Source organism: Pantoea sp. PNA 14-12 (assembly GCF_004364735.1).
In the GTDB taxonomy this organism is placed as follows: Bacteria; Pseudomonadota; Gammaproteobacteria; order Enterobacterales; family Enterobacteriaceae; genus Pantoea; species Pantoea stewartii.
Window position 1 is genome coordinate 1,033,286 of sequence record NZ_SOAJ01000001.1, and the last position, 57,671, is coordinate 1,090,956.

A 57,671-nucleotide genomic window follows, 5' to 3' on the forward strand; every position below is an offset into this window, starting at 1 on the left:
GCTGATCACGCAGGGGCCAAAAGTGGTGCTGATTAAGCATCTGGCACGGGCAGGACGCCGCAGCGATCGCTTTGAAATGCTGCTGGTCACCGCCGACGAAGCCTGGCACATCAGCCGTCCGCTGGTGGACTTTGGCGTTCGCCAGCCTGTAGGCGTGGGCGATTTAACCAGCGGCTTATTGCTGGTCGATCTGCTGCACGGACAGTCGCTGCAGGCGGCGCTGGAGCACGTCACGGCCGCCGTCTATGAAGTGATGCTGAAAACGCATGAGATGGGGGAATATGAGCTGCAGTTGGTTGCCGCGCAGGACGCTATTGCCCGGCCAACGCACTATTTTCCGGCAGAGAAGCTGTAAAAAAAGGGCCGGTAACGGCCCTGATCGTGTCAGATAAGGCCTTCCGCTTTTAGCGCGGCCTGAACCGATGGCCGTTCTTCAACGCGCGCAAACCACTGTTGCAGGTGGTTCAACGCGCTGACATCCAGGTTCAGCGCTTTCGCCCAGCGCGTCACCACATACAGATAAGCATCCGCAACGCTGAAATGCACGCCCATCAGCCACGGCTTGTCCTGCAGTTCACCGTTTACCCAGGCAAATTTTGCCTCCAGCTGACGGCGCACCAGCGCTTTGTACTCGTCGGGCGCATCGTTGCGGAACAGCGGTGAAAAACTCTTATGTAACTCACTGCTGATGTAGCCGAGCCACTCAATGGTGTGATAACGCGTCAGGCTGCCGACGGGGGCCAGAAGATGACGATCGGGCTTGAGATCGGCCAGGTACTGCACAATCGCCGCGCCTTCGGTCAGGACATTACCCTCACTTAGTTGCAGCGCCGGTACCTGACCCTTGGGGTTGATTTGACGAAAATCATCCCCCCGCTCGGTGAGCTTGGTTTGCAGGTCAACATTTACCTGAGTGAAATCCAGACCACATTCACGCAGAACAATATGGGGTGAAAGAGAACAGGCACCAGCTTTACAAAACAGTTTCATCATGAAGCCACCATGTTGCGAGTCGTGTTTGCATAGTAATCCCCTGTGGCAGAATTACCAGTTATTAGCATGAGTAATCTACCAGGAACCGATCGGCGACAAAAACAAAAAAACCGGGCAAGGCCCGGTTTTTGCTGCGTGTCAAAATCGCACTCAGGCTTTTTCCGCTTCCGTCGTCTGCGTCATACGGTTCAGCAGCGGGGCCGTCACCAGCATCAGCACAGCGATGACGGCGGTGGCAATCCCGATCTGCTGGAACACTTTGCCGTACGTGACCAGCGAAATCAGCGGATCGGTAACGTTTTCAGGCACCGCCATCAGGTTGGCCACTTTACCGGCAATGACGGCAGCACCCGCGGTGGTCAGGAACCATGAGCCCATGATAAAGCCCATCAGGCGCTGTGGAACCAGCTGTGCCACCATCGCCAGGCCCAGTCCCGAAATCATCAGTTCGCCGATACTTTGCAGGCCATAGCTGAGAATGAGCCAGTTCAGGGACACGATACCGGCATCGCTGGCAAATTTCGCGCCGACAGGCAATACCAGGAACGCGGCAGAACACAGCACCATGCCGATAGCGAACTTGTGCGGCATCGGCAGCTTGTCGCCCAGCTTGTTATACACGGCTGCCAGAATGGGGCTGGCCAGCATAATCCAGAACGGGTTCAGCGCCTGGAACTGCTCTGGCGCAAAGGTAATGCCAAAAAGGGTGTGCTCAACGTTACGAATCGCAAAGAAGTTCAGCGACGTAGGCATCTGCATGTACAGCACGAAGAAGACGATGGCTTCGACCATCAGCAGGAAAGCGACAATCATACGGCGACGTGCCGCGCCCTTCAGTGCGAAGGCTTCTTTGGCAAAGATCACCATAATGCCCAGCGCAATCAGGCCCAGCAGAATACGGGCAATGGCCTGATGGTGCAGCATCCAGTTAGCCAGGGCGATCAACACCACAATACCTGCCAGCGTCATCAGCAGTTTGCCGAACTGGAGTGGGGCAAAGTCCGGTTTGGAACCAAAGTCTTTCACCAGGCGCTTACAGAACAGGAAGTTAAGCAGCGTGATGACCAGGCCGATCACCGACAGCGAAAACGCCACGTTATAGCCATATTTTTCGGCTAACCACGGCGTCAGCATCATTGAAAACAGTGAGCCGATGTTGATGGACATGTAGAACATGGTAAAGGCGCCATCAATGCGCGGATCGTCTTTCTCGTAGCAGGTGGAAAGCAGGGAAGAGGGGTTCGCTTTAAACAAGCCGCTGCCCACCGCAATAGTCGCCATACCGATATAGACGACGCTGACATTATGACCGGAGAAGGCGACAAGCGCGTAGCCGATGGCCAGCACCAGTACACCCAGCACGATAACGCGTTTGGTGCCCAACACTTTATCGCCCAGCCAGCCGCCGATAGCGACCAGACCATAAACCAGTGCGCTAAAGGACGAGAACAGGGTAATGGAGTCGGACTCCGACATGCCCAGCTGTCGAACCAGATAGACGGCCATAATGGCCTGCAGGCCGTAGTAGCCAAAACGTTCCCATAATTCGATTGAAAAGATCAGGTAAAACGCTTTGGGCTGTTTAAAAGCATTAAGGCTGACGGCCTCGTCGGTGTGTTTGTTTGCAGTTGACACTTGTACCTCTGTTATTTCATATCCTGCGTCGTGACAGGCATTCCGTCCGCGCCATGTGATCACACCATGGGCCAGATTTTTATTAGATGGGAAAAACGGCGACTAATTTGGCTGAATAAAGGCGGCAGGGCAAGCGTTTTCTACCTTCTGCCAGACAGGGTCAATATGGTGTTAAAACCTAAATAAATATTACTGATTGAAATTTTGTCATGTTTTCAGGTTTTTTATTGGTTCAAAATACCTGCGTGGAGCTTTTAAGATCGTCAATAATGACATTAACCACTAAACGGCGGTTGCGTAGAGCTTTGCTTTGAAAAGTGATCTTTCACCAGAATAAAGCGCCGGAAATGCGGCTTTTGACGTCGTTTTGCTGAAATAATCTGCATATTATGACGCAAAACGACGTCGGGTGCGCAATAAAGTTGATTAAACTCACATTATTCGCTGTTATTTCAGCAGAAGAAAAATGGTTTCATCAGGAAATAATGCGTCCGGCCCTTAATTAACAGGCGTAAAAAACCAGCAAAAATGCGCTCACCTGCTCGACAGCGCACGCGCACTCACGTAGCCTCTTTATTTCCTAAAAAGATACCCTCTTAACTTGCAAGCGGAGATCGGGATTAAAAGGGCCATTTTCGAAGGACAGGGAAAGTGAAGGTCTGCTTTGAGCGAAAAGCTGACGCAGCACACTCACTCAACTCTCGTCACTTTAACTCACGTCATATAATGTATATGTAGCTTGGGGACTACTTTCCGTACTTCACCCAATATTTCAGAATGTGGTTCAAGATCAGTAATAAGATGAACACTAACATTTGATCCACAACTATTTGCTTTAGCTATTCCATCCAAGAATAGACTCAAGTGTTCGGAGCCATAGAATGATCTGTAGTCAAAATCATCTATTTTTTCGACATGAACGACATTCCCTCTTAGCCATATCACCTCGTTTAATGCACCCAGAGTTTTATGAAGACCTTTAATATATTCCTCAGATTTAACGGATGTCTGTAACATACTTTGTGAGCCATCAACCACAAGCACAATTTGACGCGGTTCTTCTACCGCAGAAAACTCATTCAGTATTGAGGTAAGTGACTCTCGTAGGGGGGAGATATTTTGTGGTTTAAAATTATCAAGAAGTGTATAGCTTCTGGTAAATTTAACCTCATCGTAATTTAACAGCACCAACTGACCATTGGGGCCGATGGCATCATTATAAGCTTCAGCAACACCATCGAAATGTCTCTTGTGAGAGAATAGAAACTCCTCATTGCCCATCTTACGCTGTTTGCATTCAACTATTGCACGAACAATATTCGGTGTGAGAGCATCAGTGTGTCCCTGAACAACCACAATGTCAGGATGAACATTTTTTCCTGACGTGCTGATATATGTAGGTTGGTAAATAATCTGCCCTATTGGTTTTGAATTTTTTTCCGCAACCACTACTTTTGTCCCCAGTTCAAGCAAGGAAGCGCCGTCAGAAGACTGAGCTAGTGTAAATCCACGAGACTCAAAGAGTTGAAGGGTAACTATCAAACACCACAGTTCGTAAATTTGCCAGCGGAATTTCCAGAATGGTAAAGACAGAATATCTTCTAGCTCTATACGGTTATAAAATTCATTTACTAATGGTCTTAATTCTGCAAAGTCTTCTTGTCGCCAGAGATTTTTATTCAGTATTGCAGACAGATAGGGGATTGCGTCTGTAGCTCCAAAGTATCCATCTTGAATTAAGCCTTCTTCTTTGACACGCTTACACATATCATGAATTCTCGATGCAACACTTGTTGGGTCTGCACCTTTTGGTTTTGGCGGCATCGGGGCATTTATAGAAAAACCTTTACTAACATTATCTTTACAGCAAACAGAAGCAAATTCATTGCAGATTTTGTTAAACTTATCTTTATCAAAAGTGTTATTTAACAGGTTTTTATATTTCCTGAATGATTCAAAATCTATTATTATCAACTCTCCATTAATATTAAAATTCCATTCAATATCGAGCGCGTTCTTTGAAGTTCTAATCAATGTGCGTTCGCAATATATCCAAATATCTTGGAACATTTGAGAAAGTGGTTCCATTGTCTCAAGCATAGCTATCAGATACTTCTGAGCTGTGATTTTTTTACTCTCGTCGGAACTAATAAATTCCTCGTTTGGTATACCGAGTTTTTGAGCAAGTACAACCAGCAATTCACGATCCCGCGGAGATGGGCCATACCCCTGTGCTACTCCTAGTTTCTGTGTGTACCACAGTTCTCTATGAATTTCTGCGCATTCTTTTATTGCCATGTTTACCTTCATAAGTTGTTAAGTAAGAATCGTCCGCTTCTGGCACGGAGCGGACATTAGCACTACGAAATTTAAGCTGAGGGCAACCAGTTGGGTAACTTTTAAAGGGAATGTCTGCGTTTCCACTCGTCCACCACATCACCTAAATTTTTAGGGATATCGTTTCGAATCCAGGCCATAAAAGCACGATCAAATCTAAAATCTGGTCCACATTCATCAATCATGAAACGACGAACGTTTTGGGTGTTTTTGTAATTTTTATCTACAACAGTGTTACGAGTTAAAGAAGAACCGTGCCAGTCTGTTTTCACTCGCTTACTCCTGTATTGAATGAACGATAGCAATGATAAAAATACCAGACTGATTTTAGTCCGTCAGCTTCTGGCACAAACCAGATAAAGGCAAGATGTAAAAATGTCCGGTTTATCTTTCATGAGATAACAGGTTTGTCTCCAGCTTCCGCAACAGGCCGGGCCGGATTAGCGCATCATGTTCTGATAAAATGCTTTTTTATGTATTTATACAGTTACTCGCAGGCAGGTCCTCCGGTTGTCTGAGGCACGTAAACCGTGCCCGAACGCAGTACACCAAAAATAATGTGTATGAGTTTGCGCATTGCTGCACCGACGATAAGTATCCCGGGCTTTCCGGCAAGCCGGAGACGGTGGCCGAATGCCCGGATATCCGGGTTATGCTTCAGTGCAACCAGAGCGGGCATATACATTGTGCTTCGCAGATATGCGTTTCCTGTTTTTGACATCCTTGATTTGCCCCTCACCGAGCTGCCGGACTGATGGTGACGTGGGTTAAGCCCCAGAAAGGCCGCAACTTCCTTAGCCTTACTGAACTGTTTATCTGCCATAAAAGACAAAATTACGGCACCTGTAACGCTCCCGATGCCCGGTATTGAACTTATTAATGCCTCCTGCCTTTTCAGCTCAGCATTACTACTGATATGTTTTTTAATTTCCTGCCGGATTATTTCAATCTCCTCTTTCAACTGACTGGCAATCCTCAGGAGTGAAGGCTGAATGCTGGCATCGGCGTTATCAGTACGGTTAGATTCCATTCGCAGCATGCCTTTCAGCGCATTCATCCGGCGTACCAGAGCCTGTAGTGTCCTGACCGGCTGCGGTACAGGCAGCCACTGAGCCGGAATAGTTGCTCTGCAGAAACGCGCAATCAGCTTTGAATCACTTTTATCTGTTTTTGTACGGGACAGCTCCGCCATACCATAACCTTTTATGCGCGAGGGGTTTACCATACTGACTTTTATCTTTTTTTCATACAGAAACGTAGCAAGAGCAGTTCCGTAATCACCGGTGGCTTCCATGCATGCGTGGATCTCTGAAAAGTCACCCTCACCGGCCCATTTCAGAAGTGCTGTAAAACCCGCCACTGAATTGGCAAATGCCTTACACCGGTAACTATCATTGCAAAGTAACGCAGCATCAAATTTCTTACTGGCAATATCAATTCCGAGATAAACAGTCATGTCATATCCTCATGGTGTCAGTACTGACCAACCTTGCAAAATTCAGGCTCACCGCGGTGCGGGGCCAAAGATACCCTTCGGTCTGGACTGAAATCAGGACAGAGCGGCATTTATCTTATCAACGGGCCTGACAGCCTGAGGATGTTGCCGGCCTACTCTGTCCTGGGTCAATGCATGTACAGGCAGACTCAACTTACTCTGCCTGAAACACGATACAAGGATGTTGCTATGTCGTTATCTTTACGTCTCGCCTTAGTGGGTGACTACCGCCCGGACGCTGTTTCGCATCAATCCATTCCCCTGGCGCTGGCGCGCGCCGCGGCGCACCTTGCCATCCCGATTGAGCCTGACTGGATTCCCACCCCGGATTTAGATGATCTGTCCGCCGTTACGCAGCATGATGCCGTCTGGCTGGTGCCCGGCAGCCCCTATAAAAACGATGACGGCGTGTTTAGCATGCTGCGTTGGGTACGGGAAAACGGTAAGCCCTTTCTCGGCTCCTGTGGCGGGTTTCAGTATGCGGTTATCGACTATGCCCGCCACGTATTGGGCTGGGAAGATGCCAGTCATGCCGAAACCAGCGAAACCGGTCGGATGGTGATTGCGCCGCTAAGCTGCTCACTGGTCGAACAGCGAGGGGAGGTCACGTTTGCACCCGGCTCGCGTATGGCCAGCGCCTACGGTGCGCTGACCAGTGATGAAGGTTATCATTGCAATTTTGGCGTGAACCCGGCTTTCAGTGCGGCGCTGCAGGGTAAAAACATGCGGATCACGTCCTGGGATCTGAACGGCGATGTGCGCGGCATTGAACTGACCGATCATCCTTTCTATGTCGCCACCTTATTCCAGTCCGAACGGGCGGCATTACAGGATAAGGATTCGCCGCTGGTGATGGCCTGGATGCGGGCGGCGCTGGCGCAGCGTCAGCGCTGAACAGTAAAACAGCCTGTGACCAGTCCCAGGCTGTTATCCGGGCTTATTCGACCTTATCGGGATATTCACACAGGTCTTCAATCAGGCAGGACCCGCAACGCGGTTTGCGCGCCACGCAGGTGTAACGCCCGTGCAGAATCAGCCAGTGATGGCAGTCGACTTTAAACGCCTTCGGCACGACTTTTAACAGTTTCTCTTCGACCTGCTCGACGTTCTTACCCGGCGCAAAATTCGTCCGGTTGCAGACGCGGAAAATGTGCGTATCCACCGCAATCGTCGGCCAGCCAAAAGCCGTATTCAGCACCACGTTAGCCGTTTTACGGCCGACGCCAGGTAAGGCTTCGAGCGCGGCGCGATCTTCAGGCACCTGACCGCCGTGCTGGTCCAGTAAAATACGGCAGGTCTTAATCACGTTCTCGGCTTTACTGTTGAACAGGCCGATCGTTTTGATGTACTCCTTCACGCCGTCCACGCCCAGCGCCAGCATCGCAGCAGGTGTATTCGCCACCGGGTACAGCTTTGCAGTAGCCTTGTTAACGCTCACGTCCGTCGCCTGAGCCGACAGCAGAACCGCAATCAGCAGTTCAAACGGCGAGGTGAACTGCAGCTCGGTCGTAGGGTGAGGGTTGGCCTGCTGCAGACGACTGAGAATCTCAATGCGTTTCGTCTGGTTCACACGGCTTTTCCCGTGTTGCCCTGCGGCGCATCAAGCGCCGCGTCTTCTACGCGACGCGCTGCGCGCTGCTTCATTTTCTGATCGATCACATATTTCCCCGCCAGCATCATGCCCAGACCGATAAAGGCACCCGGCGGGAGCATTGCCAGCAGCATTGGCGAGTTAAAATGAATCACGTCAATACGCAACACTTTAGCCCAGGGACCCAGTAACTGATCCGCACCGTTAAACAATGTGCCGCTGCCGATGATTTCACGGATCGATCCCAGTACCACCATTGCACAGGTGGCGCCCATACCGATAGCAAAGCCATCCAGTGCGGCAAGGGGAATACTGCTTTTCGAGGCCACGGCTTCAGCCCGGCCCACTACGATGCAGTTGGTCACGATCAGCGGAATAAAAATACCGAGTGACTGATACAGACCGTAGGCGTAAGCGTTAATCAGCATCTGCACGCAGCTTACGACAGAGGCGATGATCATCACGTAGATAGGAATACGGATCTCAGAAGGCACCCAACGACGCGAGGCCGAAATAAAACTGTTTGTCAGGGTCAGCACCAGCGTCGTGGCAAGCCCCAGCCCCAGAGCATTGGTGGCCGTGGCGGTCACCGCCAGCAAAGGGCACAGGCCCAGCAGCTGCACCAGCGCCGAGTTATTTTTCCACAGCCCGCCGACCAGCAGGTTTTTCGCTTCACTCATTGGCGTCTCCACATTCGGGTAACGAAGAGAGTTTCCCTTTCAGGGATTCAATTAACAATGCCGTACGTTTGGTGGCATTCACGACGGCGCGCGGGGTAATGGTGGCACCGGTAAACTGGTCGAATTCGCCGCCATCTTTTTTGACGGCAAACGCTTTGTCATTCGGCCCGGTTACCACTTTGCCATTAAAACTGTTGATCCAGTCAGAAATCCGTAACTCGATTTTGTCCCCCAGGCCCGGCGTTTCATGGTGCTCAATCACCCGCACGCCGAGTACCTTACCGTGAAAATCCGCGCCGACCAGCATCTGAATCGCGCCAGAATAGCCATCCGGGGCGGTGGTTTCCAGTGCGGCGGCCACAGGTTCGTTGCCTTTTCGCGCCAGATAAAGATGATGAGGACTGGCATTACCCAGCGCCGCATCAGTGACAACGTAACATTCCTGCTGAATGTGGTTATCGTACATGTCGGTCGGCACCACCTGATCCAGCAGATTTTTTTGCTGTAACTGCGTCTGGTGCTCGACGGTGGGTTTGGTCACGGTATTTACAACAGCAGTGACGCCGGTGGTGATCGCGGCAAAGAGAGCCAGGGTCACGCCATTCTTGCGTATGGTGTCCAGCATCATTTAATCCTTTTGATGACCGTAAACGCGCGGCTGCGTGTAATAGTCAATCAGCGGTACGCATATATTAGCCAGCAGAACGGCGAAAGCAACGCCGTCCGGATAACCGCCAAAACTTCGAATGAGCCATACCAGCAGACCAATAAGGGCACCATAAATCAGACGACCACGGTCAGTGGTGGAGGCGGTAACCGGATCGGTGGCGATAAAAAATGCGCCCAGCATCGTCGCCCCGGAAAACAGATGAATCAGCGGACTGTTCAGCGAGGCGGGAGCCAGTAACCAACCAAGCGTGGCGCAGACGGTCAGCGACAGCAACATCGCGGCCGGAATATGCCAGCGAATGGTGTTTTTCCACAGCAGGAATACCCCGCCAAGCAGGTAACCCACGTTGACCCATTGCCAGCCCAGACCGGCCAGAACGCCGCTGTAAATGGGCTGGGCTAACAGTTGCTCTGCACTGTGGCCTGCACGCAAGCCGGTTTTAAAGGTATCCAGCGGTGTAGCCTGGCTGACACCGTCCACGCCCAACTGCAGTTGCTGTAACGTATCGCCCGCCAGCGTATGACCCGTAAAGATCATGCTCAGCGAGTCCAGCACGCCGGGTTTAATAACCTGTAAGGCTTCTGGCGGCATCCAGCTGGTCATCTGAACCGGAAATGAGATCAGAAGAACGACATAGCCGACCATGGCCGGGTTGAAGGGGTTTTGTCCCAGGCCACCGTACAACTGTTTGGCAATAACAATCGCAAATACCGTACCGACCACCACTAACCACCAGGGGGCCAGAGACGGGATGCTGATCCCCAGCAGAATTGCCGTCAGCAGGGCGGAGTTGTCGGCCAGTTGAGGGGCGACCGGTGTGTTACGCAGGCGCAGGATAGCCGCTTCTGTCAGCAACGCTGTCAGCGAGGCCAACACAACCTGCAATAAGGTTCCCACGCCAAAAAAGTAGCACTGCGCGGCAAAACCAGGCAGCGCCGCCAGGATAACCAGCATCATGATGTTGCCGGTACTGCGGCGGTTATGAGTATAAGGTGAACTTGCGATACGGAACGCCATTTAATCCTCAGGTGTCAATGTCGATTGCGCTTTACGCGCTTTGGCACGGGCGACAGCCGCCGCAATCGCGGCTTTACGCGCATCGGCGGGGTGATCGAGTTCAGGTGCCTCTTCGGCTTCGGCATTGGCATGATTAGCCTGCTCCTGCGCCCTCTCTGCCTGCTCAACGTCCCTGTGCGCTTCGGCCGCCGCGACAGCCGCCTCACGGGACGCGTCTTCTGCCTGCGCCTGTGCGGCAGCGCGCTTTTTCGCTTTGGCACGTTCAATGGCGGCGGCTACCGCAGCTTTACGTGGATCTTCAGATGCGGTGTCGGTAGCCTCAGCGTCAGCCGCCGCCTGGGCGGCTTTCTTCGCTTTGGCACGTTCAATGGCGGCGGCTACCGCAGCTTTACGTGGATCTTCAGATGCGGTGTCGGCCGCCTCAGCGTCAGCCGCCGCCTGGGCGGCTTTCTTCGCTTTGGCTCGTTCGACGGCAGCGGCTACCGCGGCTTTGCGCGGATCGTCGGATGCGGTGTCGGCCGTCTCAGCGTCAGCCGCCTGAGCGGCTTTCTTCGCTTTGGCTCGTTCGACGGCAGCGGCTACCGCGGCTTTACGCGGATCGTCGGATGCGGTGTCGGCAGCCTCAGCGTCAGCCGCCGCCTGGGCGGCTTTCTTCGCTTTGGCTCGTTCGACGGCAGCGGCTACCGCAGCTTTGCGCGGATCGTCGGATGCGGTGTCGGCCGCCTCAGCGTCAGCCGCCGCCTGAGCGGCTTTCTTCGCTTTGGCTCGTTCGACGGCAGCGGCCACCGCGGCTTTGCGCGGATCGTCGGATGCGGTGTCGGCAGCCTCAGCGTCAGCCGCCGTCTGGGCGGCTTTCTTCGCTCTGGCACGTTCGATGGCGGCGGTCACCGCGGCTTTACGTGGATCCGCCACCGCCGTTTCAGTCGTGTCCGCGCTGTCAGGCGTCACCGGTTTCTTCGCTCTGGCACGCGCAATTGCCGCTTCAACCGCAGCCTTGCGTGGATCGGTCGTCTGACGACTCAGCGCCTGAGTTTCCGCCTGTGCCTCAGCCTGCCGTAACCGGGCCTGCGCATGACGTGCCTCGGCAGCGGCATCTTCATTCTCAGCAGATTGTTTCGCTCTGGCGCGGGCTTTTGCCGCAGCCAGCTCTCCGCTTTCGCTGCGGGCTACGCGCTGTTTGGCTTCAGCATGACGTGCTTCACGCGCCTGCTTTTCCCGCTCCAGTCGTGCCTGGCGTGCCTCAAAACGCGCTTTCGCTTCCAGCGTGCGTTTGGCTTCCAGGTCGATGGCGCGCAGCTCAGCTTTTTCCTGACGATAGTACTGCACCAGCGGAATGTTACTCGGGCAGACGTAGGCGCACGCACCACATTCAATGCAGTCATCAATGTGATGGGCACGGGCTTTATCGTGATCGCCCCCCTGGCTATACCAGTACAGCTGCTGTGGCAGCAGGTTGGCCGGACAGGCGTCAGCACAGGCAGAGCAACGAATGCAGGACTGTTCCTGTTGCGTGTTGCCCATCTCAGTGCCGGACGGGGCCAGAATACAGTTGGTGATCTTCACGACCGGCACATCCAGCGACGGCAGGGTAAAGCCCATCAGCGGGCCGCCCATAATGACCATTTGTCCTGGTGAAGGGTGAAAACCGACCTGGTGCAACAGGTGGCTGATTGGCGTCCCTAAGCGGCTCCACACGTTCCGGGGTTGCGCGATGGCTTCACCGGTGAGTGTCACCACGCGCTCGGTGATCGGTTCGCCATTGATAATGGCGCGCTTCACGGCCCATGCCGTACCGACGTTTTGCATCAGCACGCCAATATCCGTAGAGCGACCACCATGCGGCACTTCCATGCCGGTGAGTATTTTGGTCAGCTGCTTAGCGCCGCCGGACGGATATTTCGTCGGGATAACGCGGATCTGTAAATCCCGCTCACCACCCAACGCCTGCTTCAGGGCGGCGATAGCCTCGGGTTTGTTATCTTCGATACCAATCAGCACGCGCTCCGCCTGAAGCACCCAGGCCAGAATGCGGCATCCTTCCATCACCTCGGCGGCGTAGTCCTGCATCAGACGATCGTCAGCGGTGATGTAAGGTTCGCACTCAGCCGCGTTAATGATCAGCGTGTTGACGCCCTGCAGGCCGCCTTTCAGTTTGGTGGCCGTCGGGAAGCCCGCGCCGCCCAGACCGGCGATGCCGGCATCATGTATGCGTTTAAGAATGGCGCTGCGTTCATGCTGACGGTAGTCCGGAAGCGGGGAGAGCGGCATCCAGCGATCGTCACCGTCAGGCGTCAGAAAAATACACAGCTCTGACAGGCCAGACGGGTGCGCTGTCATGTGCTGAGCGATAGCGTCAATGACGCCCGACGTGGGCGCATGTACAGGCAGCATTCTGCCCTGTCCAAACGTAAGCGGCTGGCCGCGCAGCACCTTATCGCCAGGGGAAACGCAAATTTCGCCTTCGTGGCCAATATGTTGCTTCAGGGGAATGATAAACCGGTGCGGCAGCGGCAATTCAGCGAGCGGCGTGCCGTTGGACTGGGTTTTCATCTCAGGCGGATGAATCCCGCCCTGAAAATCCCAGATCTTCTCTTTTTTAAAGAAATTAAGCAGATTAAGCATGACTCTCTACCGGGATCACCCGAACAGGAATGGTATTCAGATCCCACTTCCAGTTGGCCGTGGTGGTGGCAACCGGACGCATTTCAATGCAGTCGGTAGGACAGGGGGCAACACACAGATCGCAGCCGGTGCAGACATCGCTCAGCACGGTATGCATGGCGCGCGTGGCACCGACGATGGCATCAACCGGGCAGGCCTGAATGCACTTTGTGCAGCCAATACAGTTTTCTTCGTCAATCCACGCGACGGTACGCACGGGCGCTTTAGCCTCGTCATCGCCATCGATCGGTTGTGGCTCAACATTGAGCAGGGCGGCCAGCTTAAGCATGGTCTGCTCACCACCGGGCGCGCATTTGTTAATGGCTTCGCCATTGTTGCCCACGGCGTCAGCATAGGGGCGACAGCCGGGGTAACCACACTGACCGCACTGGCTCTGCGGCAGCACGGCGTCAATCTGCTCAACAATGGGATCTTCTTCGACTTCAAAGCGGCGTGACGCGTAACCCAGCAGGGCACCAAAGACCAGGCTCAGGGCGCTCAGTACCGCCACCGCTATCCAAATTGCACTCATCAGAATTTCACCAGACCTGTAAAGCCCATAAAGGCCAGTGCCATCAGCCCCGCGGTGATCAACGCAATAGAATTCCCTTTGAAGGGGGCCGGGACATTCGCCAGCACCAGACGCTCACGCATCCCGGCAAATAACACCATCACCAGCGAGAAGCCCAGCGAGGCGCTGAATCCATACAGCGCCGCCTGAAGAAAGGTGTGATTGAGGTTAACGCTCAACAGGGGGACGCCCAGTACCGCACAGTTTGTCGTGATCAACGGCAGGAAAATACCCAGCAGGCGATACAGCGATGGGCTGGTTTTGCGCACCACCATTTCGGTGAACTGAACGACAACCGCGATCACCAGGATATAAGCCATGGTCCGCAGATACACTAAGTCCAGCGGAACCAGAATGAGGTGATTCACCAGCCACGCGCAAATGGAGGCCAGCGTAATCACAAACGTGGTGGCGAGGCCCATGCCAATGGCCGTTTCCAGCTTTTTGGAAACGCCCATAAACGGGCAAAGGCCGAGAAACTTCACCAACACGAAGTTGTTCACCAGCACTGTGCCAACAAAAAGGAGAAGATAATCGGTCATTTTTTCGCCTGAATACCAGAAAGCGGCTTATTATCATTGATAAAGCGCTGCATCACAACTCCATCGCATTATTGTCAGCCGCCAACCGCACTCAGAATTAAACTCTTGACGAAAACAGCAGCGTTATCGCTGAGTAAATGTCGCTTTTACCCGCGCGGAACGTTTGAAATAGGGAACAAAAACGGCGGCGGCGGCCAGTGAGAGTAGCAAAGTCTGCAACGCGCGTGCATCAGACACCGGCGTAAAGGCAAAGGTTTTCAGCGCCAGCAAAACGGTGATCAGCAACCACACGATATAGTGACGCGGCAGACGGTGCGAACGTTTAAAGAACATCCACACAACCCACATGCTGTAAGCCCACAATGCGGTGGCGGTCAATAATGAAATGGCCCAATAGCCCGTCACCAGCGAACGGTGGTTAAACAAGGTTTCGCGCCATTGCGCATCAAACAGTGGCGTCAGATACATGGCCATCACCAGCGCGGTGGTCAGCAGCGTCATCAGCAACCATGCCAGTGGCAGTAAAAGCCAGCCGCCAATACGTGGGGCTGTCATCGGGGTCGTCATTTGCGGTTCATCCTGTTTCAACGTAGTCAGCGGGTCAGAATAGCATGTTAAGACAGACGCAAACCAACAGTGAAAACAGGAGGGCGGGAACAGGGGAGATGCGCGGGATTACACCACGTAGCGCCAGACTGACTTTGGTACGCAGCCCAGGTCGAACAAGCGGCCACCCGATGCGAGTTCGGCACGACGATGGTCGGCTGCCCGGTACATATTGATAATGTCTTTGTCGTCCGACAGCGAATAATTCAGATGGTCATACAGTTTTTCAAGACTTTCAAGGTTATTCACTTTGCGAAATTTTAACAGGTAATCGTGCGCAGTCATTTTTGTCATAACGAATCAATAAGAAAGAAGGCCAAGTATAGGGAGCCGCTTAACGCTGTCCAGTTCCGCGGATGAAAAAAAGCAAAAATCAGACAAACGTGGGGCATAGCTCGCTAAAGGTGAATTTTATCAGGTTTTGAATCGTCGCCATAATCCTGTCGCTGTAAAGCGGTGCATCCAGACCCAACCTAAAAGAATCATTTCTGAGTCACAAGTCACTTTTTATCTGCTTTTATGTACGAATCGATTGTGTATAACTGCGATTCAGGGCCGGATAACAAAATAACCAGGATAAACCTCAGGCCAGTGCGGTCAGCGGAATCGTTTCATGCCGGAGACAGGGGATTTCTGTGTGTGCTGGAAATCACAAAACAGACTTTTCCCGGGGCTGAAAACGGGATGGCTCATTCTGTACGCCTGGCTGTAATCGTTTTCAGCAGTGTCACACTTAAGCGATTCTGTTTATTACATTTATTTAACGTAAGTTGAAAAAAGACACAGGCGTTTTGTCCATAAGCCCGCGCTGAGAGCATTCCGTCAATCAACGTAACCCCTTTAAATCGCTCAGTTTTGTGAGGCGTGTCGCCCTAATCTGCCCTTTTTTACGTCAGGCTACACAGGCACTTTACCCTGTACAGCAAACGCCCTTCAGAGGAAGAAAAACTATGTGGAAACGTTTACTCCTGACGACAATGGTCAGCGCCGCATTAAGTGGCTCAGTGTTAGCGGCGGAAATGACAGTGGGATTCTCACAGGTAGGCTCAGAATCCGGCTGGCGTTCGGCTGAAACCAATGTCGCGAAAAGCGAAGCCAAAAAACGCGGCATTAATTTAAAGATCGCCGATGGTCAACAGAAACAAGAGAATCAGATTAAAGCCGTGCGCTCCTTTATCGCGCAGGGCGTGGACGCCATCTTTATTGCGCCTGTTGTGCAGACGGGCTGGGAGCCGGTATTAGAAGAAGCCAAAGATGCCAAAATCCCGGTATACCTGCTGGACCGCGCCATCGTCGTAAAAGATAACTCGCTGTATCAGGCCGTTGTCACCGCCGATAATGTTCTGGAAGGCAAGCTGATTGGTGACTGGCTGGTAAAAACCGTCGGCGATAAAAAATGTAATGTCGTAGAGCTGCAAGGCACGGTCGGCGCGAGCGTCGCCATCGATCGTAAAAAAGGCTTTGCTGAAGCGATCAGTGGCCACCCGAATATTAAAGTGATTCGCTCTCAGTCTGGCGACTTTACCCGCAGTAAAGGGAAAGAAGTCATGGAAAGTTTCATCAAGGCCGAGAACAACGGCAAAAATATCTGCATGGTTTATGCCCATAACGACGATATGGCCATCGGGGCCATTCAGGCGATCAAAGAAGCCGGTCTGAAACCGGGCAAAGATATTCTGACCGGATCGATCGATGGTGTGCCGGATATCTACAAAGCGATGCTGGCCGGGGAAGCCAACGCTAACGTCGAGCTGACGCCAGATATGGCCGGCCCGGCCTTTGACGCGCTGGAAAAATTCAAAAAAGACGGCACCCTGCCACCCAAAATTATCAGAACCGAATCAAAACTCTTTTTACCTGCTGACGCGCAGGCCGAGTTAGACAAGAAAAAGAACATGGGTTACTAAGCCGCAGGCCGCCCTTCGGGGCGGTCTTCTTTGATGTAGGGCGGAGTTGACAGCATGACGATACACAATGAATCACCTCTTTTAGCCATCAACGGCGTCAGTAAAGGTTTTCCCGGCGTGAAAGCGCTGGACGATGTCTCTTTCAGCCTGCGCAAAGGCGAAATCATGGCGCTGTTAGGTGAGAACGGCGCAGGCAAATCAACCCTGATCAAAGTGCTGACCGGCGTGTACACCCGCGACAGCGGCACGATTACGTTAAACGGTCAGGCCATTTCGCCGCGCAGTACTGCTGAAGCACAGAAAATCGGTATCGGCACGGTCTACCAGGAAGTGAATATGCTGCCGAATATGTCGGTGGCCGATAATCTGTACATTGGGCGCGAGCCGCGTCGGTTCGGCATGATTGATCGTAAGCGCATGGTGCGCGAGGCGGATGCCCTGATGCGCAAATACGGTTTTGCACTGGATGTCACGCGGCCGCTTGGTCATTACTCCGTCGCGATGCAGCAGATTATTGCTATCTGCCGGGCGGTGGATCTCTCCGCCCAGGTATTAATCCTCGATGAACCCACCGCCAGTCTGGATGCCAGCGAAGTGGAAATGCTGTTCACCCTGATGACAGAGTTAAAACATCGCGGGATGAGCCTGATCTTCGTCACCCATTTTCTGGACCAGGTTTACCGCATTACCGATCGCATTACCGTTCTGCGCAACGGCAAATTTATTGCCACGCACGACACCGCTACGCTGCCGCAAATTGAGCTGGTCAAACTGATGATTGGCCGGGAACTGATGGCGACCGCGCTGCAGCGTCAGGGCAGTACGCTGAAGAGCAACCAGCCGGTCGTGTCATTCGAAGATTATGGTAAGAAGGGCACGATCGAACCCTTCACGCTTCAGGTCCGGCCGGGTGAAGTGGTCGGGCTGGCAGGCTTGCTGGGCTCGGGGCGGACCGAAACCGCAGAGGTGCTGTTTGGCATTCGCCGCGCCGATCGCGGCACGGCAAAAATCAAGGGCAGGGTTGAACCGATCCGTACGCCCGCGCAGGCTTCCCGTCTGGGGATGGGCTTTTGTCCGGAAGACCGAAAAACGGACGGAATTATCGGGGCGGCTTCTGTCCGCGAGAACATCATTCTGGCGTTACAGGCGCAGCGCGGCTGGCTGCGCCCGATCAAGAAACGCGAGCAGCAGGCGATTGCCGAGCGTTTTATTAAAAGTCTGGGCATTCGCACACCGCACGCGGAGCAGCCCGTCGAGCTGTTGTCGGGCGGAAACCAGCAAAAGGTGCTGTTGTCTCGCTGGCTGGTGACAAAACCGCAGTTCCTGATTCTGGATGAACCCACGCGCGGCATTGACGTGGGCGCACATGCCGAAATTATCCGCTTAATTGAAACGTTATGTGCCGATGGGCTGGCACTACTGGTCATTTCCTCGGAGCTGGAAGAGCTGGTGGGCTATGCCGATCGCGTCATCATTATGCGCGATCTGAAACAGGTAGCAGAAATCCCCCTCGAGGCGCTTTCTGTGGCGGCAATCGTTAACGCCATTGCTGATGGAGGTACGCAGCATGCTTGAATCACCGGTTACCCCGACCCGGGCGACACGTCGCACGTTCAGGCTGCCGCCAGGCATGCCGCAACTTATCGCGCTGTTGCTGGTGCTGTTGGTCGACAGCCTGGTTGCCACGAATTTCTTCGCCATCCATTTACAGGATGGCCGGCTGTTTGGCAGCCCGATTGATATCCTCAACCGGGCTGCGCCGGTAGCCTTACTGGCCGTCGGCATGACCTTAGTGATTGCCACAGGCGGGATCGATTTATCGGTCGGCGCCGTTATGGCGATTGCCGGCGCGACGGCGGCCACGCTGACCGTGGCGGGCCACAGCGTGCCGTTTATTATCCTGGTCACGGTGGCCAGCGGGCTGGCCTGCGGGCTGTGGAACGGCATTCTGGTTGCGTTGTTACGCATACAGCCATTTGTGGCGACCCTGATTTTGATGGTGGCCGGGCGCGGCATCGCCCAGTTAATTACGCAGGGACAGATCGTGACGTTTAACAACGACAGCCTGGGCTGGTTCGGCAACGGCGCGCTCTGGCTGTTGCCGGTGCCGGTCTGGATCACGATTGCGGTCGCGCTGCTGGTCTGGCTGCTGGTGCGTAAAACGGCCCTTGGGTTGTTTATCGAAGCCGTCGGGATCAACCTGCGCGCTGCGCGTAATGCGGGCGTGAATGGCTGGCTGGTCGTGATGTCCACCTATGCCATCAGCGCAATCTGCGCAGCGGTGGCGGGGCTGATTGTGGCGGCCGATATTCGCGGGGCCGATGCGAACAACGCGGGGCTGTGGCTGGAGCTGGACGCCATTCTGGCGGTGGTGATTGGCGGTGCCTCGCTGATGGGCGGGCGATTTAACATTCTGCTGTCGCTGATAGGGGCACTGATTATTCAGGCGATGAATACCGGTATTTTACTGTCGGGCTTTCCGCCGGAACTTAATCAGGTGGTGAAGGCGGTGGTGGTGATGTGTGTACTGCTGCTGCAATCCCCGCGCTTTATTGCGATGTTTAAACGGAGACGTGCATCATGATTAAACGTCATCTGCCTTTAATGATTACGCTGCTGGTGTTTGTACTCGGCTATCTGTTTTGCCTGAGCCAGTTTCCCGGTTTTGCCTCGACGCGGGTCATCTGTAATATTCTGACGGATAACGCGTTTCTGGGCATTATCGCGGTGGGCATGACCTTTGTGATTCTGTCGGGCGGCATCGATCTGTCTGTGGGGGCCGTCATCGCGTTTTCTGGCGTCTTCCTGGCCAAAGTCATCGGCGATTATCACCTTAATCCGCTGGTGGCCTTTGCCCTGGTCCTCTGCATGGGGGCGCTGTTTGGTGCGATGATGGGCTGGCTAATCGACGCACTCAAAATCCCTGCGTTTATTATTACGCTGGCGGGCATGTTTTTCCTGCGTGGATGCAGCTATCTGGTCTCCGAAAACTCCATTCCGATTGATCATCCGCTGTACGCCACGCTTTCCGGCCTGGCCTGGAAAGTGCCGGGCGGCGGGCGGCTCAGTTTGTTGGCGTTGATCATGTTGCTGGTGGTTGTAGGCGGGATGATTCTGGCGCACCGCACCCGGTTCGGTAATCAGGTGTACGCCATCGGGGGCAATATGACTTCCGCGCAGCTGATGGGCGTTTCAACCCGCGCCACGACCATCAAAATCTATATGTTGTCGACCACGTTAGCCTCGCTGGCGGGTATTGTGTTTTCCATCTACACCTCTGCGGGTTATGCGCTGGCCGGGCTGGGCGTTGAGCTGGATGCCATCGCCTCTGTCGTCATCGGGGGGACCCTGCTGTCCGGTGGTGTAGGGACCCTTCTCGGCACGTTATTTGGCGTCCTGATTCAGGGGCTGATTCAGACCTGGATTAACTTCGACGGCACGCTCAGTTCCTGGTGGACCAAAATCGCCATCGGCATCCTGCTGTTTGCCTTTATCGCCCTGCAACGGTTACTCACTGTAATGTGGGACAGGCAGCAGAATGCACCGGTGAAGCGGCTGAGTTGACGTCAGGCAGGTGCATGAGAAAGCGGCGCTGCGGCGCCGCTTTTGTCGGTGTCGGGCAGGGAAGAGGGACGCGACGAACCGGCGGCAACCTTATCGTCATCTCAGGCGCGGGCATCAACGATGAGGGCTCGGGCGCAGGGGGAATAAGCCCGCACGGCCGCCGGGCTCTGTCTTTGAAACCGCCGCGCCGGTACCCGACGCGGTAAGGTTATTAAAAGCTCGTCCAGCCGTCGTCGGCATTGTCCGCCTTCGTGGTAACCGCCTTCGTCTGGCGTGAAGACATGACCGTGGGCGCGACACCGGCCGTCGCCACCGTGGTCGCCGGAGAACCCAGGCTGAACACGGAAACGGCCTGTAACAGCATATCGGCCTGTTCTTTCAGACTGGATGCGGCAGACGCGGATTCTTCCACCAGTGACGCATTCTGCTGTGTGGTGCTGTCCATTTCCGTCACGGCGGTGCCCACTTGCTCAATGCCACGCGCCTGTTCGGCACTGGCAGTGGTAATCTCTTCTACCGTATCTGTCAGTTTGCCCACAGCAGACAGAATGCCTGACATGGTTTCAGACGCGTGAACGACCAGTTCATTTCCCTGGCCTACGCTTTGGGCGTTTGCCGCGATCAGCTGGCGAATTTCACCGGCTGCGGTGGCGCTGCGCTGTGCCAGCGATCGCACTTCACTGGCGACGACCGCAAAGCCTTTGCCGTGCTCGCCTGCACGGGCGGCTTCCACCGCGGCGTTAAGCGCAAGGATATTGGTCTGGAAAGCGATCCCGTCGATAACGGCGGTGATTTCAGCGATACGGCCGGAGCTGTCGCTGATGGATTTCATGGTGCCGGTGATCGCCTCTGTCGCGTCACTGCCTTTATTGGCCACTTCACGCACACTGACCGCCAGTTGCCCCGCCTGACGGGCATTGTCGACGTTATTTTTGACCGTCATACCCAACTGCGTCATCGTTGCGGCGGTCTGTTCCAGCGAGCTGGCCTGTTCTTCGGTTCGTTGTGAAAGCTCTGCATTACCCTGAGCAATCTGTGTGCTGGCCGAGGCAACACTCTCCGCGTTTTTCCTGACCAGGCTGACCGTATTGATTAGCGAATCCTGCATTTCGCGGATGGCGGACAACAGTTTGCCCGTTTCATCTTTACCCGTGGTTACGACGACACCACTCAGATCGCCGTGGGACACGCGATAGGCGGCCTCAACCGCTTCTTTCAGTGGACGTGTAATACTGCGGGTGATAATCGCGGCGGATATGGCGGCCAACAGCAGCGCAACAATCCCGGCAATAATGAGTATCATCAGCGCATCGGCGCGATCTTCCCCCGATTTGTCGGCCGCGTATTTCATGCGCGCTTCCTGAAACGTCTGCATCTCTTTCAGCGACGCCATGAAGTCACCCTGCGTCTGGTAACGCGGGCCAAAAAGCAGTTGCGTCGCCTCATCACTTTTTCCCTGCTGAGCCAGCGCGACAACCTCATCGATAAAAGGCAGGAACAGGGCTGAGCGGGCGTTCAGTTGGTCAAAAATCGCTTTGCCCTGAGACGTGCTGACCTGATTGCCCATCTGCGCGATCAGCGTATCCACTTCATGACGTTCCCCACGGTAATCACTTATGGCTTTCTCTCTTTTCGTCACGTCTTTAAGAAGAATGGCATTACGTGCCAGACGGCTCATATCAGAGGTGTAATAGCGCAACGCAGCAGACGAAGAGGATTTGCTGTAGAGCGCGCCCGAGATCTCATCATTGGCGTTGCCGAGTGAGTTAATTTTTATCACGCCGATCAGGACCATAAAAATAACCAGCAGCGCCATAAAGCCGAAGGCGGCCCCAAGCCGTATTCCAATTCTGATGTTGTTCATATGCATTCCATAGTGTCAGGCCCCGGCATGAACGAGCCCGATGGGCGAGCTGATGCGAAGATGTTTTACGTAAAAGTCGGAAGGTGATCGGTATACATTTTGTAAGGTTAACTATCGCCAGTCGTGGTATCGGCATTATGCGACAAAGGCTTTAGGTGAAATATTCACTTTGAGTAACATTTACTCAAGTAAATAATTTGTTAAATAAAGCACGGCTGAGTGGTTGTCTTATGGCCTCGTGCGGCGCATCGTCAGAACGAGACCGCTAAAAGCCGTGACAGGCGTAAACTGCCAGGTTCAGAAAGGGCGTAACCCGTCGGGTGAGGAAAAAACGTGTCTGTGTCGATATGGCCGCCAGACAGCAGCGGTAGTGGGCGCAAAGCGGCCGGACAGGGCGCGGACCCACACCGCAACGAAACAGACGGAAAGGCGGTTCAACGGTTGATGTCTCAGGTAACGCCCGTCCCCGTGCACAGGCCCGTTACTTGCCTATTCCCAGCTGCAGTTTCCGTTGGCAATTTCGCTCAACGGTTCTTCCCGCCACGGCCAGGGGTGCCTGAGCACCACGCGGCTGGCGAATTTGGCAATTCCGATTTCGTCGTCCAGCAGCCGCGCCATTAAATCCTGAAACCGGTAAAGGTTGGGGGCGATGATTTTCAACAGATAATCGTAGCCGCCGCTAATGTTGTAGCACTCGACAATCTCCCGATACTGACGGGCACCGGTTTCAAACCGCAGGAAATCAGCAGGGTAATGACTCGCCAGGGTGATCTCGGAGAACACCACCAGATTGCAGCCCAGTTTATTCAGTGAAATCCGGGCGGCATAACCGGCGATAATGCCGCTCTGCTCCAGACGGCGGGTTCGCGCCAGACAGGGACTGGGGCTGAGGTTTATTGCCTCAGCCAGTTCGACAATCGAACAGCGCCCCTCGCGTTGCAGATGCTCAAGTATCCGGATATCGGTGCGGTCAGGGAGCCTGGCATGTGACATAGATGGCGTATTCTCTCAGGTTGAATGGCCCATGCGTGCTGCGGTGGCGTCCGTCAACGCCTGGTCGAGCACGTCGATTATTATTTCCGCCTGTTCGGCCGTCAACACCAGAGGAGGACGGATCTTCAATACGTTATGGCCCATGGCGCAGGCACTCAGCAATACGCCTTTTTGCCGCATCCGGTTCACCACCTGACTGGTCAGCCAGCGGTCGGCTGCGCGGCTCTGCCGATCAGAAACCAGTTCCACGCCGACAAACAGGCCCGCCCCCCGGACATCGCCGATGGCTTCGTGCCGGTGGCTCAGGCCGCGAATGCCTTCCAGCAGCCTGTTCCCGGTTTCACGCGCATGCGCAATCAGTCCCTCTCGCTCAATGGTATCCAGCACCGCCAGGGCCGCCGCGCAGGAAACAGTATTACCGGCAAAGGTATTGAAGTAGCGGGAGCGCTGCCCAAACTCCGCCAGCACGTCGGCTGTGGCCAGTAAACCGGCAACAGGCTGACCGTTGCCCATGGGTTTGCCCAGCGTCACGATATCCGGTCTGAGTCCGTGACGTTGAAAGCCCCACATGTTTTCGCCCGTGCGGCCAAAGCCGGGCTGGACTTCATCGGCGATAAACAGGCCGCCAGCCTGCCGGATGGCGTTCACCGCGCCGTGCAGGAAGCCGGTCGGGCCGGGCAGGATCCCGTCGCTGGTAAAGAGTGAATCCACGATCAACGCGGCAGGCTGAATGCCGTGACGTTGCAGATCGGCAATGGCCATTTCCACATCCTGGGTAAAACGTTCGCTCAGATCGACACCGTCTGCGTGATAGGCGCGCGGGGCAGGGACCAGCCGAACATGCGGCCCCAGATCGACGCTTTTGCCCAGCGAGGGTGAGAACTGTGAGACGGCGTCCGTAATGCCATGATAAGCGGTTTCGGTCACAATAATTCCGGTGCCACCGGTCCGGATTTTGGCAATACGAAAGGCCAGATCGTTGGCTTCACTGCCCGTGCAGGTCAGCATCAGGTGAGCCAGGTGGGTTTCAGGTACCGTCGCCAGCAGGCGCTCGGCCAGGGTCAGAATCGTGTCATGCAAATAGCGCGTGTTGGTGGCCAGCGTTTTGACCTGATTGCAGATGGCGTTCGTCACCGCCGGATGGCAGTGCCCCAGCGAGGTCACGTTGTTATACACATCCAGATAGCGACGCCCTTCGGGATCGAACAGCCAGGCACCCTCACCGCGCACGATGTGCAGAGGATGTTCATACATCAGGCGATAGGCCGGGCCCAGCAACGCATCGCGGCGGTCAATCATCGTCGCGGTCACCGGGTCAACATCGGCCTGCCCGGGGATATAGGCATTAACCATATTCAGGTCGGTGGTGCTTTTCATGGAAGTCTCCCGTATCAGAGTTCGGCCAGCAGGCGATCACATGCTGTGTCGCGGGTCAGGTCTGCCAGCATCGACAGCGCCTCCCAGGCGGCAGGATTGTGACGCATGATGTAAGCGCGGTTATGTGGATAGCGGGCCGCGCGCCATTCGGTAATCAGGACTGTAATCAGATGACGCGTCGCCATCAGGTCGGTGACAAGAGCCTGTTCCAGATCGGTGAGCGGCAGGGTTTTGTGGTAGGCACCGACGAACTGCGCAGCCCCTGCGAAGGGATCGTCACAGCCGGTCATCTGAAAGGCCGCGGCAGTGGCCACTTCGCCTACCAGCGGTGCATAGATCATGTCGCCAAAGTCAATGATGCCGGTGAGACGATCCTGTGCGTCTGGCGCAACCAGCACGTTATACAGGTGATAATCGTTATGGATCACCTGCGCCCGCAGCGAGCCAAGACGCGGCAATACCTGGGTGGTGAAGCGCATCATAAATTTTTCTGCGAGGCGACGCCGTGCCGGATCGATGACTGCCTCCAGTTTGTCCATCAGGCGATGCGCGGCGGAAACATTCCACAGCAGATCGTGGCGGGCGGCCGGATGTGAAAAACCCTGCAACGCCAAATCCAGCCGGCCCAGACAGCACGCCATGGCCCGACGCTGTGCGGGGGTAGGTTGGGTATCTCTGACCTGAGTGCCCTCCAGCCAGCTCAGCATACGAACCAGCGTGGTGCTCCCTGCTGGTAACGTGACAATGTCACATTTCTTGCCCGCTGATGTGCGCACGACGCGCGGTATGGGCAGAGCCGGTGCCACCTCGGCGATATGCTCAAGCGCGGCGATCTGGAAATCGATAATCGCCTTCGCTTCGGCGGGATTACTGATTTTCAGGACAAAACGCGTACCGGTCGGAGTTTCAATGCAGCAGTTCTGGTCGCGTTCGCTTGCCAGCGGCTGCACAACGGTATCCGTCATACCGTACCGCTCTGCCACTAACGCCTGTACGGCAGATAACGACAGCGCAGGCGCGGCGGTATTCAGGGCGACAGCCTGATGTGTCTCAGTTTCAGACATGATGTTTCCCTGCCGTTGAAGAGATTACAGGCCCAGCAGGCCGGGAAGCTGGCGGAAGTCGGTCAGGCGGTTCACACCGTAACCGTCAATGGCCGGCTCATGACCGCGATCGATAAACACCCTGGCCATAAAGCCCAGATCGCACGCTGTCATCAGGTCATAACGAAAACTGGATGAGCAGTGCATCATCTGTTCGGGGCCGCAGCCCAGTTGGTCGAACATATACTCAAAAATTCGGGCACGCGGCTTGTAGGCCTGGGCTTCTTCGGCGGTGTACACCGCATGAAAGGGCGCGCCGAGACGGGTAACGCTGTGCGGGATCAGGTCGATCATGGAATTGGATAAAATCACTAACGGAATATGCTGTGCTATCGTCGTCAGCGTCTCAACCACATGCGGATGAGGTTGCCAGCTGGCCACGGCAGCATAAAGCGTCTGCGCATCGCTTTCCCGATAGACGACGCCATGGGCATGACAGGCGCGCTGAAGCGCATTTTCAATCACCTGGTAAAACGGTTTCCAGGCACCCAGCACCTCATCAAGCCGGTAGAAACGAAAATGCGCCAGGAAAGTCGCCATGTGCGCTTCGCTGACCCGATCGGCATAAATGCCCTTTGCCGTCGGGCCCATTTCGAAATTGATTAGCGTGCCATAGCAATCAAAGCTGATAAATTTTGGCCTGAAAATCATTTGCTTAACCTCTTTCATGTGGATGAAAGAAGTATATCGCGCGACGCAAACACATAATTTCTTATTACCGCGACAAAGAAGGGGTTTTTGCTCAATTGCGGCCGCTTTACGGCATCGGGCCGGGTGGTGGGGAAGATCCTCACTGACGGGGCAGGCTGAAACGGCGGGACCGGACGTAATGATGCCCAAAAACGTAGTGCGTACGGGCATTGTGTTTTACACTGCGCGCTGCAAAAATTAAGGTGATAAACGATTAAACAGGCGACAATGGCGATGAACGGTACAATTACTACCTGGTTTCAGGATAAAGGCTTTGGTTTTATTAAAGATGAAAACGGCGATAACCGTTATTTTCATGTCATCAAAGTTGCCAATCCTGACCTGATTAAAAAAGATGCCTCGGTCACGTTCGAACCTACGACGAATAATAAAGGGCTGTCAGCGTTTGCGGTGAAAGTCCTGCCAGAGAGTAAATACATTTATATTGCGGGTGAGCGCATCAAACTTACCGCGATTAAATCTTACGTTGTTTTCAGTGAAGACGTTCCGGCAGATGCAGGGATTGATAAAGAAAACACGGTGCTGTCGGTGGGAATACTGATGAATAATATCCGACCCAAATCAGCGCAAAAGACGAAAGCGATGCGCACCCTGAAAAAACTGGCGATCACGACCTTTCAGGGCGCAACCTTAATCTTCACGGAAGATGAGATTGATATTGACGCTACCGTCAAAATGCTCAAAGTCTGATGCCCGATAACGCCGCAGGCCCGCTGGGACGACGGCCTGGCCGACAAGGCGATGCCCACGGAGCGAGGTCATGCGCCGCCAGCAGCGCCGTTATGACGCACCTGCCACGCGCCGCAGATCCGTACCTGACCTCGCGCTTTCCGTCTGTCTGCCGACGCAAAAAGGCGGGGCGGTAACGCTTCAGGCTCACTTCTACACCCTAATTTCACCGATGCAGAGACGACAATGACAAAACTCACTCTTCAGGAGCAGTTATTAAAAGCGGGACTGGTAACCAGTAAAAAAATGGACAAGGTCCAGAGAACCGCGAAAAAATCACGCGTGCAGGCGCGCGAAGCGCGAGAAGCCGTAGAAGAAAACAAAAAAGCGCAGATCGAGCGGGACAGGCAGCTCAGCGAACAGCATAAACAAGCGGTGCTGGCGAAAGAGTATAAAGCGCAGGTGAAGCAGTTAATTGAAATGAACAGAATCGTCGTGGCAAAAGGTGAGATCGGTTTTAACTTCACGGATAACAACCTGATTAAAAAAATCATGGTCGATAAACCTGTGCAGACCCAACTGATTAACGGTCGCCTGGCCATTGCCCGTCTGATGGCAGAAAACAGCGACGAGCCACACTACGCGATTATTCCGGCCAGCGTCGCGGATAAGATCGCGCAGCGCGATCCCGGCAGCATTGTCTTAAACAGCGCACTCAGTCAGGACGCGCAGGAAGAGGACGATCCCTATGCCGATTTCAAAGTGCCAGACGATTTGATGTGGTAATCCACGCGACATCAGCCGCTTCAGAGCGCCTCCGCCTGGTCGCGGGGGCGCGCAGAATAACCGCGTGGCGTTTTCCCCCTAAAACGGACTGTCATGACGGGCCTGAATCGCTTCTCCGCTGACAGGATGGGTAAAATGCAGCTCGCTGGCATGCAGCATCAGTCTGGGTGGCCGTGCGCTGTGCGGCGGCAGACCGCCATACCACTCACAGCCTAAAATAGGGTGCCCCAGGTGCTGACAGTGAATACGCAACTGGTGAGTGCGACCGGTTTCAGGACGTAACTGCACCCGCGTGACCGGCAGAGACGGCCCGTCATCTGGGACATACGTAAAACGCGCCAACACCTGATAGCGCGAGCGCGCTGGTTTGCCGGTGCGTGCGCAAATCGCCATCAACGGAAACTGCTTCGCAATCGGCGCATCCACTCTTCCCTCATCGTGTTCAACGTGGCCGCAAAGTAGCGCGGTATAAACTTTGCTGACGCTTCGCTGACTGAACTGCGCGCACAGGGCGGCATTGATCGCCTTATTACGGGCAATGACCATCAGCCCGGAGGTGCCGAAATCCAGCCGGTGAACCAGGGTACAACCGGGAAAGCGCGCTGCCAGCCGGAAATGGACCGAGTCCTGATTTTTCGGGTGCCTGCCGGACAGGCTCAGCAGCCCGCTGGGTTTGTTAATCAGCAGCAGGTGCGCGTCCTCATAGAGGATCGCGATCGCCTCATGGCAGGGCGGCGCAATAAAATCGTCGAACAGGGCAGACATCAGGCAGCCTCAAAGGGAAGCGGGCGCGGATAGTAACCCATTTTCCGCCCGTAGGCGAATCACGCCAGGCGCAGGACAAGCCCGCGCACGCTGCGTTAGTTAATGCCGTTCACAGCGGCTAACGGCTGATAGCCAGCACGGTGATCGCTGGCATGCTTACCGGCAGGCCGAACGTCATCAGTTCACTGCGGGGATCTGACCAGATCAGCACGGTCGCGGGCACCGGGCCAGTAAGCTCCGGGCGTGACACGCTGTTCACCGCCTTGTTGCAGGCGGGAACAGACATCACGACAGGGCGCGACAGACCAGGCGCATCCTGCCAGATAACCGGGCCCGCGCCACAACAGGCTGCATTATCTTTCCGTCTTTCCCTGGCGCTGGCAGCGACACAGCCGGTTACGGGGCGTCAAAAAAGGTTAATAAAAAATACCTAAAGGTTTTTCATGAATACCCGTTATAGATAAATGCAGTGTGATCATTATAACTGCATAAAAAATAACGATTTAGGGCGACTGAATAAAGGGAATGGCATTCATGATGAACAAAATTATCGTTACGGGCACGCTGGCTTTACTCTTTCTGACGGGATGTGCGGAGAATAAAAATACGCATTTGATCAAGGCGGAGAACGGCAGTTCACTAACCGTCAACACGATTTTCGCACCTACCGATATGAATAATAATACCTACGCGGATGTTAAACTGCGCCAGGTCACGCCGGCCCGAGCCGGGACAGGAATGGGAATAGCGGTACTGAGTGCCGTGCTGGGGGGCGGCATCAGCACGGGTTCATTTGATAAGAATAACTACAAGGGCAGTGATATTGACAGCATGCCGGAACCCACCGCCGCGTATTTCACGCCCAAAGCCGACGTCAAAATCCAGCAATGGCTGAATAAAAATGGCGGGGGTTATGCTTACACACAACCCTTGTTCATTGCTGCCTCAAAATGGTCGCTGGTGTACACCGATATGTCGTCCGGCAACAGTAACTACGATTTAACGTATCGGGTCCTGTTTTATAAACGTCCGGAAGGCGGCACGATCCTGAGTCCCTATGTGGTTGCGGAATGTGAACCCGCGCATGTCACCGCACCGCTGAATGACTGGACGGCCAACCATTACGCCAAAGTCACGCAGGTGACGCAAAAGATGATGGATGCCTGCCTGCTGGAGCTGGATAATCAACTGCCACGCTTACTGAAAAAATAGTGAGCAGTACGGCCTGTTTTAACCGGCAGGCCGTGCAACAAGCGCCTCAGTCTCCGCTGTAAATCCGCCTCCCAACGTCCTTTATCCGCTGCGCCATAAAGATAATGACCACAGCAATTAATTTTCAGGCCGCGCCTGCCGATAATCTAATCACAACTCTGAACGGAGGGCGTTTCGATGTCTGAACTTAAACTGTCTTTATCTGCGGATGATACGCGCACACTGATCATTCGTGCAGGTTTTATGCTGCGTAATTTACGTAACAGCCTACGTGAACTGGGCTACGATCAAACCCTGTCCGAGGTCGCGGGCGGGATCCCGGATGCCCGCGCGCGTCTGGGCTATGTGGTGACCATGACCGAAAATGCGGCCAGTGAGGTACTGGGCTGCGTGGAGCTGACACAGCCTGCGCAGACAACGCTACAGGATACGGCGGAAAGTCTGCTGGCGCGCTGGAACAGCACGGCTATCACACCGGAAAACGAGGGCGCGGCACGGGCGCTGGCGGAAGAAACGCGCACATGGCTTGGCACAGTGCCGCAGTTAACCGGTTTCACCCGTCAGCAACTTCAGGCGGTGATGATGGCTCAGGGTTTCCAGGACCTGACGGGCCAGATTATCCAGCGCATGACGAAAATGCTGAATGAGCTGGAAGTCCACCTGGTTCAGGTGCTGAGGGATAACGTGCCCGCACAGCCTGTGGCCAAAGTGGCCAGTCCACCGGCTGCTGCACAGCCATCAGAGAGCCCGTCAGCCTCGCAGGATGACGTGGACGATTTGCTCGCCAGCCTGGGACTCTAAGGCTGGACTCGCTCTCTTTAAGACCGATCTCTTCCGGCATACTAAAGGGTTGGCTGCGCCATTCGTCAGGCAGGGGGCGACCTCTCAGCGATACCGCCCACCGGCGCCTTTTCCGCAACACCGACGGCACAGCGGGACAGATTTCTTCTCCCGTTTTGCCAGCCGCACCGCGCATCCTGGCGCGGTACTGTCAACGGCGGCAGTCGCGTATGCCTGCCTGGCCGTCGGCTGTCAGGGCTTGCGCTGACATAAACATCCCCACACAGAACGGCGATCCGCTGCTTCGCGAAAGAATAAAAATGCTATAAATAACAGTTAATTGCATTCGGCTGTCTCGGGCCATATGCATGCTGGCAGGGCTTTTTTACCGACAGGTCAGTCAATTGTTAAAAAATTTCATAAACTAATGTGCGCAATGACTTCATTCGTAGATAACCGGGAACACAACGGTTACTGATTTTAGTGACTTATCCGACAACTCAGGTTGCTGACGGACTATAAGGGGAAATGATGCCATTACTTATTGGGGAGTTATCGGGTGCGCCAACATGGATACCTGCTGTATTGCTCGTCACGCTTTCATTTATCGTGGGCTTTCTGGCCCGGTTTATTTTTCTCAGGTTCATCCGCTTCTGGCAGAACCGGGACCGAAAACTGTTCAAATCACTGGAAAAGCACCTGCGCGGTTCGCTGTTTCTGTTTATCCCCCTGGTGTTGATCAATATCGGCATTAACTACATCGATCTGCGTCCTGAAACCGTGGCGTTTATCACCTCCACCGCCAATATCTTTATCATTTTATCGATTTGTTCCATTTTGATTCGGTTGACCAATGTGGCGCAGGATATGCTTTTCATTCGCTACGATATCAATCTGTCGAACAATCTGCGTGCCCGCAAGATTCGCACGCAGTTAATTTATGTGAAAAAAGTGGCCATCGTGATCCTGGTCTCGCTGAGTCTGTCGATGATTTTGCTCAGCTTTCCCGGCGTGCGTAAATTCGGCACGACCATCCTGGCCGGTGCGGGTGTCGCAGGCATCATCATCGGTTTTGCGCTGCAAAAGTCGCTGGTTAACCTGTTTGCCGGTATTCAGATTGCCTTTACCCAGCCAATCAAAATTGATGACGCTGTTGTGGTGGAAAAAGAGTGGGGCTGGATAGAGGAGATCAATCTGACGTATGTGGTCGTGCGTATCTGGGATCTCCGTCGGCTGGTGCTGCCGATTACCTATTTCACGGAAAACGCCTTCCAGAACTGGACGCGCAACAACGCGCAAATCCTGGGCTCGGTGTTTCTGTATGTGGATTACTCCCTGCCGCTTGAGCCGCTGCGCCAGCATTTCGAGAAAGTGCTCAGTGAAACCAAACTCTGGGATCAGCAAACCCAGGTGCTTCAGGTCACCGACACCTCTGAAAAAACCATGACAATCAGATTATTAATGACGGCACAAAATTCGCCCACCGCCTGGGATTTGCGCTGTTACGTGCGGGAAAAAATGATCGAATTTATTCAGCAGAACTACCCGCAGAGCCTGCCGCATGTCAGGGCAACGCTGACTGAGACGGACTCGCGCTGACGCCAGGGGTTCTCACGTCTGTATTGAGGCAGGAGGCTGGCTCACCCGTGTGGGGCAAACGGTCGTGGGGCAAGGAAAGTGTGGCGTTAAGCCACAGGCGGGCGCGACGTCTGGACTGCATTGACACGCCGGTCTCAGGGACGGTCAGAGGCACCGCTGCGTGCGGGGCGGTGGCGTTCCTGGCGCACAGCGTGATTGAGCAAGATAACTGCCGCTGTCGACAGTCCGCCAGGGACAGGCTTTGTCGTGACGACGCCCACCTGTTCCTGGCGGTTTGTGCCGAATTTATTGCTCTCTGGCGGCGGTTGCCGCCTTTTTTACACCTGGAATGCCGCGACCATGCCGCGCAGCGCATGCGCCTGTTCCGACAGTGAGCGTGACGCCGAAGACGATTCTTCAACCAGTGCGGCATTGTTCTGCGTCACGCCATCCATCTGGCTCACTGCGATACTAACCTGCGAAATGCCCTGCATCTGCTCGGAGGAGGCCAGAGAGATATTATCCATGGCGTCAGCCAGTTCGCCGACCATTCCAACGATTTTCAGGATGCTCTGCCCGGTTGAGGAGGCAACCGTCACGCCGCTTTCCACCTGTTCAACGGCCTGTTCTATCAGCGTTTTAATGTCACGTGCTGCCGTAGCGCTGCGCTGGGCCAGCGTGCGCACTTCGCCCGCAACCACGGCGAAACCGCGTCCTTCCTCGCCGGCACGGGCCGCCTCAACAGCCGCGTTCAGGGCCAGGATGTTGGTCTGAAAGGCAATGCTTTCGATCACGGCAGTGATGTCGCGCACTTTAGTGGCGCTGACCGAAATGTCATGCATGGTGTGCGTCATGCGCTGCACGTCAGATTCGCCCGTGCGGGCAAGCTGTGCGGTTTCACGTGCCGAATCGGCCGTCTGCTGTGCACCGGCCGTATTGCTTTTCACCGTGGCCGTCAGCTGCTCCATGCTGGCAGCCGTCTCCTGCAAAGCCGCCGCCTGCTGTTCGGTACGTGAGGACAGTTCGGTATTGCCCTGCGCGATTTCATCGGCAGCCAGCGCAACGGAGGCCGAAGCCTCTTTAATCTGGGAAACCAGTGCACGTAGCCTGGCTTGCATGACGTCAAGGGAGGCCAGCAGGCTGGTGGTGTCCTTGCGGCGCAGTGACACGGTGGCGGTCAGATCGCCGGCTGCGATGGAGGCGGCCAGCGCCTGCGCCTGTGCCGGTTCACCGCCCAGTTGGCGCATCAGCACGCTGATAGTGACCGCACAGGCACCGACCGCGACAATCACAGAAGCGGTGGCCAGTAGCATCAGAATCAGCGAGGCGCGGGCAGTAGAATGGCTGTTTTGTTGCACAGCAGCCTGGCTGTTTTTCTCCTGAATCTCTGTCATATCGCGCAGAGCATTCAGTAACTTAGTCTGAACAGGACGCACGTCCTTTAACAGATAGTCCGTGGTTTCTTTATCAAGATTGGCCAGCCCGAGCCTGGTTGCCTGATCCAGGGCGGCAAACGTTGGTCCTTCGCTGTCGGTAATTCTTTTGAAAGCCTCACGACCCGCCGGCGTAGAGTCGGTTGCCAGGATAGCGCCGAGCGCCTGACGGTTAGCAATAAAGAGCGCTTTCTGTTTCTGAATCCGCGTGACTTCAGGCTGCATCGCCTGGGTGTCGCTGAGCAGCGCGATATTCCTGACGGCAATGCCCATATCTCTGACTTCACCGTACATGGATTGCGCTAACTGATACTTTTTCATCTTGATGTTGACGGTATCGTCCATGCCTTCACGGGCATGATGCAGGGCCTGTTGGGCGATCCCGGTGCACAGGATGAACAAAAGAATAAGCAGGCCAAAACCTGCAATAAGGCGTGTGGATATTTTCATTATTGTCTCATTATGTAGGTTAAATTTGCTGTGTTTGCGTTCGTAGCAAAAAGGACATTACTTTTTACGGCTACGTTTAAATCGTATCAGAAATAGGCAGTTTTGCTTTTTCGTGCGCACATTTTGCCGAACAGGCCTCATCACATTTTCCAATGACGCATGGCCTTGTCACTTCAGCGTGAGCATGACACTATCCTTGCCTGTCTATACATGTACTGTCACCCTGCGTTGGCGTCCGCCGGACGTAAACAGCAACGCACCCCATACACTGCCCAGTGAGGAAATGATGCCAGCCGAAACATCTGCAGCAGGTTATTCAGGCGTTGAGAAACCGCGCCTCTCTGAAAGCCGTTCCATTGATTACATCCCACTGCGGGAGCGACATGGTCATCCTTTTAGCCAGTTCACACTGTGGTTTGGCGGAAATCTGCAAATCACCGCGATAGTTACGGGTGCGCTGGCGGTGGTGTTGGGGGGCGATGTGGTCTGGTCACTGGTGGGATTACTGGTCGGACAGATCCTGGGCGCAGGCATTATGTCATTACATGCGGTTCAGGGGCCGCGCCTGGGTTTACCGCAAATGATCACCAGCCGCATGCAGTTCGGCGTCTATGGGGCAGTCATTCCGCTGCTGCTGGTATGCATGATGTACGTCGGTTTTTCGGCCAGCGGTACCGTGCTGGCCGGCCAGGCGCTGGCTAAGCTGGTGCATGTCAGCCATGCGACGGGCATGATCCTGTTTAGCGCGATAATCATCGTCATTGCGGTGCTGGGTTACCGGGTGATCCATCAGCTTGGCAAACTGGCCAGCCTTGTTGGTGTACTGGCTTTTGCTTATCTGTTTATCACATTGGTGGTAACGCATGACTTAACGCCTGTCTGGCAGAATCAGCACTTCACGCTGGCTCATTTCCTGTTGGCGGTGTCGCTCTCCTCCTCATGGCAGATCGCATTTTGCCCTTATGTCTCCGACTATTCGCGCTATTTGCCTGCGAATGTCTCCGCGAAAACGTTGTTCTGGTCAGTGTTTTTCGGCACCGTAACGGGGACGCAGGCGTCCATGACGCTGGGTGTGATTGTCGCGGCGCTGGCCGGAAAGGCGTTTGCGGGCAATGAGGTTGGCTATATTGTCAGCCTGGGCAGTACGCCCACGATGGCGATGGTGATCTATTTCGCTATCTGCTTCGGCAAAATCACGTTCACCACCCTGAACGCTTACGGCAGTTTTATGGCACTGACCACTATTGTCTCGGGTTTCCGCCAGCAATCCGCAATGGGGCGGGGTGCACGCATTCTGTTTGTGGTCCTGATGGTCAGTGTGGCCTGTGTGATTGCCTTGCTGAGTGAACCCGCTTTTCTGAAAGCGTTCACCCATTTTCTGCTGTTTTTACTGGCGTTTTTCGTGCCATGGAGCGCGATTAGCCTGATCGATTTTTATGTGATCACCCAGGGCAAAGTGGATATTCCTGCGCTGTCACAGCCAGACGGACGTTATGGCCGCTGGAACAGGGTGGGGATTACCGTTTATGTCCTGGGTGTGCTGGTACAACTGCCGTTTATCGACAATCCACTTCACCATGGTTCACTCACCTGGCTGTTTGCCGGTAACGATGTGTCGTGGTGTATTGGCTGGTGTATCACGGCACTGCTGTGGTGGATGGCCCGCCGCTGGGATCGCCGGGGCACACCCGTCCATTCAGTCTCCCCGGCAGAATAGCCGTTGCCATGCTTTCTGGCGGCAGGTAAGACGGGTTAACGGGGGAATGGAAAAGCGTTTTACGGCATCTTCCCCGTCTGAACAACGGACAACATCGCGTCACAGGCATTTCCGAAAGGGACCCGATGAATCATCCTGACCGTGTCGATGCTCATCGCAAACCGGGCACAGAACCGCCTCCGCCCGTACAGAATTCATGAGGTCACGTCTGGCCTTCGGGCGTTGCCGTCAACGTAACACACTGCTGTTCACAGAAGCGGGAGATCGCATTCGAACAGCATGATCCCCCTGTGTCGGGAGATGTCTGATACGCCGCGTTTTATCGTGACATGTTTACTAACAATATTCTGAAAAATAAGTTTTCGCCCTCCCGGCCGCGCTATGCGCGACTTTGCCGTATTGGCTTTGCTTTCTGTCCCCTCTGTCCCACCCGAATTCCATTTTGTCATCTATATAGATTTCCCTGTCAGCCGTTACTGACAGGTGAAGGAAACACACATTTTCATTTGCAGAGATCTTTCCGGCAAATGTATTCAGCAAAACCGGACTACACACAGCAGTAGCAACATTATCGGGGAAAACACCATGAAAATTGCCACACGTCTCGCTGCAGGCTTCAGCCTGCTCATCCTGCTTTTTGTGCTCTGCACAGGCATTGCGCTCCACGCACTCTGGCAGGCACGGGACGACATGGATAATGCCGTCAACAATAAAATGTATCGGTACAATCTGATCCAGGATATGCGCAGTGCTGCCCGGGATATGTCCGTTGCGGTAAGAAATATTGCCTTACTGAGCGATGCAAAAGAGAAGCAAACCGAGTGGGAGCGGGTGCAGAACCAGAAAGTGAACTACCTGGCGAAACGCGAAAAACTGGTGAGCAGCATGTCGCAGAATGTATCAGCCGAAGGGAAAAATGCCCTGGAGAACCTGCTCGCTAAAGATGACCAGGCGCTGAACCTGATCACCATGGCAGGCCAGAAGGCGATGCAAAGCGACCAGGCGGCCACAATTGATTACCTGCTGAAAACGGTACGGCCGGTACAGCGGAAAATGCTGGATGCACTGGATCGGCTTTCTGAAATTCAGATGGAGGTGAGTCAAAAAACGGTTTCTGATGCCAGAGAGTCAGCGTCACGTACGGCCAGTCTGATGGCGATAATGGTCTTTTTGTCTGTGGTTGTTGCTGTGATGGCCTGCGTTATCATTATCCGTACGCTGATGCGCCAGCTGGGCGGCGAACCGGCGCAGGCACAGGCGCTGGCAGCATCGATTGCGTCCGGAAATTTAACGTCACCTGTCACACTTCGTCGCAACGACACGACCAGCCTGCTGGCTTCCCTTCATGTCATGCAGGCCAACCTGCGCAACATGGTCGCGAATATCCGGGATACGTCGAACGCTGTCGCGTTAGCCGCCGATGAAATTTCTAAGGGGAATGCCGAGCTTTCTTCCCGCACCGAACAGCAGGCGGCAGCTTTACAGGAAACGGCCGCCAGCATGGAGCAGCTGACGGCCACGGTGAAAAGCAACACCAGCGGCGCACGGCAGACCGCCGAATCTGCCCGCGAAACCGCCCGTCTTGCCCGAGGCGGCGAAGAGGATGTGCAGCGGATGGTCGATACCATGCAGGACATATCCATGAGCGCAACGAAAGTGCGTGATATTACGACCGTCATTGAAGGCATCGCTTTCCAGACCAATATTCTGGCGCTCAATGCTGCGGTTGAAGCGGCACGCGCAGGCGAAGAGGGCCGGGGATTTGCGGTAGTGGCCGGTGAAGTCAGAACGCTTGCGCAGCGCAGCGCTACGGCTGCGCGCGATATCAAACTGCTGATTGAAGAGGCGGTAGGTCAGGTAGAAAACGGCACCACGGTGGCGTCTACGACCGGACAGAGCATTGTCAACATTGTGGGGAGGGTAAACGAGCTGGCTGAGGCTATGGATAATATTTCTCTGGCTTCCTCTGAGCAAATGCAGGGCATTTCGCAGGTCAGCATCGCGGTGAGCCAGATGGATGGCGTAACGCAGAACAATGCAGCCCTGGTCGAGGAGTCATCCTCTGCCTCCCATTCGTTGTCAGAACAGGCGCATGCGCTGCGTAACATGGTGGAGGCATTTCAGGTCTGACAGATCACCGCCCTCCGGGCCATCCGGGCGGTGCAGTAACCGGATGAACCCTGTTATCTGACGCAACGTCATGAATGTTGAGGGGGATATCCTCACTGTCTCAGCTGACAGCGAGTCATTATCAGCATGACACGGGTGACTAACAGGATGCGCCTGGCTGCGAAAATCAACGCCCGGTGAGGCGCAGCCCCTGTCAGGGCTTTCTGATGCGCGCAGACCGGCTGATGGCAAAAGCCGCCTGTGAGACACTTTTCTGTTAACGTAAATATGTCCCGCGCCTGCGTCGTAAAAAATAACCTCATGTTCACGATGCCGTTTAAAAAAGCAGACAGCAGCAAAGCGTTTATATGGCTGCAATGACACAGCATTGCAGAAAAGAGAAAAATGATATAAGGCTATTAAAATAGTGTGGCGCTTAATTGAGTTTTGCGAAAAAATAACATCTGATTACATCTCTTATGGTATTCCCTACAGTAATAATGCGGCGCTCAACTACACTTCCTGCGCTGCGCTATACAGTGTCGGCCTAAAGGTGGCAGTTTATTGATTGGTGTTAGCCCGGCATGCCGGGCTTTTTTTATGGCTACAAGTAATGAGTTATCGCTTAAGGATAAATTAAAAATAGGGTTTTATGCGTTGCCGGTTCATCACTGTACAGGCATTCAGCGTGGCTGATGACGTAAAATGTCCCCGTATTGAAAACGACAGGATAACGGTTTAATGGCACGTGTCGCCAAGCGATTTTGCCATAATTTTTGTTTTAACAGTATTTTTATGGCGTTTTCGTGTAGTGAGGCTGGCTGTCGCATCAGAAAGCAGCAGGACGCCGCTCTGCAATGTGAGGACGCGATGCAGGATTCCCCCCCTTACAGAACAGCGCTCCCGCGTAAAGAAAAAATATTTAAATATGTCATTTAAAATACTGTTTTAATTTTCTTGATGGTTTTTCCCTTTTAACAGGAAAAATGAATGATAAAGGCGGAGGCTTAACGTCAGGCACAGAAAAAGGGGTGTTATTACCTTTTAAATGCGCGGCATTAAATTTTTAGAAAACAGCGTTGCAAAAATAACTGAGGCCTTTCAGTGAGTTGTTTTTTCAGGAGGGAGGCATGTATAAATGGCGTGTAAACAGAGCGGGAACTCCGTTTGATTATTTTTTTATGGCGCCGATATTTTATTTGACTGTCTGTATGTCGCCTCTTTTCTGAATCATATCAGACGTATTTCTTTTCTCTTTTACCAGGTAAAAACAATGACTATAACTCAGCGTCTTTTATTCACGTTTTCGCTGCTTTCCGCAGCGCTGGTCGCTATGGTTGTCGTATCTGTCAGCGTGTCGCAAGGGTTTCAGACCCGCTTCAAATACGTTAACGAAAATACGGTCCCGTCAATCACCGGTATTTCAAAGATGATTGAAGGCAGTAATGCCGTCATCATCGCCCTTTATCATCATCAGAGCGTGACTGACCTGGCCAGGCAGGCTGTCATCGAAAAAGAAGTCAACGACACAATCAAACATATTCGTGCGCTTAATCAGCACTACCTTGCAGAGGACACGTCCAACGAGCAAGACAGGCAAATGACGGAAAAGGCGTTTACGATGATTAATAAAATAGAACGCGACCTGCCAGCCTTTCTGGCCGCCTCACGTGCTCAGAATGATGCTGTGTCTCTGGGAATGTTGCAGGGGACAACAGGGATTGGCGCCGAAGCCCGACAGCTCATTGCGAATTATCAGCAGCAACTTCAGCTCAATACCGATCTCGCCAATGCGCTCAGCAGAGAAAACGACAGAACCTATCACCATACACTGTTAACCCTGATCACCGGCTCAGCCGCCGCTATTTTGCTGCTGGGGTTTTTTACCGTTAAGACAATTTTAGCCATTCGCCGCCAGCTGAATGCCATGCGCCTGACGATGGAGCAGGCCAGCGAAAACCTCGATCTCACTCTCAAAGCAGATGATACACGCTCTGATGAAATCGGCCTGACGGCAAAAGCGTTTAATCATCTGATTCAGACTGTGTCGCTGTCACTGAACGCTGTGGAAAGTGCCGCGCAGTCTGTCAGTACAGCGTCATCGCAAATGTCAGCGGGTAACGAGGATTTATCGGCAAGGACTGAAGAGCAGGCGGCATCACTTGAGCAAACGGCTGCCAGTATGTCAGAGCTGAGTGAAACGGTGCGTCAGACGGCAGAAAATACCCGACTGGCCAGCCAGTTAGCGAAAAATGCGCGCGAAATTTCAGAAGACAGCGCCGATCGGGTAAAAACAATGCTGACGACGATGGGCGATATACGCGAAAGCTCGGCCAAAATTACCGACATTATTTCTCTCATTGAGGGGATTGCCTTTCAGACCAATATCCTTGCCCTGAATGCGGCGGTCGAAGCCGCACGGGCAGGTGAGCAGGGCCGTGGTTTTGCGGTCGTGGCTGGCGAGGTGCGCAACCTGGCGCAGCGTTCGTCATCATCAGCCCGCGAGATTAAAGCGCTGATTGAATCGTCAATGGGCTTTGTGGAAGCCGGTGCGGTACAGGCTGAAGGGGTGGGTACAAATATGCACAAAATGAACGATGCCGTCCGGCAGGTTACCGATTTGGTCGATGAAATCTCTGTCGCCGCCCAGGAACAGTCTCAGGGAATTAGCCAGGTCCATCTGGCCGTCAATCAAATGGATGATGTGACGCAGCAAAATGCGGCCCTGGTGGAAGAAGCATCCTCTGCGTCGCGTTCATTAATGGAACAGGCCTCAGCATTAAACCGCCTGGTTGCCACGTTTGTTATCCAGCGTGCAGGACCTGACGCGCTTAAGGAAGTGAAAAGCGCGATAGCTCCGCCCGCCATGACGCGCCCTGTCAGCAATATTGTTCCCGCTGCAGCGGAGACCAACTGGCAGAGTTTTTGAAAATCAACACAAACGCCTGTGCTGCTGAAAACGGGCGCAGGCTCTGAACGGGCAGGGGTCACCACAGATTCTCCGTGGTGACCTTGCGGTTCTTACAGAACGTGACCCTTGCAAAAAAACCACCTGCCGGAGTAAGTTGAAATCCGCCTGACGTGTCACGTCACCGAGGCACGCCACGACCGGGCGTGCGATGACAGAAACACGCAGGCTGTTCGCCGCTTCAGGCGGGAAACCCGGAAGGCAGAGCTCAATTCGTCATGCAGAAACCCAACCCTGAAGATTTGGCAGAGGCGTAAAGTAAAGGTGCAGGCAGGCGCGATGGGTCAGGCGCTTCACCGCACGGAATGGCGGGCGAAGGGTCGCGCGCGTGCGCTTCCTGAAGAAGCCCTTTCAATGACGAACCTTAATTCTATACAGTCAGGTCACTATGAAACCATCACTGAGCAGATATGCGTTGGCCGTCTTTGCGAGTGCGGCTTTTCTCTTCCCGTCCCTGTCGGCTGTCGCCAGCCCGGTTCCGGCTGGCAACGTCCAGTCCGTGCCGCCGCAGGATGCGCCCTGTTGCGGCGCGCTCACGCCCAACGCGCAAAAGATTCTTGCCGTGCTTGACCATGCGGACGTGGAGCATTTATGGCTGAATCATCATCACGTCAACTGGGAAACGGGCAAGCCTGACAGACCGGATAACTATTCTGGTCCCGGTAATCATACGCACTGCAGCGCGTTTGCGGCGGCGGTAGGCGCACGCCTGGGCGTCTATATGCTCAGGCCGCCTCAGCACAGCCAGATTTTCCTGGCGAGCGCACAAACGCGCTGGTTTGACAGTAGTGAAGGGCGTCAGTCAGGCTGGATCAGGGTCAGCGATGCGTGGCACGCTCAGCAGCTGGCGAATAAAGGCATGCTGGTGGTGGTCGCCTATGAAAGCCCCGATCAGCACAGACCGGGTCATATCGCTGTTGTCAGGCCGTCACGTATCTCGCTGGCAAGATTACGCGCTGACGGTCCGGATATCACCCAGGCAGGCAGCCGAAATATGACGATCGGTCACGCCGCTGACGCCTTTTCAGGCCATCGGGGCGCCTGGCCTGATGGGGTTAAATTCTTTGCGCATGCACTACCGCAATAAGGGTATTCGGGGCGCGCTTAGCGCCTTGTTATCACCAGCCTGAGGGGTGCCATATTATGCTAAACAGGGCCCGTTCTTTCCGGTCTGAAAACACAAGCACGTGGTGAAACAGCCAGCCTGTAGCGCTGTTCGCTTCATGCAACCTGTTAAAGCTTTCTGCTGGCAGCAACACCTGGTGCGGGCAAACCTGTCTCCATTTCCTCTGAAACCGACCCGCTGTATGACGACCTGTAAGCCGTTCCCTGTTATCTGGTATAACCGGCCTTATCACCTGAACGACGGCGATCCCGACTTCTTCCCGGAGCACATAATCCCTGCTATTCACAATCGAGTGGGTCTTTGTCGGGTAACCACTGACAAGACAGTGTCTGATTTCAGGCAGCGTCCGGGCCTGCATGATGTACGGATAAAAAAACGGCTATCTCTGCGCGGCGTCCCTTTTAGTAAGGAAACAGTTAAAAACCGCTGCGTTAGGAGAAAAAATGGCCGCCTTACATTGATGGGATGGCGAACTTTAAAGAGTGGGTAAAACCCATCCTGCGCATTCAGGCTGACGTGAGAATCAGGCGTAATTTTCCAACGATGCGCAATATCGCCTTGTTTCTCGCCTGCGCCCCTGGCGGTCTTGGTGTTTGTTTCAGTATTAACGCCTGACGTTATAAATCATTAACAGGCTTTTCATTACATTATCCTGTGGCGAGGGTTGAATACGTCATAAGCCTGTGAATCAAAGAGTTAGCGTGATTTTATATTGCATCGTGTGAGGAATACTTATATTACTAATTGACAAGCCGTGCGCTTCTCTGACGCTTCAGTGTGCAACAGACCCATCATAAGGTGACGTATGACAACAAAGCCCGCCGCTGAAATCAGGGTAGAGCCCGGTGTATTTAAGACGTTAAAAACCTTTCCGGCGACAGTTCACGCGCTGCTCATTTTTACCCTGATTATTCGGTTCAGCTATTTTATGGCCTGGCCATTTATCGCAATGATCATGACACAGAACTACCACATGTCGCCTGTTGCCATCGGTTGCGCGATGACCAGTAGTGCGCTGGTATCCGTGGGGCTGGGCATGTATGGCGGCCAGATTTCGGACAGGTTAGGACGACGGATTATTCTGCTGATGGGCTGTGGATTTTCGGCAGTCGGCTATATCCTTCTGGCGCAGGCGACGGGAGTCGGTCTGTTTATTACCGGCCTGATGATTATCGGCGTTTGCTTTGCGTGGGTCGATCCGCCTTTGCGTGCGTTAATGAGTGATTTACTGGGCGATCGTCGCCGCCGCGCACTGGCTTTGCAAGTGCGCTACTACCTGGTCAACGTCGCTGCGGTGTTGGGCCCCCTGGTGGGCATTGCTTTTGGCCTGACGTCTCAGAAAGGCACATTTCTGATAACCGGCCTGAGCTATTTCCCTTTTTTTATCTACGTGCTCCTGTTTATCCCGGCGGGTAAACCGGTGAACACGCCGCCGGCCGACAAGGTTTCCGCTGTTAGACTTCACCAGGTTATGGGAATTATTATCAGAGATAAAATTTTTGTGGCCGGGCTTTTGTGCAGCACATTGTGCAGTATCGTTTTTATTCATTTTGAAGCGGTACTGCCCCAGTACCTTCTGTTACTGAACAGCGACGCGGCTGTAAAGCTGGTGACGTTAATACTGGTCACGAATGCCTCGACCGTGCTGGTATTTCAAACCTTTCTGGTCCGCATTATGGCGAGGATGCATTTACCTCAGCGAATTCTGTTGGGTGCAGTGATTTTCTTTTTCTCACAGCTGTGTTTTTTCTCCCTGCGAACAGCGGATAGTTGGCTTTGGCTGTCTGTCACCGTGTTGTTTAGTGCAGGCGAAGCGATTCTGATGCCGAACCTGAATATTTTACTCGACCAGTTGGCACCCGCAGAACATCGAGGTGCCTACCTGGGCGCCTCAACATTGTCAACGCTCGGTATTGCTGCCGGGCCGCTACTGGGTGGTGTGATGCTGGCCATGACCGGGCCGGGCGTATTTATAAGCACGGCCATGCTGAGCCTCCTGCTCTGCGCCATTATTTATGTCAACAGGCAACGTATGCTGGCACGTTTGCAGGCGAAATCGTGAAGGCACCTGTATAGCGCAAACGGGAGGCGGTCACGGCAACTGACATGCGCAGCAACGAACCAGAAGATCGGGTCAGGCGTGATAACTGTCCGGCGGGGAGGTCAGGATGCCGAACCGGCAAGAGCGTCGGCAGGGCAGGTCTACGATGCAAACCGGTTTACAAAGCACGATGAGGTGAAGAGGGAAGCCTGTATTCAGCTATGTGGGCAGGAAAGGCAGGCTGTTTTGCACAGTTTGCCTTGTGGGCTCGGTGAGAATTCACGCCTATTGTGCCCGTGTCAGCCGGCTAATCACAAATGCTAGCGTTGAGCGGGGCCTGCAACAGATGACTTGCCTGCTGCAAACCCGCATCCCTCTGTTCAGGCCGGTGTCTGATCGTCCCGTATTTCCTCCCGCGCCGCATGGCGAGTGGCATTGGCGACCGTGCCGTGGTCGATCAGTTTTGCCTGCAACAGCAGATTATACACGGGCGCATGGGGCCGGTTCAGACGGTTCTGCAGAAGCTGGATGGCTTCGTAGCCCAGCTCCCGACACGGGACGGCAAAGCCTGTCACCGGCCTGCCAGCCGCGCCCGCCAGCTGACTTGCCAGATCGGTCGTCATCAGTGAGATATCTTCGGGAATACGCAAGGAACGTGCCGCCAGCACAGTCTGAACGCCGGTAATAATCCCTTTGCCCACCGGCACTATCACATCGGGCCACTCCTCACGCGGATGTTCGTCCAGCCAGCCATTCAGGGCGGCTTCGGTTTCATGCTCAGAATAGGCTTCAACCACAATCAGGTCCTTCTGCGCGCTAAAGGGCAGGTGAAAATGGCGGTACGCGTCTTTAATTCCCTCCAGCCGCAGAAACAGCGTTTCACGGCGCAGACAGGTGACGGTCAAAACCCGGCGGTGCCCTTGCTCAAACAGGTGCTGCATGGCGCTGAACCCAATCGCATGGTGATCGGGGGAGACCGCATCCAGTTTCATGTCTTTATCGCGGGAATTTATCAGGACGCAGGGTTTATTCAGCGAGGCTGCCAGGCTGAATATCGCCTGATCGTCGGTGCCGATGATGATGATCGCATCGTTGCTTTTTGCGCCCGCCTTCTCCAGAAACAGTTTCACATCGGCACGCTGTTCCTCCAGTGGGCAGTAACTGATGTGCACATCATGGCTGGCACAGGCTTCGGCAATCCCGCGCGTCACTTCCAGATAGAAGTGATCGCCGCGCGGCGCAAAGGTCCGGGCGGGCGCAAAGACCACCAGACCGTTAATTAACAGGCGGCTGCTGACCATGTCGTGCAACACACCCAGTTGACGTGCACAGCGCACAATCGCATTACGGGCTTTTTCACTGGTATAAGCCTTGCCGCTCAGTACGCGCGAAACGGTACTGACAGAGTACCCGGTTTTTGCCGAAATTTCGTCCATCCTGAGCTTGCCCGCCATAGTGTGATCCCCGTCCCAATCAATTTTTGCAATTTTTTGCAGCCGTAGTGGCTTGATAGTAATGCGGTTTTACATGCTGTTCACAAACTACCTTGCCGCTCTGCGAACATTCTCACAAAAACAGTTTGTCCCACGACAGCCGCTTTTCTATGTTCCTCGCAAAGACGACAGCGACGGTCAAAGACGGAGAAGTGGCATGTTAAAAATTGCGATAGTAGGTATGGGTAATATTGCCAATTTACATATTCAGGCGTTTTTGCAGTTTCCCGAACGCGGCAAAATTGTGGCGGTAGTGGATGTGTACCCGGACAAAGCCCGCGATAAATTGCAGCGTTACGGCCTGAAGGATGTACGCGTGTACAGCGATCATCTCGCCATGCTGGCGGATGGCGCAGATATCGATGTGGTGGATGTCTGCACGCCGCCTTATGTGCATGCCGAGAATACGATAGCGGCGCTACAGGCAGGCAAACATGTGCTGTGCGAGAAGCCGATGGCGGCATCGCTTGAAGAGTGCGATGCCATGATCGCGGCGCAAAAGGCCAGCGGCAAAGTGCTCTCCGTGGTGGCGCAGAACCGCTTTACCGATGCCTTCTGGCGGTTAAAAGCGGCCGTGGATTCCGGCCTGGCAGGAAAGATTTGTCACGCCCAGGTTGATTCATTGTGGTGGCGCGGTCATGCCTACTACGACCTGTGGTGGCGCGGGACGTGGGAAAAAGAAGGTGGGGGCTGCACGCTCAATCATGCTGTGCACCACATCGATGCGCTGCAATGGATGCTCGGCGCACCGACGGACGTGGTCGCCATGATGAGCAATGTCGCCCATGACAATGCGGAGGTCGAAGATCTCAGTGCCGCTATTTTCCGTTACCCGAACGGCACGCTGGCACAGCTGACGGCCTCGGTGGTGCATCACGGTGAAGATCAAAAAATCATTTTACAGGGCGAGAAAGCGCGGCTCTCTGCGCCCTGGCAACCCGTTGCTTATCAGGCGGCGGAAAACGGCTTTCCGGAACAGGATCATCACATCGCGCTGGAAAACGAACTGGACCAGCTGTATGCGCAGATCCCGTCCTTGACATGGACACTGCATGCCGGTCAGGTGGATGACTTTTTCTCGGCCATTGAGCAGCAGCGTGCGCCGCTGGTAGACGGTGAGCAGGGCAAGCAATCCCTGGCGTTAATCACCGCCATCTACAAGTCGGCTATAACCCATACCACCGTCACGCTGCCGATTGCCAGCAACGACACCTTCTACCGTACCGGTGGCCTGATTGCCAGCGCACCGCACTTTTATGAAAAACAGGCCTCCGTGGAAAATTTCGCGGATGAGGATGCGATCCCGTTAGGCAAAAACTTTGCGTGAGGACAACACCATGAATCAAAAGGATGGCATGAACTACGCGCCGAAAGGCAAACCCCAGCCGGTTGTAAACCCAGGCGAGTTTATTATCGCTGCCGCCGGGCTGGATCATGGGCATATCTATGCGATGTGCAATGGCCTGACTGAAGCCGGGGCGACGCTGAAATGGGTTTATGACCCGGATGCGACCAAAGTCGACAGGTTCCTGCAACAGTTTCCGCAGGCTCAGGTGGCGGATTCCCTGGACACGATCCTCGCTGACACACAGGTGCGGCTGGTGGCAGGGGCGGCCATTCCCTCGGAACGCTGTGCGCTGGGACTGAAAGTCATGGCGGCCGGGAAAGATTACTTCACCGATAAAGCCCCGCTGACCAGCCTGGAACAGCTGGACGATGCCAAAGCCATGTGCGCCAGAACCGGCCGCAAATATGCGGTTTACTACAGCGAGCGTCTGCACGTTGAGAGCGCGGTTTTCGCGGGACAGTTAGTGGAACAGGGCGCGATTGGTCGGGTGGTGCAAACGCTGGGCACGGGGCCGCATCGCGAAGGAACCGGTCGTCCGGACTGGTTCTATCAACGTCGCTACTTTGGCGGCATTTTGTGCGATATCGGCAGCCACCAGATCGAGCAGTTTCTCTATTACACCGGCAATGGTCAGGCCCGAGTGGTTGCCAGTCAGGTGCGCAATTTTCACCATCCGCACCATCCGCAGTTTGAAGATTTCGGCGAGGCGATGCTGGCAGGGGAAAATGGCGCAACCGGCTATTTTCGCTGTGACTGGTTCACCCCGGAAGGCTTATCGACCTGGGGCGACGGGCGAATGACGCTGCTCGGAACCGACGGTTACATCGAAATTCGCAAGTATACCGATCTCACGCGTGACGAGCAGGATGTGGTTTACCTGGTGAATCAGGACGGTGAGTTTCGCTACAGCGTGGCGGGCACGGTGGGTTTCCCGTTCTTTGGCCAGTTGATCACCGACTGTCTGCATCGCACCGAGCACGCCATGACGCAGGAACATGCGTTTAAAGCGGCTGAACTGTGTATCAAAGCCCAAATGTTAGCTAACGCGGTGTAGTCAGCCCGCACGCCCATTCTTTTCCAATTCTGTTGATAACAGCGACGGCAGGCACTGGCTTGCCGTTATAAAACACCGACCAGAACAGGAAGCAGATAAATGGTTAAACCGACTGAACGTCGCGTCGGGTATGGCGTAGCAACAGGCTACGGCATTACCGACTTATTTGGAGGCGGTGCCTTTGCAGTGATAGGTGCCTGGTTACTGTTTTTTTATACCACCTACTGCGGGTTATCGGTGCTGGAAGCCGGATCCATCTTCGCCATTGCCAGGGTGATTGATTCCGTACTGAGTCCGATCATGGGTTACATCACGGATAATTTCGGCCATACCTGGGCCGGGCGCAAATTCGGCCGTCGTCGTTTCTTCTTGTTAATTTCCTCGCCTCTGATGCTGCTGTACGGCGCATTGTGGGTCACGGATATGAGCTACTGGTATTATCTTGGCACCTATCTCACCATCGAATTGTTATCTGCCATGGTGCTGGTGCCGTGGGAAACCCTGTCGTCAGAAATGACCAACCGTTTCAGTGAACGCACTCGCCTTTCCGGCGTGCGGATGATGTTTTCTTCGCTGGGAAGTTTTCTTGCGGTCTCGGTACCGGGCGTCATCATGACATACACGGGCAAAGACAACGCCATCACCTATACACTGACGGGCGTGATTTTCTCAGTGATTTACTGCGTCGCGGTATTTATTACCTGGTATACCACCTGGGAAGCGAAAGATATTCAGGATGCAGACGAGGTTCAAAAGCCACCGGCACCCGCGCGTCATTTTCTTTCGCATGTGAAACACATGTTTGTGGATCTCGCCTCGTCATTTAAAATTCGGGCGTTTCGTCAGCACCTGCTCATTTATATCTGCTCGTTCACAGCGATGGATGTGTTTCTTGCCGTTTTTACCTATTTCGTTATTTATGGGTTAAAACAGGATGCCTCATTAGCCTCGCTGCTTCTGAGTAATATGATGTTTATGTCTATCCCCGGCACCTTTTTATTTATGCTGTTGCTGGGCAGATTTTCTATGACGCCCTCTAACGCCTTGAGACTCTCTTATATATCTATTGCCGTCGTGTTGCTTTTTCTGTATGCCGTTTATCTCTGGCAGTGGCATGTACCCGTGCTGTTATTTAGCGCCGCCTTCCTGTTTATGGGGATAGCGCGCGCGGGGCTGTATTATATTCCGTGGAATATTTACAGCTTCATTCCCGATATTGATGAAATGGTAACCCGTCAGCGCCGGGAAGGCATCTTCGCGGGCGTCATGGTGCTTACGCGCAAAAGTTCGGTCGCGATTGCCATCTTTATTATTGGCGTGGTGCTCCAGGAAAGCGGGTTTGCCAAAGGGAACGGCGCTCAGCCTGATAGCGCAATCACCGCCATTGTCCTGCTGATGGCAGGCGTGACAGGCGCGCTTCTGGCCGTGAGTTTCTGGCTGACGTTCCAGTTCAAACTGACCCAGCGCAGCCACAAATTGCTGATTAAAGAAGTCGCACGCCGTAAGCTGGGCGGTTCACCTAAAGACTGTGATGCCGAAACCCGTGAGGTGATCAAAGCGCTGACCGGCTATGCCTATGATGATGTCTGGGGCGCCAGTAAAAAAGAACCTCTACAGGATGCTGCTGTAAAGTCAGAACTGAAAGGGTAAGCGAACAGGCGGTTGGCGTGACTCACCGGAGAAATATAAACCGCCAGAAGCGTCAATGGCCAGCCAGAAATAAGCAGAACGGATAAATGAATATCATGCGACGCGAGTGGATATGATTTTCGTCGTCATTTTCCCGCTATTTGGCGGACGCTGCCTGCTCATGATTATGCAAATGAAAAGTGACGTCGGCTCGCTATTTACGCGTGATTTAAAATTCTGCCTTTTAAGCGAAACACGGCGGGTAACGCCGTTGGGACACAAAAAGCGCATGGGCTGCAATTAACCGCAGCGAGGTAACATTTTGCAAAAATTAAATCAGGCTTTGCGCCCTGCTTAACAGGCGTGTTCCTAATCCTGTACCAGGCTTAAGCAAAAGTCATTGATACAGGTTGGGATAAAAATGAAAGAAACGAATCGTACTTTTGGGGTCAAACCGTATGGCGGCTCAGCGGGTGGCTGGGGCGCATTAAAAGCTGTAGCGGATGCGATTCGGGGACAAATGGCGGTGAAACAGGACGTCATTGCCCTGTTCAGGGTGAACCAGCCCCAGGGCTTTGATTGCCCCGGCTGCGCCTGGCCTGATCCGCAGCATACGTCTTCTTTTGAGTTTTGCGAAAACGGGGCCAAAGCGGTGTCGTGGGAAGCCACCAGTAAGCGTGCCACGCCCGATTTTTTCGCGGCTAACAAGGTCAGCGATTTGTGGGCGCGCAGCGCGTTGGATCTGGAAGGCGAAGGGAGGCTGACCCATCCGATGAAATATGATGCGGCCAGCGATACCTATCAGCCCATCGCATGGGAAACGGCCTTTCGTGAAATAGGTGAGCGGCTGCGCAGCTATAGCGATCCGAACATGGTTGAGTTTTATACCTCTGGCCGCGCATCGAATGAAGCCGCTTTTCTCTGGCAGTTGTTTGCCCGCGAATACGGTACCAATAACTTCCCAGACTGTTCCAATATGTGCCACGAGCCGACCAGTGTGGGGTTGCCGGAATCCATCGGCGTAGGAAAAGGCACCGTCGAGCTGGATGACTTTGACCATTGCGACCTTGTCTTATGTATTGGTCATAACCCGGGCACCAACCATCCGCGCATGTTGGGCACGCTCAGAGAGGTGTCAAAACGTGGTGCGACGATTGTTGCGATTAATCCGTTACGCGAACGCGGGCTGGAGCGGTTTACCTCACCGCAAAGCCCGATCGAGATGCTGTCGATGGGCTCAACCGAGCTGGCGTCAACCTATTATAAAGTGCGCGTAGGCGGTGACGCGGCCATGTTGAAAGGGATGATGAAATTCCTGCTCGCCATGGATGCGACGGCCAGAGAACAGGGCGAACCGGGTGTGCTGGATGAGGCCTTTATTCATGAACACACTGAGGGCTTCGAGGCACTGAAGGCCGATCTGGAGGCGACCAGTTGGGCGCACATTCTGAAAGTTTCAGGGATGGAGCGTGAAGAGATTCAGCATCTGGCCCGGCTGTATGCGGAGGCGGATCGCACCATTATTTGCTACGGCATGGGCATTACACAACATCAGTACGGAACACAGAATGTACAGCAAATCGCGAATCTGTTGCTGATGCGCGGCAACATGGGCAAAAAGGGGGCCGGCATTTGTCCGCTGCGCGGCCACTCCAATGTTCAGGGTGATCGCACGGTTGGGATTACCGAAATCCCGTCTGACAGTCTGCTGAACAGTCTGGAAAAAGTGTTTGGCTTTACGCCGCCCAGACAACACGGTCACGGCGCGGTTGAGGCAATTCGCGCCATCCGTGACGGCAGTGCTAAAGCGCTGCTGTGCCTTGGCGGCAACCTGGCTGAAGCCATGTCTGACCCACAGGTCACCTTTCCTGCCATGCGCAATCTGGATTTGGTGGTGCACATGGCGACGAAGTTGAACCGTTCACATCTGTTGATGGCAAAGCACAGTTATCTTTTTCCGGTACTGGGACGCACGGAGGTGGATGAGCAACCCTCGGGTGCGCAAAGTGTCACGGTTGAGGATTCCATGTCGATGGTACATGCTTCACGAGGCACGCTCGATCCCGCCTCGCCGCACCTGAAGTCAGAGCCGCTGCTGGTGGCCAGCCTGGCGAAAGCCACATTGCCTGATACGGTTGTCGACTGGGACAAGATGACGCGTGATTACAGTAATATCCGCCAGGCCATTGAAGCGGTGTTTCCGGGCTTCGAAAACTATAATCAGCGCATTCAACAACCGGGTGGTTTTCGCCTGCCCAATGGCGCATCCGAGCGCATCTGGCACACGCCGTCAGGAAAAGCGCAGTTCCTGGTGATGGCGGGCATCAATGAAGATCCACGCTCACTGACCTGCCACGATCTGGTGCTGACGACATTGCGCAGCCACGACCAATACAATACAACGCTCTATGGTCTGAACGATCGCTACCGGGGCGTAACAGGACGCCGGGATGTGCTGTTTATCAACCCGGATGAGGCCGAAAAACGGCAGTTACGCGTCGGCGAGCAGGTCAACGTCATCGCCCTGGACCCGGACGGTAACCCGACCTCAAGGCGCATGGATAAGCTGACCATCGTGGTGCACGATATGGCCTATGGTTCGGTCGCAGCCTATTATCCGGAAGCGAACGTACTGGTACCGCTGGACAGCCATGATACCAAAAGTGGTATACCGGCCTATAAAAGCACCCCTGTCAGGCTCGAACGCGTTCAGCCTGAAAGCGCACTGGCCGGCTCTGCCACGCGTCGTTAGCCCGGTATTCACAGAACGTGTGCGCCCTCTGAGAGAAGCGGTACGCAGCGGGCGCACAATCGCGTCGCCAGTGGCATTGAGTTGTATGGGGCGCATCACTGGGGGCGTACACCGCCGCGGATGCGTAACCGGAAAAGGCGGCCCGGAACTAACCTGTCCGGCTCAGTCACCGCCATGCTATGGCCCGCGTTAGTCCACGGTCTTTCATAAAACGTCAGGATTGAAGGATAAGTGAGCGCGTTTACGGTAAGGCTGGGGTCACGCGTGTCCGCACCAAAACAGCACGCAAGGGGAGTGTCAGAACGCAAGGGAAAGCGGCGGAGAACATACCGCAGCCACGCGGAGTGCAGAGAAAACGCTAACCTGTTTGCGGAATGAAGAGGGGAAGGGCAGCATTAACGCGAACCGGCTACTGAACGCTGATTTGGCTGGCCTGCCAGATCAGATGGTGATCGTAAGACTTACGCTGATGAGCTGGCAGCGGCACAGAGGTGTCCACGCAGACATCCACACTAAAGCCCTGTGCCGTTAACCGGATGGCCTCAAGCAGCACATCTGTGTTTTGTACTTCACCTGCAATCTCAAGCAACAGCGGTATGCTGGTCGAGCGAGAGGCTGCGCGGGTCACACAGGCGTGATGATGCTCCGTGACATGTTCAAAGCGGGCAAGCCTGCGCGCAGCGCCACGACGCTGGTCCTCGCGCAGCCAACTGCAGAGTGGACGCATTAAAGACCGGACAAAATCGTCACCGGCAAAGTCACGACTCAGGCTACGGATAACCCGGATCAACTGCCTGTCTGAACCAAACTCCAGGCTGGTCAGGATTTCGCCACGGCGGGCGGGCCAGCCATACGTCATTACGCCCTCTGATTGCCTGCGGCCATCGTGCATTTCCTGCGCCGTTGCGCCGTGGGCATTGGCTGACATGACTTCGCGGATTTCTTCGAGCTGGGCTTCTGTCCAGTAGTCTGTCACGGGATCTACAGCAACAAGTCCATACCGTTGCCAGCGTCGTACATTGGTCAGGGAGGCGCCTGTGAGCGCACAGAGCGTGTCGGATGACAACATAAAAACTCCTGTTTATAAAAAATCAGATGTGCACCAGCGCCAGGAAGATAAGCGGCCTTCCTGGCGTTGCGCGTTTCGGTGGAGGTATAAAGAGATGCTCGCCAGCGCGGCAAAGGCAGACGGGCGAAATCGCAAAGGGAACTAGCCCGTACGACGGCTGACTTTTCCCCCTTTACGGCCCGCCTCTACTGCACGCTCGGGGTTGTTCCTGAAGTTTCCGCTACTGTTTTTGCCGCCTTTCCGACCCGCTTCAGAGGCTCTCTCGGGGTTTGCTGCAAAATTTCCTGCGCCGCCACGATATTTGACCATGGGTCTATCCTCTCTCATTTCATCATTAACAGTGGAAAGCCTCATTTTGGTCGATGGTTTCTGATAATTCCAATGCGAAACAATACAATGGAAAAAAATAAAAAACGGTTTTTTTAATACCGCTTCGTCTTGAAAGGTTTTTTACTCTTTGAAAATGAGGATTATTAGCATTAAATTTGTACGAAAGTTTCATTCCATGTACAGCTTTACTGCCCGATTTTTTTAAGACGAATCTTAACTTTTTTTATACCCTGCCGGCCTGACGGCGACATATTCATGCTGCCACGCAACGATCCCATTTTCTTTTTTCACCTAACAGAAACGCTCAATCCGTTTATCAACACACAGGGCGCGATAGCATTTTTTGATGTCAGTGAATGCCACTATTTTCATAGCTGGCGTTGGGGGCGTCCTGTTATGTTTTAACCGACGAAACGGGAGGTCGTCTTTTTAAACCGCCAGGCGAGAAAATAAAGCGGTATATTCACTCGCGCGACAGGCATGGGGAGCGTTTGTTAGCCGCAGGGTTTTATTTAGAGCGCGCGGAGTAATGAATATTCACAATCGGCGTGGCTTTTCCTGATCGCGCGCTGTTGCCGCTGACGGATGACTGAAATACGTTACCTGTTCCTGACGACAGACCACTCTCTTTTATTTCCAGGCAGCGTTAGTGTGCCCCTGATCAATAAGGCCGTTAACACGTGGCCGACGCCCACAGGTAAAGCTTAATGGCAGAGCACGGTATTACAGGGCAGGCGTCAGAGGTGGTAGCGTCGTTTTCTGAGGCTGGCAAAAGGTTGAGTGGGATGCTGCGGGAGCACGTGGTGGTGCGTAAACAGATTGTCTTTTAACCGTGAAGGGATGTCAGCCTAAGGCTGAGTATTTATTTTGCCTGAAAATTGCCGTTCTACACGCCTAAATGTAACCTCTTGTTAATTTTTTGACGAATGAAAACAGTCGCATTTAAACAAGAGAAGCGAGTTTTATGGTGATTATCTTGTTGTTTTTCGCTTTTATTTTCCGCCCTCCGTTGCGGTTGCGCGGCAGTATTAAAAGCGCTAAACAAAGCGGCGAATGTTTTATCCGCCACGCTTGCAGATTAACAGGCGCGTTATAACCTTAACAGTGCCATGCAAATGGTGAAGCAAAGAAGCAGACAACTTTAACCTGAAGAGGAAATATTATGACTGAACATCGTGGCGGATCAGGTAATTTCGCGGAAGATAAAGAGAAAGCTTCTGAAGCCGGTAAAAAAGGCGGCCAGAACAGCGGCGGCAATTTCAAAAACGATCGTGAAAAAGCCTCAGAAGCCGGTAAGAAAGGGGGCCAGAACAGCCATCGTGGCTCCTGATACCGGCTTATAAGGGACTGAACAGCGGAGCAGGGACTGCTCCATGATTGCATTATGTCCCACCGTTTCCGCAGGCATGATCAATGCCCACGCTAATTCATCAGATACGGCAGCGGCCCCCGCACGAAAAAGCCCGGTCAGTGCCAGGCTGTTCTTACACAAAGGGATGATAACGACAAGGCAGGGATGGCAGGCGAGTCACGTCAGCGCGCTCACCTGCTGCAGATTACCCGCGTGAATTACGCTGAAAGCTCCTGACGAACAATAGCCGCACCCGCGCTTAAGGCATGGAGCTTGCCACGCGCCACCTCACGGGATAATGGCGTCATACCGCAGTTGGTTGACGGATAGAGTTTGTCGGCATCCACAAACTGCAACGCCTTACGCAGCGTCGCGGCCACTTCTTCCGGCGTTTCAATGGTATTGGTTGCTACATCAATGGCACCCACCATGACTTTTTTACCCCGAATCAGCTCAATCAGCTCCATCGGCACGCGCGAATTCTGACATTCCAGCGAAACGATATCGATTTTTGATTTTTGCAGTTTCGGGAACACTTCTTCATATTGACGCCATTCCGTCCCCAGCGTCTTCTTCCAGTCGGTATTGGCTTTGATACCGTAGCCGTAGCAAATATGCACAGCGGTTTCGCACTTCAGGCCTTCCACAGCGCGTTCCAGCGCGGCGATGCCCCAGTCGTTGACTTCATCAAAGAACACGTTAAAAGCGGGCTCATCAAACTGAATAATGTCGATGCCAATCGCTTCTAACTCTTTGGCTTCCTGATTCAGAATTTTGGCAAATTCCCAGGCCAGTTTTTCACGACTCTTGTAATGGCCGTCATACAGCGTATCAATCATGGTCATCGGACCCGGCAGCGCCCATTTGATCGGCTGCTTAGTCTGCTGACGCAAGAATTTCGCATCGTCAATAAAGACGGGTTTCTGACGGCTAACCGCGCTGATCACCGTCGGTACGCTGGCATCATAACGATTACGGATACGGACAATTTCGCGCTTCTCGAAATCAACACCATTCAGGTGCTCAATAAATGTCGTCACAAAGTGCTGGCGCGTTTGTTCACCGTCGCTGACGATATCAATACCGGCCTGGATTTGATCGTCCAGAATTAAACGCAGCGCATCTTTTTTCCCTTCAGCCAGTTCTGAGCCTTGCAGCTTCCAGGGCGACCACAGCGTTTCAGGCTGAGCCAGCCAGGATGGCTTCGGTAAACTGCCTGCGGTTGAGGTAGGTAACAACATTTTCATAATAGGTGACCTTGTATTTCGGTTAATCAAAGCGCGTAACTGGCAGACCACTCTTCAAGAACGGCTTTATAAGGTTTAATGAATTTCTCTTCGGTAAATTTCCCTTGTTCTACCGCTAACAGGCTACGCTCTTCGCGATCGTAAACAATGCGCGTTAATGAATAGTCCAGATGGTTCAGGCTTGGCTGATAACACTGGCCAGCCGGTGAATTAGCATTGTAAATCTCAGGACGATAAATTTTCTGGAACGTCTCCATCGTACTAATGGTGCTGATCAGCTCAAGATTGGTGTAATCACTCAACAGGTCACCTGAGAAATAAAACGCCAACGGGGCAACACTGTTTTCCGGCATGAAATAGCGCGCCGTCAGGCCCATCTTGTGGAAATACTGGTCAGTCAGGGAATAGGCATCCTGCTGGTATTCAATACCCAGTACCGGATGACGGTTTCCTGTGCGGGTATAAACGTTTTTGCTGGACACGCTCAGGCAAATGACCGGCTGTTTTTTAAAGTTCTCTTTAAAGGCCGAAGAGTTCACGAAGCACTTGAAAATATTGCCGTGCAAATCGCCAAAGTTAGCAGGTGCGCTGAAGCCGGTGTTGTTTTTATTGTGCTCAGACAGCAGCACGCTGAAATCATAATCGCGCACGTAAGAGGAGAAGTTATTGCCAACAATACCTTCAATACGCTGCTGAGTTTTTTTATCGACGATATGGGTTTTCAGAATTTCAATTACAGGAAACGCGCCGCGTTGCGTCTCGTTTTCGATATTTAACTCAACCGAGATAATTTCAAGTTCCACACCATAACGATCGGCCTTTGGATTATCCCAGTGCGCCAGCGAGTTGAAGCGATTATCAATCATCGTTAAGGCATTGCGCAGGTTTTCCTGACGGTTTGTCCCGCGCGCCAGGTTAGCAAAATTGGTGGTGATGCGCGTATTTTCAGACGGGTTGTAATTCTCATCGAAAACACTGCTCTTAATCGTAAATGTGAATTCTTTTTTCATCGTGATGCACCCTGCGTTCTGATGTGAAAAACGGTCTGTGGCTGTTAGTTATCCAGACTGGCCTGCATTCTGGTTTTTCGTTTAACCGCTTTCACGTTGTGTGTTTGTCAATAAAGCATATTTTATGCCAGAGCCGCGGAGGAAGGGAAAGCGACTTAATTTCAACACAACATGAGCCATCTTCATGGTCGACAGAGGTAAAGCCCCTGCCGTACGCGTAATGGAGACAAACTGACAGACTGTGCCGTGATGCAATGCGCCCTGAACCCTTGTGGCGTAAGGCCTGCCAATATCCCGGTTTCCGTCTCCTCATGAAAACGGCTCATGTGAAGGTTTCTCATGTTGCGGGAAAAGCGGTGATATTTATTCAGGTTAATGAGCCTCTTTCATGAGCGTTGTACAGGCCCGCAGCAAGTGCTGCCGTACTCACGTAGGGA

General features: G+C 53.9%; 49 protein-coding genes (1 of these 49 cut by a window edge). 22 read left to right on the forward strand and 27 right to left on the reverse strand.

Annotated features, from left to right (window positions below; all coding sequences use genetic code 11):
• Positions 1-355: the final stretch of a pyridoxal kinase PdxY gene (pdxY, locus tag C7434_RS05000; RefSeq protein ID WP_006119013.1), read on the forward strand. 506 nt of this gene lie to the left of the window's left edge; 355 of the gene's 861 nt are visible here — the last part of the coding sequence; the start codon falls outside the window, past its left edge; the stop codon is at positions 353-355.
• 29 nt (positions 356-384) lie between these two features.
• Here pdxY and gstA read toward each other — a convergent pair whose 3' ends face one another.
• The 5 genes from gstA to C7434_RS05025 form a co-directional block, all read right to left on the reverse strand.
• Positions 385-990 carry a glutathione transferase GstA gene (gstA, locus tag C7434_RS05005; protein WP_174250611.1) on the reverse strand — a complete coding sequence of 202 codons (606 nt, stop codon included), beginning with the start codon at positions 988-990 and terminating at the stop codon, positions 385-387.
• Positions 991-1,143: 153 nt separating this feature from the next.
• A complete protein-coding gene (gene dtpA, locus C7434_RS05010; protein ID WP_033741223.1) occupies positions 1,144-2,628 on the reverse strand; it encodes a dipeptide/tripeptide permease DtpA in 1,485 nt (494 codons plus the stop codon).
• A gap of 714 nt (positions 2,629-3,342) precedes the next feature.
• Complete coding sequence (locus tag C7434_RS05015; RefSeq protein WP_133745203.1) at positions 3,343-4,926, reverse strand: hypothetical protein; 1,584 nt, start codon at positions 4,924-4,926, stop codon at positions 3,343-3,345.
• Positions 4,927-5,027: 101 nt separating this feature from the next.
• Positions 5,028-5,237: a DUF6434 domain-containing protein gene (locus tag C7434_RS05020; protein WP_033741228.1), complete on the reverse strand. Its 210-nt coding sequence runs from the start codon at positions 5,235-5,237 to the stop codon at positions 5,028-5,030.
• A 215-nt stretch (positions 5,238-5,452) separates the two neighbouring features.
• The gene (locus C7434_RS05025; RefSeq protein ID WP_033741231.1) at positions 5,453-6,421 is read right to left on the reverse strand and encodes an IS110 family transposase; all 969 of its coding nucleotides are present in this window, start codon (positions 6,419-6,421) and stop codon (positions 5,453-5,455) included.
• 228 nt (positions 6,422-6,649) lie between these two features.
• On the opposite strand from C7434_RS05025, the gene C7434_RS05030 reads away from it, so the two are divergent.
• Positions 6,650-7,354, forward strand: a complete 705-nt coding sequence (locus tag C7434_RS05030) for a CTP synthase (RefSeq protein WP_006119016.1) — start codon at positions 6,650-6,652, stop codon at positions 7,352-7,354.
• A gap of 43 nt (positions 7,355-7,397) precedes the next feature.
• Here C7434_RS05030 and nth read toward each other — a convergent pair whose 3' ends face one another.
• The 9 genes from nth to ydgT form a co-directional block, all read right to left on the reverse strand.
• Positions 7,398-8,030 (reverse strand): endonuclease III, encoded by a 633-nt coding sequence (nth, locus tag C7434_RS05035; RefSeq protein WP_006119017.1) that lies wholly within the window; start codon positions 8,028-8,030, stop codon positions 7,398-7,400.
• Positions 8,027-8,731 (reverse strand): electron transport complex subunit E, encoded by a 705-nt coding sequence (locus C7434_RS05040; RefSeq protein WP_033741234.1) that lies wholly within the window; start codon positions 8,729-8,731, stop codon positions 8,027-8,029. The genes nth and C7434_RS05040 overlap by 4 nt, the downstream gene beginning before the upstream one ends.
• Entirely contained in the window at positions 8,724-9,356 is a 633-nt protein-coding gene (gene rsxG, locus C7434_RS05045) for an electron transport complex subunit RsxG (RefSeq protein ID WP_006119019.1), read from the reverse strand. Before rsxG ends, C7434_RS05040 begins: the two co-directional genes overlap by 8 nt.
• A gap of 3 nt (positions 9,357-9,359) precedes the next feature.
• A complete protein-coding gene (gene rsxD, locus C7434_RS05050) occupies positions 9,360-10,418 on the reverse strand; it encodes an electron transport complex subunit RsxD (protein ID WP_006119020.1) in 1,059 nt (352 codons plus the stop codon).
• Positions 10,419-13,040, reverse strand: a complete 2,622-nt coding sequence (rsxC, locus tag C7434_RS05055) for an electron transport complex subunit RsxC (protein ID WP_033741237.1) — start codon at positions 13,038-13,040, stop codon at positions 10,419-10,421.
• Positions 13,033-13,611 (reverse strand): electron transport complex subunit RsxB, encoded by a 579-nt coding sequence (gene rsxB, locus C7434_RS05060; protein WP_033741239.1) that lies wholly within the window; start codon positions 13,609-13,611, stop codon positions 13,033-13,035. The genes rsxC and rsxB overlap by 8 nt, the downstream gene beginning before the upstream one ends.
• On the reverse strand, positions 13,611-14,192 hold the full coding sequence (gene rsxA, locus C7434_RS05065) for an electron transport complex subunit RsxA (RefSeq protein ID WP_013025663.1): 582 nt from the start codon (positions 14,190-14,192) through the stop codon (positions 13,611-13,613). Before rsxA ends, rsxB begins: the two co-directional genes overlap by 1 nt.
• Before the next feature lie 123 nt (positions 14,193-14,315).
• On the reverse strand, positions 14,316-14,759 hold the full coding sequence (locus C7434_RS05070; RefSeq protein WP_033741245.1) for a DUF2569 domain-containing protein: 444 nt from the start codon (positions 14,757-14,759) through the stop codon (positions 14,316-14,318).
• 108 nt (positions 14,760-14,867) lie between these two features.
• Positions 14,868-15,083 (reverse strand): transcription modulator YdgT, encoded by a 216-nt coding sequence (ydgT, locus tag C7434_RS05075; RefSeq protein WP_033741248.1) that lies wholly within the window; start codon positions 15,081-15,083, stop codon positions 14,868-14,870.
• 665 nt (positions 15,084-15,748) lie between these two features.
• Here ydgT and ytfQ point away from each other — a divergent pair.
• From ytfQ to yjfF, 4 genes are read left to right on the forward strand one after another with little or no spacing between them, the layout of a single operon-like run.
• Complete coding sequence (ytfQ, locus tag C7434_RS05080; RefSeq protein WP_033741249.1) at positions 15,749-16,705, forward strand: galactofuranose ABC transporter, galactofuranose-binding protein YtfQ; 957 nt, start codon at positions 15,749-15,751, stop codon at positions 16,703-16,705.
• Positions 16,706-16,759: 54 nt separating this feature from the next.
• Positions 16,760-18,280: a sugar ABC transporter ATP-binding protein gene (locus tag C7434_RS05085; RefSeq protein WP_133745204.1), complete on the forward strand. Its 1,521-nt coding sequence runs from the start codon at positions 16,760-16,762 to the stop codon at positions 18,278-18,280.
• Positions 18,273-19,289, forward strand: coding sequence for a galactofuranose ABC transporter, ATP-binding protein YtfT (gene ytfT, locus C7434_RS05090; RefSeq protein ID WP_133745205.1), 1,017 nt, complete (start codon positions 18,273-18,275; stop codon positions 19,287-19,289). The genes C7434_RS05085 and ytfT overlap by 8 nt, the downstream gene beginning before the upstream one ends.
• A complete protein-coding gene (yjfF, locus tag C7434_RS05095; protein ID WP_033741251.1) occupies positions 19,286-20,269 on the forward strand; it encodes a galactofuranose ABC transporter, permease protein YjfF in 984 nt (327 codons plus the stop codon). Before ytfT ends, yjfF begins: the two co-directional genes overlap by 4 nt.
• 211 nt (positions 20,270-20,480) lie before the next feature.
• Here yjfF and C7434_RS05100 read toward each other — a convergent pair whose 3' ends face one another.
• The 5 genes from C7434_RS05100 to C7434_RS05120 all read right to left on the reverse strand — a co-directional run bounded on the left by C7434_RS05100 (position 20,481) and on the right by C7434_RS05120 (position 26,257).
• The gene (locus C7434_RS05100; RefSeq protein ID WP_039340508.1) at positions 20,481-22,133 is read right to left on the reverse strand and encodes a methyl-accepting chemotaxis protein; all 1,653 of its coding nucleotides are present in this window, start codon (positions 22,131-22,133) and stop codon (positions 20,481-20,483) included.
• A gap of 489 nt (positions 22,134-22,622) precedes the next feature.
• Positions 22,623-23,126, reverse strand: coding sequence for an Lrp/AsnC family transcriptional regulator (locus C7434_RS05105; protein ID WP_033741252.1), 504 nt, complete (start codon positions 23,124-23,126; stop codon positions 22,623-22,625).
• A 15-nt stretch (positions 23,127-23,141) separates the two neighbouring features.
• Positions 23,142-24,503, reverse strand: a complete 1,362-nt coding sequence (locus C7434_RS05110) for an aspartate aminotransferase family protein (protein ID WP_033741253.1) — start codon at positions 24,501-24,503, stop codon at positions 23,142-23,144.
• 14 nt (positions 24,504-24,517) lie between these two features.
• Positions 24,518-25,567 carry a phosphotransferase gene (locus C7434_RS05115; protein WP_033741256.1) on the reverse strand — a complete coding sequence of 350 codons (1,050 nt, stop codon included), beginning with the start codon at positions 25,565-25,567 and terminating at the stop codon, positions 24,518-24,520.
• Positions 25,568-25,591: 24 nt separating this feature from the next.
• Positions 25,592-26,257, reverse strand: a complete 666-nt coding sequence (locus tag C7434_RS05120) for a haloacid dehalogenase type II (protein ID WP_033741258.1) — start codon at positions 26,255-26,257, stop codon at positions 25,592-25,594.
• Between the two features lie 267 nt (positions 26,258-26,524).
• Between C7434_RS05120 and C7434_RS05125 the strand changes: the two genes are divergently transcribed.
• Both C7434_RS05125 and C7434_RS05130 read left to right on the forward strand, forming a co-directional pair.
• On the forward strand, positions 26,525-27,007 hold the full coding sequence (locus C7434_RS05125; protein WP_033741260.1) for a cold shock domain-containing protein: 483 nt from the start codon (positions 26,525-26,527) through the stop codon (positions 27,005-27,007).
• A 225-nt stretch (positions 27,008-27,232) separates the two neighbouring features.
• Positions 27,233-27,772, forward strand: a complete 540-nt coding sequence (locus C7434_RS05130; protein ID WP_033741262.1) for a DUF2058 domain-containing protein — start codon at positions 27,233-27,235, stop codon at positions 27,770-27,772.
• 78 nt (positions 27,773-27,850) lie between these two features.
• Here C7434_RS05130 and C7434_RS05135 read toward each other — a convergent pair whose 3' ends face one another.
• On the reverse strand, positions 27,851-28,537 hold the full coding sequence (locus C7434_RS05135; RefSeq protein ID WP_033741264.1) for an RluA family pseudouridine synthase: 687 nt from the start codon (positions 28,535-28,537) through the stop codon (positions 27,851-27,853).
• Positions 28,538-28,655: 118 nt separating this feature from the next.
• Positions 28,656-28,787 (reverse strand): hypothetical protein, encoded by a 132-nt coding sequence (locus tag C7434_RS22310; RefSeq protein WP_269751328.1) that lies wholly within the window; start codon positions 28,785-28,787, stop codon positions 28,656-28,658.
• Between the two features lie 287 nt (positions 28,788-29,074).
• On the opposite strand from C7434_RS22310, the gene C7434_RS05140 reads away from it, so the two are divergent.
• The 3 genes from C7434_RS05140 (at position 29,075) to C7434_RS05150 (ending at position 32,128) form a co-directional block, all read left to right on the forward strand.
• Positions 29,075-29,749: a hypothetical protein gene (locus tag C7434_RS05140; RefSeq protein ID WP_226374510.1), complete on the forward strand. Its 675-nt coding sequence runs from the start codon at positions 29,075-29,077 to the stop codon at positions 29,747-29,749.
• 177 nt (positions 29,750-29,926) lie between these two features.
• Positions 29,927-30,550, forward strand: a complete 624-nt coding sequence (locus C7434_RS05145; RefSeq protein WP_033741267.1) for a protein phosphatase CheZ — start codon at positions 29,927-29,929, stop codon at positions 30,548-30,550.
• 510 nt (positions 30,551-31,060) lie between these two features.
• Complete coding sequence (locus C7434_RS05150) at positions 31,061-32,128, forward strand: mechanosensitive ion channel domain-containing protein (RefSeq protein WP_033741268.1); 1,068 nt, start codon at positions 31,061-31,063, stop codon at positions 32,126-32,128.
• 317 nt (positions 32,129-32,445) lie between these two features.
• On the opposite strand, the gene C7434_RS05155 is transcribed toward C7434_RS05150, so the two are convergent.
• Complete coding sequence (locus tag C7434_RS05155) at positions 32,446-33,990, reverse strand: methyl-accepting chemotaxis protein (protein ID WP_033741269.1); 1,545 nt, start codon at positions 33,988-33,990, stop codon at positions 32,446-32,448.
• Positions 33,991-34,276: 286 nt separating this feature from the next.
• Here C7434_RS05155 and C7434_RS05160 point away from each other — a divergent pair, with 286 nt between their 5' ends.
• The 5 genes from C7434_RS05160 to C7434_RS05180 all read left to right on the forward strand — a co-directional run bounded on the left by C7434_RS05160 (position 34,277) and on the right by C7434_RS05180 (position 43,972).
• The gene (locus C7434_RS05160) at positions 34,277-35,707 is read left to right on the forward strand and encodes a cytosine permease (protein WP_033741271.1); all 1,431 of its coding nucleotides are present in this window, start codon (positions 34,277-34,279) and stop codon (positions 35,705-35,707) included.
• 585 nt (positions 35,708-36,292) lie between these two features.
• Positions 36,293-37,837, forward strand: coding sequence for a methyl-accepting chemotaxis protein (locus tag C7434_RS05165; protein ID WP_033741273.1), 1,545 nt, complete (start codon positions 36,293-36,295; stop codon positions 37,835-37,837).
• A gap of 1,252 nt (positions 37,838-39,089) precedes the next feature.
• The gene (locus C7434_RS05170; protein WP_033741277.1) at positions 39,090-40,745 is read left to right on the forward strand and encodes a methyl-accepting chemotaxis protein; all 1,656 of its coding nucleotides are present in this window, start codon (positions 39,090-39,092) and stop codon (positions 40,743-40,745) included.
• Positions 40,746-41,172: 427 nt separating this feature from the next.
• A complete protein-coding gene (locus C7434_RS05175; RefSeq protein WP_033741279.1) occupies positions 41,173-41,871 on the forward strand; it encodes a hypothetical protein in 699 nt (232 codons plus the stop codon).
• Positions 41,872-42,715: 844 nt separating this feature from the next.
• A complete protein-coding gene (locus C7434_RS05180; protein ID WP_006119040.1) occupies positions 42,716-43,972 on the forward strand; it encodes an MFS transporter in 1,257 nt (418 codons plus the stop codon).
• Between the two features lie 359 nt (positions 43,973-44,331).
• On the opposite strand, the gene C7434_RS05185 is transcribed toward C7434_RS05180, so the two are convergent.
• Positions 44,332-45,405: a LacI family DNA-binding transcriptional regulator gene (locus tag C7434_RS05185; protein WP_033741281.1), complete on the reverse strand. Its 1,074-nt coding sequence runs from the start codon at positions 45,403-45,405 to the stop codon at positions 44,332-44,334.
• Between the two features lie 196 nt (positions 45,406-45,601).
• On the opposite strand from C7434_RS05185, the gene C7434_RS05190 reads away from it, so the two are divergent.
• The 4 genes from C7434_RS05190 to C7434_RS05205 all read left to right on the forward strand — a co-directional run bounded on the left by C7434_RS05190 (position 45,602) and on the right by C7434_RS05205 (position 52,227).
• Positions 45,602-46,771: a Gfo/Idh/MocA family oxidoreductase gene (locus tag C7434_RS05190; RefSeq protein ID WP_054687784.1), complete on the forward strand. Its 1,170-nt coding sequence runs from the start codon at positions 45,602-45,604 to the stop codon at positions 46,769-46,771.
• Positions 46,772-46,781: 10 nt separating this feature from the next.
• Entirely contained in the window at positions 46,782-47,846 is a 1,065-nt protein-coding gene (locus C7434_RS05195) for a Gfo/Idh/MocA family oxidoreductase (RefSeq protein ID WP_033741283.1), read from the forward strand.
• 99 nt (positions 47,847-47,945) lie between these two features.
• Entirely contained in the window at positions 47,946-49,496 is a 1,551-nt protein-coding gene (locus C7434_RS05200; protein WP_033741284.1) for an MFS transporter, read from the forward strand.
• Between the two features lie 400 nt (positions 49,497-49,896).
• A complete protein-coding gene (locus tag C7434_RS05205) occupies positions 49,897-52,227 on the forward strand; it encodes an FdhF/YdeP family oxidoreductase (RefSeq protein WP_039340474.1) in 2,331 nt (776 codons plus the stop codon).
• A gap of 409 nt (positions 52,228-52,636) precedes the next feature.
• On the opposite strand, the gene C7434_RS05210 is transcribed toward C7434_RS05205, so the two are convergent.
• Complete coding sequence (locus tag C7434_RS05210) at positions 52,637-53,296, reverse strand: hypothetical protein (RefSeq protein ID WP_033741470.1); 660 nt, start codon at positions 53,294-53,296, stop codon at positions 52,637-52,639.
• Between the two features lie 141 nt (positions 53,297-53,437).
• The gene (locus C7434_RS05215; protein ID WP_006119050.1) at positions 53,438-53,605 is read right to left on the reverse strand and encodes a general stress protein; all 168 of its coding nucleotides are present in this window, start codon (positions 53,603-53,605) and stop codon (positions 53,438-53,440) included.
• A 728-nt stretch (positions 53,606-54,333) separates the two neighbouring features.
• Between C7434_RS05215 and C7434_RS22315 the strand changes: the two genes are divergently transcribed.
• Both C7434_RS22315 and C7434_RS05220 read left to right on the forward strand, forming a co-directional pair.
• Complete coding sequence (locus C7434_RS22315; protein WP_269751334.1) at positions 54,334-54,456, forward strand: hypothetical protein; 123 nt, start codon at positions 54,334-54,336, stop codon at positions 54,454-54,456.
• A 332-nt stretch (positions 54,457-54,788) separates the two neighbouring features.
• Positions 54,789-54,956 carry a general stress protein gene (locus C7434_RS05220; protein WP_006119054.1) on the forward strand — a complete coding sequence of 56 codons (168 nt, stop codon included), beginning with the start codon at positions 54,789-54,791 and terminating at the stop codon, positions 54,954-54,956.
• A 239-nt stretch (positions 54,957-55,195) separates the two neighbouring features.
• On the opposite strand, the gene C7434_RS05225 is transcribed toward C7434_RS05220, so the two are convergent.
• Positions 55,196-56,224 carry a methionine synthase gene (locus C7434_RS05225; RefSeq protein ID WP_133745206.1) on the reverse strand — a complete coding sequence of 343 codons (1,029 nt, stop codon included), beginning with the start codon at positions 56,222-56,224 and terminating at the stop codon, positions 55,196-55,198.
• A 26-nt stretch (positions 56,225-56,250) separates the two neighbouring features.
• Positions 56,251-57,234, reverse strand: a complete 984-nt coding sequence (locus C7434_RS05230; RefSeq protein ID WP_033741287.1) for a DUF1852 domain-containing protein — start codon at positions 57,232-57,234, stop codon at positions 56,251-56,253.
• Positions 57,235-57,671 lie beyond the last annotated feature (437 nt).

What these genes read in the sequence shown, in the direction of transcription:
- C7434_RS05070 (WP_033741245.1), bottom strand. Translation starts at nt 14,759, where the DNA reads ATGACGACCCCGATGACAGCCCCACGTATTGGCGGCTGGCTTTTACTG.
- C7434_RS05165 (WP_033741273.1), top strand. Translation starts at nt 36,293, where the DNA reads ATGAAAATTGCCACACGTCTCGCTGCAGGCTTCAGCCTGCTCATCCTG.
- C7434_RS05230 (WP_033741287.1), bottom strand. Translation starts at nt 57,234, where the DNA reads ATGAAAAAAGAATTCACATTTACGATTAAGAGCAGTGTTTTCGATGAG.
- C7434_RS05155 (WP_033741269.1), bottom strand. Translation starts at nt 33,990, where the DNA reads ATGAAAATATCCACACGCCTTATTGCAGGTTTTGGCCTGCTTATTCTT.
- C7434_RS05115 (WP_033741256.1), bottom strand. Translation starts at nt 25,567, where the DNA reads ATGTCTGAAACTGAGACACATCAGGCTGTCGCCCTGAATACCGCCGCG.
- C7434_RS05210 (WP_033741470.1), bottom strand. Translation starts at nt 53,296, where the DNA reads ATGTTGTCATCCGACACGCTCTGTGCGCTCACAGGCGCCTCCCTGACC.
- ytfT (WP_133745205.1), top strand. Translation starts at nt 18,273, where the DNA reads ATGCTTGAATCACCGGTTACCCCGACCCGGGCGACACGTCGCACGTTC.
- C7434_RS05085 (WP_133745204.1), top strand. Translation starts at nt 16,760, where the DNA reads ATGACGATACACAATGAATCACCTCTTTTAGCCATCAACGGCGTCAGT.
- C7434_RS05125 (WP_033741260.1), top strand. Translation starts at nt 26,525, where the DNA reads ATGGCGATGAACGGTACAATTACTACCTGGTTTCAGGATAAAGGCTTT.
- C7434_RS05015 (WP_133745203.1), bottom strand. Translation starts at nt 4,926, where the DNA reads ATGGCAATAAAAGAATGCGCAGAAATTCATAGAGAACTGTGGTACACA.
- C7434_RS05200 (WP_033741284.1), top strand. Translation starts at nt 47,946, where the DNA reads ATGGTTAAACCGACTGAACGTCGCGTCGGGTATGGCGTAGCAACAGGC.
- C7434_RS05170 (WP_033741277.1), top strand. Translation starts at nt 39,090, where the DNA reads ATGACTATAACTCAGCGTCTTTTATTCACGTTTTCGCTGCTTTCCGCA.
- C7434_RS05120 (WP_033741258.1), bottom strand. Translation starts at nt 26,257, where the DNA reads ATGATTTTCAGGCCAAAATTTATCAGCTTTGATTGCTATGGCACGCTA.
- ydgT (WP_033741248.1), bottom strand. Translation starts at nt 15,083, where the DNA reads ATGACTGCGCACGATTACCTGTTAAAATTTCGCAAAGTGAATAACCTT.
- rsxA (WP_013025663.1), bottom strand. Translation starts at nt 14,192, where the DNA reads ATGACCGATTATCTTCTCCTTTTTGTTGGCACAGTGCTGGTGAACAAC.
- C7434_RS05130 (WP_033741262.1), top strand. Translation starts at nt 27,233, where the DNA reads ATGACAAAACTCACTCTTCAGGAGCAGTTATTAAAAGCGGGACTGGTA.
- C7434_RS05205 (WP_039340474.1), top strand. Translation starts at nt 49,897, where the DNA reads ATGAAAGAAACGAATCGTACTTTTGGGGTCAAACCGTATGGCGGCTCA.
- C7434_RS05100 (WP_039340508.1), bottom strand. Translation starts at nt 22,133, where the DNA reads ATGAACAACATCAGAATTGGAATACGGCTTGGGGCCGCCTTCGGCTTT.
- C7434_RS05025 (WP_033741231.1), bottom strand. Translation starts at nt 6,421, where the DNA reads ATGACTGTTTATCTCGGAATTGATATTGCCAGTAAGAAATTTGATGCT.
- C7434_RS05140 (WP_226374510.1), top strand. Translation starts at nt 29,075, where the DNA reads ATGAACAAAATTATCGTTACGGGCACGCTGGCTTTACTCTTTCTGACG.
- C7434_RS05215 (WP_006119050.1), bottom strand. Translation starts at nt 53,605, where the DNA reads ATGGTCAAATATCGTGGCGGCGCAGGAAATTTTGCAGCAAACCCCGAG.
- rsxB (WP_033741239.1), bottom strand. Translation starts at nt 13,611, where the DNA reads ATGAGTGCAATTTGGATAGCGGTGGCGGTACTGAGCGCCCTGAGCCTG.
- C7434_RS05180 (WP_006119040.1), top strand. Translation starts at nt 42,716, where the DNA reads ATGACAACAAAGCCCGCCGCTGAAATCAGGGTAGAGCCCGGTGTATTT.
- yjfF (WP_033741251.1), top strand. Translation starts at nt 19,286, where the DNA reads ATGATTAAACGTCATCTGCCTTTAATGATTACGCTGCTGGTGTTTGTA.
- C7434_RS05160 (WP_033741271.1), top strand. Translation starts at nt 34,277, where the DNA reads ATGCCAGCCGAAACATCTGCAGCAGGTTATTCAGGCGTTGAGAAACCG.
- C7434_RS05185 (WP_033741281.1), bottom strand. Translation starts at nt 45,405, where the DNA reads ATGGCGGGCAAGCTCAGGATGGACGAAATTTCGGCAAAAACCGGGTAC.
- C7434_RS05225 (WP_133745206.1), bottom strand. Translation starts at nt 56,224, where the DNA reads ATGAAAATGTTGTTACCTACCTCAACCGCAGGCAGTTTACCGAAGCCA.
- C7434_RS05145 (WP_033741267.1), top strand. Translation starts at nt 29,927, where the DNA reads ATGTCTGAACTTAAACTGTCTTTATCTGCGGATGATACGCGCACACTG.
- C7434_RS05105 (WP_033741252.1), bottom strand. Translation starts at nt 23,126, where the DNA reads ATGTCACATGCCAGGCTCCCTGACCGCACCGATATCCGGATACTTGAG.
- rsxG (WP_006119019.1), bottom strand. Translation starts at nt 9,356, where the DNA reads ATGCTGGACACCATACGCAAGAATGGCGTGACCCTGGCTCTCTTTGCC.
- C7434_RS05150 (WP_033741268.1), top strand. Translation starts at nt 31,061, where the DNA reads ATGCCATTACTTATTGGGGAGTTATCGGGTGCGCCAACATGGATACCT.
- gstA (WP_174250611.1), bottom strand. Translation starts at nt 990, where the DNA reads ATGAAACTGTTTTGTAAAGCTGGTGCCTGTTCTCTTTCACCCCATATT.
- C7434_RS05030 (WP_006119016.1), top strand. Translation starts at nt 6,650, where the DNA reads ATGTCGTTATCTTTACGTCTCGCCTTAGTGGGTGACTACCGCCCGGAC.
- C7434_RS05175 (WP_033741279.1), top strand. Translation starts at nt 41,173, where the DNA reads ATGAAACCATCACTGAGCAGATATGCGTTGGCCGTCTTTGCGAGTGCG.
- rsxD (WP_006119020.1), bottom strand. Translation starts at nt 10,418, where the DNA reads ATGGCGTTCCGTATCGCAAGTTCACCTTATACTCATAACCGCCGCAGT.
- C7434_RS05190 (WP_054687784.1), top strand. Translation starts at nt 45,602, where the DNA reads ATGTTAAAAATTGCGATAGTAGGTATGGGTAATATTGCCAATTTACAT.
- ytfQ (WP_033741249.1), top strand. Translation starts at nt 15,749, where the DNA reads ATGTGGAAACGTTTACTCCTGACGACAATGGTCAGCGCCGCATTAAGT.
- C7434_RS05040 (WP_033741234.1), bottom strand. Translation starts at nt 8,731, where the DNA reads ATGAGTGAAGCGAAAAACCTGCTGGTCGGCGGGCTGTGGAAAAATAAC.
- C7434_RS05135 (WP_033741264.1), bottom strand. Translation starts at nt 28,537, where the DNA reads ATGTCTGCCCTGTTCGACGATTTTATTGCGCCGCCCTGCCATGAGGCG.
- C7434_RS05220 (WP_006119054.1), top strand. Translation starts at nt 54,789, where the DNA reads ATGACTGAACATCGTGGCGGATCAGGTAATTTCGCGGAAGATAAAGAG.
- C7434_RS05195 (WP_033741283.1), top strand. Translation starts at nt 46,782, where the DNA reads ATGAATCAAAAGGATGGCATGAACTACGCGCCGAAAGGCAAACCCCAG.
- C7434_RS22315 (WP_269751334.1), top strand. Translation starts at nt 54,334, where the DNA reads ATGGCAGAGCACGGTATTACAGGGCAGGCGTCAGAGGTGGTAGCGTCG.
- C7434_RS05110 (WP_033741253.1), bottom strand. Translation starts at nt 24,503, where the DNA reads ATGAAAAGCACCACCGACCTGAATATGGTTAATGCCTATATCCCCGGG.
- rsxC (WP_033741237.1), bottom strand. Translation starts at nt 13,040, where the DNA reads ATGCTTAATCTGCTTAATTTCTTTAAAAAAGAGAAGATCTGGGATTTT.